This is a genomic window from Streptomyces sp. NPDC054841 (assembly GCF_053611045.1).
In genome coordinates, this window is record NZ_JBSGZO010000028.1 from 1 (window position 1) to 41,888 (window position 41,888).

The following is a 41,888-nucleotide window of genomic DNA, read 5'->3' on the forward strand; positions in this document are numbered from 1 at the left end:
GGTCGGGGCGGGCGGGTGTGTTCGGCTCGTCGGGTCGTCGCTCACTGCCGTCCGGCAGGTCTGCCGAGGCCGGCCTGCTCCCACGGCACTCCGCCATGCGGTGGATCTCCATGGCGGCGCCTCCGCCGCATGGGGGAAGCGGATCATGCGCCGGCCCGATCCCTGCGCGCTGCGGATCCAGAACAGTGATCCCATGGCAATCAGCGAGACGAGTCCAACGACGGCGGTCGAGGGGACCGAGCGGCCTGTGCCGCTCTGGGCAGAGCGCGTTGCCCGCGAGGTCTGTGCGAGCGGTCCATGCGCGGACGCATGTCTGGAGCCCCGAGTTCTCCCAGTCCTCACGTCCGATGAGAACGACGCCGACCCTTCCGCCGTTTCCCGGCAGTCAACTGTGTTGAGGACGATGGGGGGCCATCTGTGACGATTTGGCTCATGTCGTTCCCGGCGTTCGTGTGTCTGCTGGTCTTGGTCGCTCTGGTGGAGAGCGCGTGGCGATGGTTCACGGGGCTGGGCTTGATCCCGTGGCTACGCAGGCGCACGGGGCGGTCGTTGTCGAACACGGCCTTCGATGAATTCACGGCGGTCGTGAACGGAAACAAGACGGTAGAGCTGGAGCAGCGGCGGGTGGAGCTGCTGCGGCGGGACGACGAGAGCGACGGTGCGCCGCCCCGCTCCAGCATCGACCTGACCAAGGGCACCGCGTTCATCGTGTTGCCACAGGAAGCGGACAGCCCGTGCGCTGACAGGCGCGATGCCCGTGAGGGCCGGCGGTGAGACGCCAACCGGAGGGAACAGGCGCAGAACCGTCCACGCTGTGGGGGCGTATCGCATGCTTGTGGGCGGCCGCGTTCGCCGGGCTGCACTTCTACTGGGCCGTCGGCGGTGATGTGGGGCTGAGCATCTCCGCCGGTCCGCTGGCCACCGAGCGCCCGCTGTGGTTCGTCGTAGCCGGTTTGTGGGGTGTGGGTGCGCTCTGCCTCCTCGGCGCCTTGCTGGCATGGCTGCTTGCCCGGTCCAGGCTCCGGGGTGTTCCCGCTCTGCTGGCAAGGTGGCTGGGGTGGGGCGTCAGTGCCCTCCTACTGGTCCGGGGCATCGGTATCGAGGTGCTGCTGCTGACCAACACGACACACCTGGACACCTCGGTGAGCGTGGGACAGCGGTCCTGGACGCTGGCCCTCTGGAACCCCTGGTTCATCGCCGGAGGACTGGCCTTCGGCCTCGCCGCCCTTCGACCGCCGCCCCCTTCGGATCACCGGACGACAGCCCCACCTCGCCGCTCTGCCCTCCCTGAGCAGCAGCGATGATGGCCCCGTGGTGACAGACCTTGAGCTCTTCGCGGACTACTTCCAGATCCACGTCCTGGACGACGAGTCCGAGGGCGACCTGAGTGACGTGGACCGAACAGGCCCTCCTGGACGGGCTTGGCATCACTGACGACGCCCTGGCCATCGGCACCGCCGTCAATGTCACCGTGGCAGTCGGCGTCCACGTCCTCGCGCAACAGCCGGAAGACGACAGCGACGACTTCGACCATGTCGTCGAAGCAAGCCTCAACCTGGTCTCGGGACGACTGGTCGTGCTGGGCTGCACCGAATACCTCCCCGATGCGGCACGCTTCGACATGCCCGCCGGGTGGACCCGCATCCGCGCTTCCCGTCGGAACCTCGCCGCCGCGGCTTTCCCCGATCCCGACTGCGAGGACGAGCCGGAGGACACCGAGGAGATCCGACTGCAAGGCTGGCCGGCCCCGTACTCCCAGCCGCGCATCATCAAGCGATGGACACGTCCCGACGCGTACTGACTTCGGCTCGTCAGGGTGACGTTGGTTCGTCGAGGGTCAGGCCGGTGCCCGCTATGAAGCCGTCGAGGGTGTCGGGCCGGTACTGGAGGCGTTTGAGCCGGTTGCGTACGAGTGCTTCGAGCCGGTCGAGGGCGACGACGGCGAGGTTGGCCAGACTGCGCTTGACGTGCGCCCATACCCACTCGACGGGGTTGAGGTCGGGTGAGTAGGCGGGCAGCAGGAACACCGTCAGCCACTCGCGCTCGGCAATCAGCTTGCGCATGGCATGGGAGACGTGGGTGTTCAAGCGGTCCCAGACCAGCACGATCGGCGTCTTGAGGAGCTGGTGGACGCCGTCGATCAGTGCGATGAAGTCCCGCTCGCCCATGCTCCGGCGCCTGCCTTTGCCCGCGGAGTGGGTACGCAGTCGGTGGCACAGCCGGGTCCGCGAGCCGGGCCGCATGGCAATCAGCCCGGCCACCGACAGGCGTCCCGAGCGGCGGCCGCTCACCGTCACCTGCGGAGTCACACCGCGCCGGCCCCAGGTACGTCCCTTGGGCGGCCGGCGGGTGAAGCCCGCCTCGTCCTCGAAGCAGATGTAGCCTCCGCAGGCCGCCCGCGCTCTTTTACCTCCGCCCAGGTCGCCTCCTTCCACACGGTCACGGCCTCCTCGTCGCGCTCGGCGACCCGCCGTATGGGCACCTGCGGGCTGAAGCCGAGCCGGTGCATCATCCGCGTGGCCCCGGAGACGCTGTAGGAGACGTGGAACTTCCTGCCGATCAGCGTGGCCACCCTCGCCGCGGTCCACACATGGTCCTCCACCCAGCCATGCGCAGCAGGACCCTGCTCGAGATACCCGGCCAGCTTTTCCAGGCAGCGCGGGGACAGACGGCATCGCGATCCGCTCGGGCCACGGGAGGCCAGAGCCCGCACGCCGCCATTCCGCCACATCTGGTGCCACTGATAGCCGACTTCCGGCTCACCCGCAGCCGCCGTGCCACCTCCGCAGGCGTGATCTTCTGCTCGAACAGCTCGGCCGCCTGCATCCGTACCGTCTCACGGCGCTGACGTCCCGCAGGGGTCAGCCCGCCCCCATCCGCATACCTAATGGGAGCTACAGAGCCGGGGAATGCTCGGTTCCGTAGCCGCCAACAGGTGAGCACTGTGCATACCCGAATCGGTTGAGTTCTGGTGTGAGACCGTGCCCCTGCTGGTGGCCGGGAGGCCAGACCGCTGATGGGGTGGCGTGCCCGCCCCGTGGGGCGTGAGCACTGGATCCATTAGGTCGCGCGCCGTGCCTTCCGCAGGCTACGACGCAGGACCAGGAAACGGACTTGGGGAGGGCTTATTGCTGCTGATCGGTGATGACTGGGCCGAAGACCACCACGACGTCGAGCTCCAGGACGAGGCCGGCCGCAAACTGGCCGCCGCGACTCTGCCCGAAGGAGTCACTGGCATCGCCAGGCTCCACGAGCTCATCGCCCGTCACGGCGGTGATCTGGAGCCCGGGAAGGTGGTCGTCGGCATAGAGACCGACCGGGGCTCGTGGGTGCAGGCCCTGATCGCCTCCGGCTACCAGGTCTACGCGATCAATCCCCGGCAGGTGGCCCGGTTCAAGGAGCGGTACGCCTCCTCCGGCGCCAAGAGCGACAAGGGCGACGCGCACGCGCTGGCCGACATGATCCGCATCGACCGCGACCAGCTGCGACCGGTGGCCGGGGACAGCGACCAGGCCCAGGCCGTGAAGGTCGTCGCCCGCGCCCACCAAACCCTGATCTGGGAACGCACCCGCACCTTCCAGCGGCTGCGCAGCACGCTGCGCGAGTACTTCCCCGCCGCGCTGAACGCCTACGCCGACCTCGCGCTGACCAGCACCGACGCACTGGAACTGCTGATCAAAGCTCCCACGCCGGACGCGGCTGCGAAGCTCACCCGCACACAGATCACGGCCGTCCTGGCCCGCCACCGCCGACGGAACCGCGACGCGAAAGCGGCCAGCATCCAGACCACGCTCCGTGAACAGCAGTTGGCCCTACCCGAGCCGGTCACCGCGGCCTACGCGGCCACCGCAACCGCTCACGCACGGCTGATCATCGCCTTGAACGAGCAGATCGCCGCGATCGAAGAGCAGGTCAAGGCGCATTTTCTCGCGCACCCGGACGCTAAGATCTACCTCTCGATGCCCGGCATCGCGGAGATCACCGGCGCCCGGGTGCTCGCCGAGTTCGGAGACGACCCCACCCGATACGCCTCCGCCAAGGCCCGCAAGAACTACGCCGGGACCAGCCCCGTCACCCGCGCCTCCGGCAAAAGTCGCACTGTTCAGGCTCGCTACGTCCGCAACAACCGCCTCGCCGACGCCCTCCAACGCCAGGCGTTCTGCGCCCTGCAGGCATCCCCCGGTGCCCGCCGCTACTACGACAAGCAGCGCGCCCGTGACGTCGACTACAACCCCGCCCTACGCCAGCTCGGCAACCGCCTCGTCGGTATCCTCCACGGCTGCCTCAAGACCCGCACTCTCTACGACGAAGCAACCGCGTGGTCACACCATGCACAAACCCAGTCCGCTTGACACCCCAACGGCATGGGGTGTCTCACACACCACGGGATACAGACAAAGCTCCAGGCCCATCAGGGACTTCGAGAAAAATCACCCTAACGAGCCGAAGTCAGTAGCTTCATGGATGGTCAGGTCAGGCCGTATGATCCGCGATCAGCTGCAAGCAAGGGACGCGATATGCCAGATTTATCGATTCCGGTGAAACTCTGTGAGAGTCGAACACCTCAGCGATGAAACCGCAGGTCGTGCAGTCCTGCTCCCCGCGCCCGCGGGGATGGTCCCAAGGTCCGGGGCAAACGCATCGCGCCAACCTCTTGCTCCCCGCACCCGCGGGGATGGCCCCTCGCCGGAGGACGACCGCGCCGCACGCTTGCTCTGCTCCCCGCACCCGCGGGGATGGCCCATCGAACTGAGCTTGGAGAAGCGGACTTTGGCCTGCTCCCCGCACCCGCGGGGATGGTCCCTCCGCGAGCCCCAGGCCGACCTGGACTTGTGGCTGCTCCCCGCACCCGCCGGTCCTCCGCATGGATCCAGTGCTACCCGTCTACCTGATCGCGCCTGCCGGAATCTGCGCGGCCGGTCACTCCCATGGCCGTTCGCACTACCCCCATGCCACGGGAAGTCCTGCACAAGAGTCACCCCGTCAGAGACCTTGTCCATGTTGCCGGGTTCGGTGAAAGTACTCGAAGGCCGACTGCCCTGCTCGTAAACTTGCAGGTCATGCAGTCTGCTCCCCGCACCCGCGGGGATGGTCCCCGGACGATGACCGCGTTCATCGAACGCTGGGCCTGCTCCCCGCACCCGCGGGGATGGTCCCGGGACGATCGGTACGCAGGCCGTCCGTACGGTCCGCTCCCCGCACCCGCGGGGGATGGTCCCTGTTGCCGGCGACCGCGTCCACGAGCTCCTCGCCGATGAGAACGGTCAGGTCGTCACGGTGCTCGTTCCGCTTGCCCAAGCTCTTACCGCAGCGCCACGGCCCAGGTCCGTCCTGGCATGGCTTCGCTGCAGCCCGAGCGCCCGCCTCCCGGCCATGCTCGCAGCGAGCCAGGCAGAGATCACGCATGAACTTCTCGATGGCCTGCCGCAGGAACCGGCCACGCGCTACGTCCGTGAACTCCTCGTCCATGCTGGGATCTTGCCGACGAGGCAAGAGAATCTCGTCCAGCTGGAGCTGTGGTTCCGTGCCGCCGCCCAGAGCCTGCCCGCCACGCATACGGAGATCATTCGACCGTTCACTGAGTGGTTCATCATCCGCGATGCCCGCCGACGCGCAGCTCGCGGCCGGTACTCGACCAAAGCCGCGCACACCGACCGCAGCGAGATCCGAGCCGCGATCGAGTTCATGCAGTGGCTCGACGACCATCACCTCAACCTTCGGTCGTTGACCCAGGCCGACCTCGAGGTCTGGCTTGCCCAGGCCAAGCCGGCCCGGCCGCGCCTGACTGCCGCCTTCATCAGGTGGACGAACAAGCGTGGCCTGACCCGGAATCTGGAATACCCCGGATACCAGCGGCCGGCACCAGCAACCTTCCTTGACGACGACGATCAGGCTGATCAACTACGCCGGTGCCTCACGGATGCGGCACTGCCCCTGGACCAAATCATCCCGCCGGATCCGCACGGCGCGATCGGCCTTGCCCGGTTCCGCAGAACTCTGGCCTGGCACGTCGCACGCCGCCCCGGCGGACTGATCGCCCTCGCCATCCAGTACGGCCACATGCGCACCGTGCTGGACGCCCGCACCTCCAGCGGCTACGGAACCCGCAGCCGCCATGGCATCCACAGCGTCCTCGACGTCGAGACCGCCCTCGCCGCGGCCGACACCGCCGCCCGCCTGCGCGAGCGCACCGCATCCGGCGAGAAGATCTCCGGACCGGCCGCGCGCCGCGCCCTCACCGCCGCCGCCCAGACCCCACGCTTCGAGGGTCGCATCGTCCCCAAGACGTTCACGAAGAAGGCCAGCGCCTTCCTCGCTCGGGACGGCGTCGTCCTCTACTACAATCCCGACGCGTTCCTGATCTGCGCGTTCAAGCACGACAACGCTCTGTGCGAGCCCGAGCCCGGCGCCACAGCCCCGCGGCAGTACGACTGCCGGCCCGGCTGCGGCAACACCGTCCGCACCGACACCCACGCCCGTCTCCTACGCGAACGCGCCGTCGAGATCGACCAACTCGTCGGCCACGCACCACACCCCATCGGCAAACGCCTACGCGCCAACGCCAACCGGCTCCGGGCCACCGCCGACGCACACGACGCCACCGCCCAACCGGCCCAGGCCCTTACATGAACGAGCCGCACCAGGACGAGCGCGCCCGCATCCGCGAGGCCATGGACCGGCTCCTCGCCGGCCAGGCCACGGCCTCCAACGGCAGCCTCACCGTCGTCGCCCTCGCCGCGGAGTCAGGCGTCCACCGCATGGCCCTCCTCAAACGGCACGCCGACCTGAAGAACGAGTTCTACGAACGTGTCCGCAACGAGACCCATCAGATCCCGGAACCCGAAAGGCGACTCCGGGAAACCGTCACCAAGCTCAAGAAGACCATCGCCCACCAGAAAGCCGAGATCGAGGAACTTCGCCGACTGGTCACCAGGCTCACTCTCGCCCGCGCCGTGCTCACTCAGGAAAGCGGCAGGAAAGCAGGCTGCACATCTTCCTCCGACAACGTCGTCCCGTTCCCCGGCCGATAGTCGGATCAGAACTTCATGTCGCCGCTCGCGGCAGCCCGAAGAAGGACCAAGAGCTTGATTGATCGATTCAGCTCGTAGGTGGGGGCTTTGGGCCGTTCTCTAGCCAGTTCGAGGTAGATTCCTACGGCTTCGCTGATCGCGGCCAGTGCCTCATCCTGCCTCCCGGAGGCGTTGAGGCATACGGAGAGGTTGTGCAGGTACTTGGCGAGATTGGGCCGCGACGCGGAGGGCAGCGCGGTCACCAGAGCGCGTTCGATCTCCACGGCCTCGCTGGCCGCTGCCAGTGCATCGCCCCACAGGCCGAAATCAGCCAAGGCACCGGTGAGGTTCGTCAGGCTGGACGCGAGCCCGGGACGATGAGCATCAGGCTGCGCCGCCGCCAACTTCCGGTACATCTCCACGGCCTCGCTGGCCGCTGCCAGTGCCTCGTCCTGCCGGCCCAAGTGGGCCAAGATACCGGAGAGGTTGACAAGGCAAACGGCGAGCTCGTGCCTGAATGCGTCGGGCCGTGTCGCAACCAACTCCCGGAAGATATCTGCCGCTTCGCTGATCGCCTCCAGCGCCTCCAGCCACCTACCCCGACGCTGCAAAACGGCGGCTAGGTTGTTCAGACTTCCGGCGAGGTTTCCCCGGAACTGATCGGGCCGCTTCGCGACCAACTCGCGGTAGATATCCACCGCTTCGCTGATCTCCGCGAGCCCCTTCTCCCAGCGCCCGAGGGCCGCCAGTTCTCCGCCATGGTTGTCCAAGATCGTGGCGAGGTGGCACAGCACGATGTCATCGGGCTGCTGTGCGGCGACTTTCCGCTGGATGTCCACTGCCTCGCTGGATACGGCTAGTGCTTCTTTGGTCTGCCCATGGTGGCTCAGCAGGACGGACAGGTTGTTCAGACTTGAGGAGAGTTTCGGCAGGTACGTATCGGGTTGTTTCGCGGCCAGTTTTCGGCGGATCTCCACTGCTTCCCGCAAGGCGGCCAGTGCCTCGTCCCATCGCCCCAACCTCTCCAGCCGGCCAGACAGATCGTGCAGAGCAGCGGCCAGGGCGGGCCGGGCTTCGGGATCACCGTGGCTGCGGGATCGGTGGTGGTCAGCGATGCGCTGGCTGAGATGGGTGGACCAGGAGCCGAGGCTGTAGGTGGAGGCGGGCAGCCGCCGGGCGAGCCGTTCCAAGTCCGCGAAAGTGGTGCAGGATGAGTCGGTGATCTGCTGTAGGGCCTCAAGGAGGGGGCGGGGTGCTTCGGCCTGGGTAGCGACGTGGACGGCCGGGCCGGCGAGCACGGCGGAGTGCCGCACGCACAACGCGGTCAGGAGCTGGTCAAGCTGCTGGTCGAAGACGGGGTGGGCAGCGGCCCGGGTATAGACGGTGAGCAGATGGGTTGCCTGGCGGTCAGTGGCGCCGGGAACGACGCGGTCGACCAGGCTGGGGCTGTCCAGCAGATGCCGGCCAAGGAATCGCTCAGCCAGCCGGTCCGGCTGCGGACTGCCCCACGGCGCGCCGGGTGTCGGAGGGTAAAGCGCGACAATCCAACCGAGTACGGCACCCAGCCGGTCGACTGGCTGGTCGGCCAGTCCGGGGACGCTGCGCAGGAGTCCTTCGCCCTGCAGGTGCGTTTCCGCGCCGAGGGAAAATGCGGCGGCCAGGGCGTCGGTGAGCGTGGCCATGGTCAAGTTCGGGTGCAGTCCGCGTGCAGTGGCGGCGTTGGTCCAGTAGCGGCGCTCGTGTGCCAGCAGCCGGTCCTCCACGCCCCGCCCGTCGACCGCCGGCGGCCCGCCGCCGGGGCCGTCGGCCCGCATCTGGCCTGCCGCGTCCAGGAGGTCGGCCAGCGCGGTCATGTGCAGGGTCAGTGCGATCTCCATACCGGGGCCGTCCAGAACCGACGGCTGGCCATCCGGGTCGGCTCCGCTTGCGGTGAGACGGGCGGCCAAACCAGACCAATCGTGTTCCTGCCAGCCGCGCACCCGAGGCAGCTGTCCCGCGTAGCTCCGCACGGCTTCCTGGTAAGCCTCAGCGCGGGAGGCTCCGGGCTCGGCTTCCAGCGCAGGCAGTGACACCGCCGCGGCACCGTCCAGCAATTCCTCAGCGACAGGGCTAGCGGCCTGCAGCGCCTGCCACCAGTCGCCGGCGGTGCGCGCCAGCAGAAGCAGCTTGAACGGTTTGGCTCCCCTATACCGGGCGGCGGTTTCCAACAGCGCGGTCACCTGCGCTGTACGGGTTTCGGCGTAGTCGACCACGATCAGGAGCGGCACGGCGGCGGCCGCCAGTGCAGCCAGTGATCCGCCGTCCGCGTCGGCACGTAGCCACAGCGTGGTCCAGCCTTCGGCGGCCAGCACGTCGGCCAAGTGCTGGGCCAGCCGGGTCTTGCCCTGCCCGCCGGGGCCGTGCAGCAGCCGGGTGCCGAAACCCGCATCGTTGCAGAAGGCACGTAGATCTCCCAGCACGGCCGTTCGGCCACGGAAAGGCACTACCCGGCGGCGGGCCCGCAGGAGGGCAGCCGGCGAAGCGAGCAGCTCTTGGGCTGCCGGTTCTGACGGCTCCGCCATCTGTTGCCACTCCACCGGTTCCAGTATCACGCCGGTCTCCGGGCCGTACTCTGCCAGGACAGCCCGAAAGGCAGCGTCCCGCATCAGCACCCATGCCGGTACCGCCTCCAGGTGGGCGTGGTTACGGTCGGCTGGGTCGCAGGCGATGACACCAGCCAGCAGATCACCACAGAACAGTGCAGCGCCCGACATCCCGGCCCACGGCGAGCCCTCGTCGCCAGATGAGGCCGGGGGATGCTGGTTCAGGCTCATCACGTACCTGTTCCCGACGTAGCGGTCTCCAGGACTGAGAGTGCCCGAGGGTTGAAGTGTGTCCACGGCACGGCCGGACCGCTGCACTACCTCCGGAATTCCCCATGCCTCACACGGAGTGGCGGGACGGTGGGTGACCAGACGGCCCCAACGATCCCACGCTCCCGGTGGGGGCACCCAGGACGGGTCGTCGATACGCAGTAGAGCTGCGTCGTCGCGTCCGCGCGGGATACCACGCCAGACAACGGTCGCGTGCCAGGACGGCCCCTTGCCCGGCTGAAAGAGCGATACGGCGCCGTTGCGCTCGGGCGTCACATGGGCGGACGTCAGCACCAGTCGTGGACCAACCACATACCCCGAACCGCGACTTCCGTCGTGTTCGACCGCTACGACCCGCATCCGGTCCATCCAGCATCCCCCTGGTATCTGTGTCGCGGTTGTGCTCAGTCCTCAAGACGCGCGGAAACGTCTCCCGGCCCTGGCTCGCGGCCGACGCCGCCGTGGACGAACCAGTCGCCACCGTCAGGCCGCTGCGGGGTAAGCGTGACCATCACCCGGTGCGTGCGGCCTCGTGCCAGCGCCGCTTCTGCCTCGCCGCTCAGCACCCACGCCTTGAAACCCGCCTTCGCTTTGGCATCAGCTCGCAGTTCCACTGCGAATTCCAGTTCCACCGGCCCTACAAGGAAGGTCAGATCCGCACCCGCCCCGCGCGCCGCAGCAGCCATCAGTTCGTCCCGCACTGCAGCCACCGCATCCGCCAGTTCGATCTCTTTCACGCCCCGCCCCTTTGCTCCCGCGTCTTGGCACCCTGCGTACGCCTCCCGGGCTGGGATGCTCTCGCAACTCACCGTACCCACATGGAACTTGGTCCGGCGTCGCGTGTCACGATTCCCAACACAGGCGGTTCGCAGGACCACGCGGCGGAGCCCCGCCACTGCGCGTCCATAGAGGAAGTCAGGAGCTTCCGGAGACTGAACAGAAAGACTTGACGGGGAAGACGACTTCCCTGTCAAGTTCTTCTGTTCAAGTCGAGCGAGTCCCGACCGAGCCGTGAACACGGTCGACTCTCTGCCTCAGTTGGTGGACGGGGCGCAGGCTGCGGCGCTTAGCGGCAGGCTCTTCGAGAGGGCTCGGGGATTCCAGCCGGGGAGCTGGATCCCCCGAAGAGCAGGGGCGCCTCTGCCTGCCTCAAGTACTGTGACTCCGCATGATCGAATCCGAGATTGAGATCAGCGAGGATCTGGTCCGCGGCCTGCTGCGGGACCAGCATCCTGACTTGGCCTCGCTGCCCATCCGCGAGGTGGCGGGTGGCTGGGGCAACCAGATGTGGCGCCTCGGGGACGAGTTGGCGGTCCGGATGCAGCGGATGGACACCAGCCCAGATCCGCAGCTCAAGGAGCGCCGGTGGCTGCCGACCCTGGCCTCGCGCCTGCCGCTGCCGATCCCGGTCCCCGTGCGGGACGGTGCGCCGTCCGAGCGCTTCCCCAAGATGTGGACCGTCATGACTTGGGTTGAGGGCACGCCGCTGGACCACGGCTCGGTCACCCGCGGCGACCATGCGGCCGACATTCTGGCGGCCTTCCTCAAGGCGCTGCATGTGGAGGCGCCCGCCGAAGCACCAGACGCCTCGGACCGCGGCGGTCACCCCAAAGAGTGCACGGAGGGCTTCGAGCACTTCCTGCGGGCCGTGGACCTCGGCCGCTTCGCTGAGGACGGCATCCGGGCCGTGTGGGACGACGCGGTCGCGGCTCCCGGGTGGGAGGGCCCGCGAGTGTGGGTTCACGGCGACCTGCATCCCGCGAACGTCGTCGTCGCGGACGGGACACTGGCGGGCGTCGTCGACTTCGGCGACGTCTTCGCCGGCGACCCGGCCTGGGACCTTGCAGCCGCCTGGCTGCTGCTTCCCGCGGGCGGCGCCTCGCGGTTCTTCGACAGCTATGCGCAGGCGAGCGAGGCGGCGGTCCGACGGGCACGTGGGCTGGCCGCAATGAAGAGCCTGTTCCTGATGCTGATGGGCCAGAACGGGGACCGCGGCCTGCCCGGCGGCAAGCCGAACTGGGGGCCCGCAGGCCGGTCGGCGCTTGATCGCGTCCTGAAGGACCTTTGACCGCGGCAAATCGATCGACCAACGCAGGGATGCCCCGGCCTCTGGTGGGGCCGGGGCAGCTGCGTGAGGTTGTGGGTCAGCGGGCGCCGGGGCGGAGCGGGTAGACGTTTCCGTGTGGACCTTGATCTTGCTCGGCAGGCTTCTGAAGGATGAGGACGGCGGCTGCCAGGGCGATCTGCTCAGCTCGCATCACGTACCGGCGGCTGTGCCTGTCGACCATGAGGCCAGCGAGACTTTGTCGTCCAAGACAGCGCCCTCAAGCTGCTCCAGCCCTTGGACATCCGGTGTGGTCACGGCGTCAAGTGTGCCCGGCGAAGCGGTCCGGGCTGAAGCGAATACGTGGCTTGAAAGGCCGCCTGAAGCGAAGGTGCGGGCCCCGCTCCATGCGCTGCCGTGGTCGCGTCCTGTTACGCGGCAGTTCAGGAGGTGACGGCGGGCGCGGGTTCGACGAGGCGGTCCAGGCGTTCGTACAGGGCGCGCACCATCCGGGCGCGGCCCTGGGCGCAGCGCGCGGTGCCGTCCATCTGGACGGACAGCCGCCGTTCGGCTTCCTCGATCACGACGTCGGCGAGTGCCCGCCGGGGGTTGTCTGTCGGCAGCTGCGCGGCGTGCCGCTGGACGTCGGCCGCGACGGCGCGGGCATGTCCGGTGAGCACCAGGGCGATCTGCTGGTAGTCGCGGGGCTGGAGCGCCGGCTCCGGTTCGGTCCACCCGAGCACAGCCTTGGCGAGCAGTTCGTGCGGCTCGCGGTCGAGGGGGAGTTCCGCATCGATCAGGCCCTCGGGGTCGTACAGGACCGTGTGTGGTGCTCTCGTGCGTCATCGGGGCCTCGCTGCTGGGGCGGTCTCGCTTGGGTGGCCGGCGGTCACCGCTGGGTTTTCGCCGCCGCCGTCCCCGTCGTCCTGGTCCTCGGTGTGGTGGGCGAGGAATCGGGCGAAGCCCCGGTCGGCGCGGGCCAGCAGGGCCGGGGAGGGAACGCCGTGCTGCGGCTCGGCCGTGGTGGTGTTCGTGCGTGCGCGCATGGCCCCGCCTCTCCCGGCTGGTGGTGGCGTCGATGTCTTCGACGCTACGGACGGTGCGGCACAGCCCTCAACGAAGTTGCGGATAGTTGCGCGGATTCACTCCAGGGCCTCGATCGCGGAGTGGATGAGGGCACGGGCAGCGTCGCCGTGTACGGCGGTTTCGGCCAGCCGGTGATGACGTGCCCAGGATGCGCAGACGGCCGCGGCCCGGTCCGGGAACGCGGCACCTGCCGGCGGTGCATGGGCCGCACCGATCCGGCGTCCAGGTGCACGTACTGCCTGCACTCCGGGCCGCTGGCCTCCGACGGCTGACGGCCTTAGCTGCGCGGCCCGTGACGCCGCAGTCGGGCCGTCGTTGAACTGCACGACTCCATAAAGCCGGGCCCCGGGGACGTAATGGCTGATCCCCGGGCCCCGTGGTGCTGCTTGAAGGAATTACTGCATCAGCGCGGCGAGGGCCTGGTCGGCCATCTGTACGCCCATCGTGGCCGCGATGGTGGAGCCGGCCTCCAGGAGCTTGTCCTTGAGCTGAGTGGCGAACTGGCGCAGGCGGCCCGGCTCGGGGTTCTCGGAGGTCGCTTCGTCGTGGAGGTCCTGGGCGACGCGCTCCAGCTCCGCGCGGTCCGTGTCGGACATGCCCAGGGCGGTGCTGACCTGACCGATGTACCCGGCGAGCTGAGCGAACAGCGTCGGGTCGATGCCGGCGGTGTTGTTCTGGGTGACGTTCTGCTGCTCGCCGATGATGACGCCCTGCGCGTTCGGCATGAAGTTGTTGTACGTGGTGCCGGTGCGCGCCGGGTTGGTGTGGTCTTGCACGCTTCCTCCAGACAGGGCGCAGCTGACGCCTTCGGGGGTGATGGCGACCGTGGCGGGATCGGTGTCAATGCGTTCGATGAGGTTGTGTTCTGCCAGGTAGGCGAGCGCCTGGTGCAGGTCGGTCGCGGAAATGTCGGCACCGGCGAAGTACGCACGCCTCACGCCGCTCGGCAGTCCACTGGGAGGCACCTGAGTCCCACGCTTCTGCGAGCGGGACCATGTGGTCGATGTCCAGCGCGGAGGCGGAGCTGACCCATTTCGCGTAGTCGTAGGACCACCACAAGCCTCCGGTGAGCTTGCAGCCGGCCGACACCGTGGGCGGGCTGGACAGCCTCGGCGAGCAGCACCTCTGCGCGCGTGTTACATCCGTCGCTCGGGTTCGCTCCGGCGTTCCAGTGCTTGAAGCTGGTGCGCTGGTAGCCGTCGCGGGATTCCGCGGCGAGCGGCAGGGAAGCGATCGCCGCGGATGAGTACGTCACGGCGGTGAGTAAGCAGATCAACGGCCCTTTGAAGGATCTGACTGCGGGACCGCATCCACAGCACAGTGAACTGACGCTTGCTGAGCCTACGTTCGCGTCAATCGCACGGTCGCTGCGTGTGCTCCTAGGCGATTTCGGGGCCGCGCCGTTCCCGCTGTCCGCCTCCGGACTGGGCTACGCCAACACGTTGTTCATCGCCACCGTGATGGCGGAACTGGACGCCGCGCGGAGTCTGATCTGACTGTGCTGCTGGTGGAGGAGCCTGAGGCTCACCCGCACCCGCAGCTGCAGACACTGCTGCTGCGCTATCTGCAACGCCGTGCTCGCGAGTCCCGGCGAAGGGTGCCGAAGGACCCGATGGAGCCAGCGGGTCACCTGCAGGTGCTGGTGACCACCCACTCCCCCGTTCTGTCGGCCGCGGCCAGTGTCGAGGACGTGGTCATCATGGCCCGCTGCCCGACCGTCCGCGGCCACGATGGCGAGCCGATCGGAGGCACTCCGATATCCAAGGGGCTCGTCGCCCAGGAGCTGGCGGATGTGCTGGGTGATCGGGCCCTCCCCTTCACGGTGCCGTCCTACCTGGCAGACGCAATTCAGTTCATCACCGTGCCGGACGGTGCGTCGTGACACCGGACGAGACCGCGGATGACATACAGATCGCGGCTGAAGCGCAACAGCGGCTCGCCGTGCAGGCGCCGGCACCAGCCTAGTGCCGGCCTGTCCAGGGGCTGGGAAGACGCACGTGATCACCCTGCGGCATCTGCAGTCGCCCACGCGGCTGCTGCGGCAAGGACGGGCCCTGATTTCGTTCACGCGGGTGGCACGCGACCAGATGGCACAGCGCTGCCGCCAGGCAGGGCGCAGCGATCTGCTGCATGCTCCCCACTTCGTCGGCACTCTGGATTCGTTCCTGTGGGAGTTTCTGGTCAAGCCGCTGCGCGCGACAACTGCCGGTGCCCCGGCTGCTGGAGTCCTGGTCCAACGTCAAAGCACCTGTGCAGGGCATGGACAGAGAGATCTCCCTGCACCGTTTCCCCATGGTCCTGGACCCGGCTGTCGAACCGGTCCGGCAAGGGGTCGCCTGGAACAACGTCGACCGAGACACCAAGCGGCTGCTCGAGAAGAGCGAGTACGACCGCGGGGAGTGGGAGGCGGCTGCCCTGAAGACCCGCGATTCATGGTGCAAGCTGGGGTACTTCACCGGGCACGAGGCTCGATACCTGGCTCTGTGGAACCTGCGCCGTCCAGGACGGGCGGCAAAACTGCTACCGCAGTCGCTCTCGCGGTTCGCGGAAGTAGTCGTGGATGAGGCACAGGACTGCTCTGGCGCCGACCTGGCGATACTTGAGATGCTGCACGACGCCGGGCTACCGCTCGTTCTGGTCGGAGACCCCGACCAGGCCATCTACGCTTGGCGCGGAGCACAGCCAGCAGCCTTGCAGCGCCTCGCCACCAAACTGACGTCCGCCCCGGTGCCGTTGACTGGCAACTGGCGTAGCTCTCCCGTCATCTGCCGTCTGGCCAGCACCCTGCGTGCCGGCCACCGGCCACCGGACACAGCCGTCCTCCGGGAAGACGACATCCCTGTCGTCGTCCTGCCGACACGGTTCGCGGGCACGGGCAGCAACCACCGGCACGCATCGACCAGTAACGGCGTCGTCGAGGCGTTCCGTGACGTCGCTCAGCAGTACGACATAGAGGCCGTGGACTGCCTGGTGACCGCCTACAAATACGCCACGCTGCCCGGGATCACACGCGAGAAGTCGAACACCAACCAGATCACCAGCCTCGCCTGGGCGCGCACCGTGACCCATACCGAGGGGGCCACGAGCGCCGAGCTCACCCGGGCCTGTGCCATCGCCGTACGTATGCTGTTCGGGTACTGGTTTCCGGGGGAGGTTGGCAGTGCAGAGAGGCTTTGTGCCGCGCATGGGATATCCGTGCAGCAGGCCAACCGCTCCGCATTCGCGTTCCTCCACAGTCTCCCCCCGCCCCACAAGGAATAGGCCAGCGATGTGTGGCAGGCGATGAAGGCATGGCCCGCACCCTCGGGTGCCACTCCGCATCACACAAAGGGACGCCTGGCCGGGGTGCCTGTCGTGGCCCGACAGGTCACGGCCACCGGCGTGCGCACCAACATCGTCCACCAGCTCAAGGGTGACGAAGCCGACGCCGTGATGCTGATACTGCCGGACGACGGCAACGTGCAGCGCTGGGCCCAAGGCGATCCGTCAGCCGACGAGCTGCTTCGCGTCTGGTACGTCGCCATCACCAGAGCCCGCCGCCTTGCCACCCTCGCTGTGCCTGAGGAGGAAGCCGAAGACATGGCCCAGATGCTGACCCAGTACGAAGTGCCCGTCAGGATCGTGTAGCAAGCCGATGTACTGGCCCACCGAGCCTGCCGCGTCCATGTCCTAGGAGCTTGCGCGACGCATGCAGTGCCTGCTGGGCCTGAGCTCATCGACGGCATCGCTCAAGCACAACAAGGTCGACGGCAAGGCCCACGGCAGCTTCGACATGGCGGAGGACGGCACCATCAGCCCCGCGCCCTGACCTAGGGCCAGCTACCCTCTCCTGACCTTGGCTGAGCGGTATCGGCGATCGCCACCGACCAATACCAACCCGTACCCGCTGCGGTCACGGGCTTCGGCTCATCATGTGCAGCGCGCCGATTCGCCTGGTGCCCACACTCTCCTTCTGCTCGGGGATGGGAGGCGCGCCGCTCAGTGCCGCCTGTAGCGCCCTGCACTGGGTCAGGAGTTCGTTGAAGACCGCGGGCCGCCCGGACGCCAGCGTTTCGAGGAGACCGATGGCCGTGCTCACCGAGGACAGCGCTTCCGGGCGCTTCCCGCACTCGTCCAGGCGGATCGCGCAGTTACTCAGTGACACCGCCAGGTCGGGCAGAAAGGCATCTGGAGTCGCCCGCGCCAGTCGTTCCCGGATCACCACCGCGCGCATGATCGCCTCCAGTGCCTCTTTCTGCCTCCCCAGCTGCGCCAGCCGGTTGGAGTGGTTGTTGAGCGACACCGCGAGGTAGGGCAGGAAGACCTCCGGGCGGGCGGCCGCAAGCTCCTCACGGATCTCCACCGCACGCGTACTAGCGGCCAACGCCTCCTCCCACCGCCCCACCCCCGCAAGATCCGCCGACAAGTTGTTCAACGACACCGCCAGGTCGGGCAGGAACTCCTCGGGACGGGCGGCCGCAAGCTTCTCCCGGAGTTCCACCGCGCGTGTGCTCGCCGTCTGGGCCTCCTCCCACCGCCCCAGCTCGGCCAGACGGATCGACAGATTGTCGAGCGCCCCGGCGAGCTTCTCGATACGGCCGGTGTCCCGCCGGCGCCGCAGCGTCCGCCACCACCCGGCGGAAGCAACGGATTGTGCGTGCTGATCGACCTGACGGCCGACGAGCGTCAGCGCGTGGTCGGCGAGCCGCTGCGTCTGATCGGGAATCGCGCCGTACAACTGGTCGCGCAGCTCGTCCGACAGCTGTGCCGAGGAGCAGATCGGCTGCAGAGCGTCCAGCAGCGGCCCCGGGGTCTGGGCCTGCGGGGCGATGGTGATCGCGGGCAGCGCGAGCGTCGCGGGATGGTCGCCGATCAGGCTCCGCAGCCGCTCGCCGAGCGCGTCGGTGCTCAGGGGGAGGGCGAGGGCCCGGGTGAGGACCGTCAGCGCGTGCAGTGCCTGCTCGTGGGTGGTGTGCGGCAGGACCGCGTTGAGAAGTTCGGGATGCTTCGTGAGCTCGCGTGCCAGATGGTGTTCGGCCAGCCTGTCCGGGTGGACGCTTCCCCAGTACGCACGCGGGGTGTCGGGCGGATAGAGGTCGTGGATCCAGGTCGCGAGACGCAGCCGGGTGTCCTCGGAGGTGTCGCGGAGCCCGGGGACGAGGGCGAGCGTGTCCACGGCCCGGGCCCGGGAATCCGCTCCCGTGAGCAGAGCGATGGTCAAGGCTGTCAGCCGCTGCTGCTCGGAACCGAGTCCGTGGTGGTGGGCGGTACGGCTCCAATAGGAGTGCTCATGGCTGAGGATGACGTCCTCGGGGCTGTCCTGTGCGGCGTCGCCGTCGCCGGTCAGCAGATCGGCGAGCGCGGACATGTGCAGGGTCAGGGCGTGGCCCGCGCCGTGGGCCGATACCTCGTCGCTGCCCGGCGCGGCCGGCCCGCGGGCGGCCGGTCCGTCCTGGCCGCCTGTGACGCCGTAGCCGGGAATCCGCGCCAGGGCTGCGGCGAGCTGCTGCCGTGCCTGTTCTCGGGCGTCCGTCAGCACAGTGCCGTCCGCCGCTTCGAGCAGCGGGAGTTCCAGCGGCCGGGCTGCGAGCGCCGCCCCCGGCGCGGCGTCCCGACGCACCTGCTGCCACCAGTCGCCGTCCGTCCTCCCGATCATCAGGACCCTGACGGGGTGGCCGCTGGGGTGGTTGGCCAGGTGGTTGACGAGTGCCGTCGTGAGGGCCGTTCGCGTCTCGGCATAGTCGACGATCAGCAGCAGGGGCCTGGCGGCCGACGCGAGCACCCGCAGATGCTCGGCCGACAGCTGTTCCGCCTGCGCCAGATGCCCTACCGCCCACTCCTCGGCCCCGAGCCGCGACGCCACTTCCCGGGCGAGGCGGGTCTTGCCCTGGCCGCCGGGTCCGGTCATCAGCAGGCCGGACAGCAGGTGGCCGGTGCGACACCACTCCAGCAGCGTGCCGAGTTCGGCGCGGGGGCGGAACGAGACGATCTCGTACTCCGGCCGCAGCAGGGATGCGGGTGACGCGGGTGCGAGAGCCGGGTACCAGGGGGTGAACACTTCCTGCATCTCGACGGGTTCGAGGACCAGGCTGCGGCCCGCGGCGTTCTCGATCACGCTGCGGAAGTCCGGTCGCCGGGCCAGCACATGGATCGGTGTCGCGGTCAGACGGCGGGAATCGAAGCCGGGGGTGTCCTCCGTGACGACACCCGTGACCAGCGGTCCGCAGGTGACGGCCGCCCCCGAGATGCCGTGCCAGCCCGCGCGCCGCGCGCCTGGGGCCTGCACACTGTGGTCGGGCCGGTGTCCGACCGTGATGAGGTACTGCTCCGTCCGCGAGCCCGCGGTCGGATTGATGTACCCGTCGACCTGGTCGATCTCGCGGTCGCTGCCCGTCGGCGTGAGGCTGTCCGGGAACCCGGTCGCCTGGCAGGCGACCCGTATTCCTTGGCCGACGAGAGAGCCGAACCGGACCGGGGCCATGCCCTCCGGAATCAATCGGCCGCCCGGCTCCCCCGCATCGGGGACGTCGATCAGGGCTGCGTCCATGGCCGCATCCGCCCAGACGACCTGTGCGTCGTACAGCCCTCCGCCGAAGAGCCGGACCAGCACCCGCTCGTACGGATAGCCCCGTTCATCGGTGAGGACGTGCCAGGCCGTAAGCACGAGTCGCCCGGCGATCAGCGTCCCCGTGCCGAACGACGCACCCCGCTCACCCGCGGGACGGGCCGCCCACACCTCGGCGAGACGACGACGGTCGACCCATGCGCCCAGCACGGCCGCTACTCCGGGGGCAGCTCATCGACCTGACTGCTGACCTTCGCCGGATTGCCCTGGGCATCGGTCGGCTGCAGAGTGATCTTCATCCGGTGGGAGTCCGCCGTGGCCCGACTAGTTCTCCCGCCGAGCGACAAGACGAACACCTTCGCCGTCGCGTCCCCCGCCTTCTCCTTGCGGACGTCGACGGCGAACTCCAGCTCCACCGGGCCCACCTCGAACTGCAACGGCTCTCCCTGCCCGGCGGCCATCGCTGCCTGCAGTTCGGCACGGACACCGCGCACGGCCTCCGCCAGACCCACCCACACCTCGTCCGGCACCGAGCACCCCCGCATCATGTGTGACGAATCATCAGCGCGCCCCACGCTAGCGCGTCAGCGCGAAGAGCGCCCCCGCTGCGGCTGCAGAGGGGGCGACGTCGGTACATGGACGTGGGCACAGGTGCGGAGCACGGGTGGGAGATGTGCTTGGGGGGCTCGAAGAGGGCGCACTGACGGTAAAGACTTAGCAATGCTCGTATCGGTTCGTAGCCGAGACCGGGGTACGCGTCGATGTCCTGCCCGACCGCGAAGCCGCCACATTGGAGGCGTGGCTGCGCGGGCAGAAAGGGATCGAAGTCGTGTGCCGGGACGGCTCGGCCACCTACGCCGAGGCGATCCGCCGGGCCCTGCCCGACGCGGTGCAGGTCAGCGACCGCTGGCATCTGTGGCGGAACCTGTGCGACAAAGTTCTGGCCGAGGTCCGCGCCCACGCCCCCTGCTGGGCCACCGTCAACCCGCCCCGGCCCGGCGGCGTCCGCGAGCAGACCACCCGCGAGCGCTGGCACAAAGTCCACGCCCTCCTCGACTCCGGCGTCGGCCTGCTCGACTGCTCCCGCAGACTGAACCTCGCCCTGAATACCGTCAAGCGCTACGCCCGCATCCCTGAACCGCCCGCGGATCGCATCGCCCCCCGCTACCGGCCCACCCTTGTCGACCCCTACCGCGACCACCTGCGCCGGCGCCGGTCCGACAACCCGGCCGTTCCCGTTACGCACCTCCTGCACGAGATCAGGGAACTGGGCTATACCAGCAGTGCCAACCTGCTGGTCCGCTACCTCAATCAGGGCCGCGCCGAAGGCGACCGCCCCGTGGCAACCCCCCGCCGCGTCGCCCGGCTCCTGCTCACCCACCCCGAGCACCTGTGGACCAAGGACACCGACCTGCTCGGCCTCCTCACCGCAGCGTGCCCGGAGATGACCGAACTCGCCCGACTCACCGGCGAGTTCGCCGCGTTCCTGACCCCGGCCCAGGGCAACGACGACAAGCTCACCCAGTGGATCGCCACAGTCCGCACCGCTGGCCTGCCCCACCTGCACAGCTTCTGCAACGGCCTCGAACTCGACCGCGCCGCCGTGAACGCCGGCCTCACCCTGCCCCACCACAACGGCCGGACCGAGGGCGTCAATGCCCGAACCAAGAAGATCATGCGGCAGATGCACGGCCGAGCAGGATTCGACCTCCTCCGTCACCGCATCCTCCTGCAATGAGGAGAACGCACCGTCACCACCGACTACGGAGAGGAGAACGCACCGTCACCACCGACTACGGAACAGAGCCAATCGTTCGGTGTAACTCCCGGTCACGGACGATGCATCGATGACCAGTGAGAACGTGACCGAGCACGAGGCTGTCGAGTCGGCAGCGGCTGTGTCGGCGAAGGCCGTGGACGACCAGTTGATCGACGAGCTGGTGAACCGGGCCCAGGCTGAGGTCCTGCAGTTGGCGAGGGCGGGCTGCTGCAGCAGCTGACCAAGCGGTTGCTGGAATCGGAAAGTGCTTACAGACAACCGGGCCTGCGAAGTATCCCCCACTGGCGCGGGGTCAGGTGGGCGGCCCGTCCTGCGAAGGAACGCGCACGACCAGGAGGGCGACGTCGTCGTCGTTGTCCTCGGGACGCGCTCTTTCCATGAGGAGATCGGCGAAGCCCTCCAGGGGCCGGTGGGCCAGAGAGGCGGCATTCCGGCGCAGCCTCTCCAGGCCGTCGTCGAGAGAACGGCCGGGCGATTCGATCAGGCCGTCGGTGTAGAGCACCAGAGTGGACAGCGGCGGCAGGACGACCGTTGCATCCTCGCGGGGAATGCTGACGTGGGTGCCGAGAAGGAGGCCGTGCCCGTCCGTGAGGTAGTGGCTCTGGCCGTCGTACGTGACCAGCAGAGGCGGCGGGTGGCCGGCATTCGTCCAGCGCAGCGTCCACTGCCCCATGCCGTCCGTCTCCAGACGGCCGAGGATCATGGTGGCCATCTCGACCTCGGAGATGCGGGAAACGGCTTCGTCGACATGGCTGACCACGACGCTGGGCGGTTCCTGCTGCGACCAGGCATAGGCCCGCAGAATGTTGCGGAGCTGGGCCATGTCGGCCGCTGCGTCCAGGTCGTGCCCGACGACGTCGCCGATGACCAGGGCGAGGGCCTGGTCAGGAAGGTAGAAGGCGTCGTACCAGTCGCCGCCGACCTGGGACGCGTGGGGCGCCGGCAGGTAGCGGGCGGCCATCTCGAGGCCCGGTACACGGGGCATCTGGGGCAGCAGGTGACGCTGCATGGTCTCGGCGACCTTGCGCTGGCGCTGGTAAAGACGTGCGTTGTCGAGTGCCAGGCCAGCGCGGCGGGCGATGTCCTCCAGCAGCGGGATGTCAGCGCCGGTGAAGGATTCTGGACGGTCGGATCTGCCGAGGGTCAGAGCCCCGAGGACCTCTCGGAGGCCGCGGATGGGCGCGATGACCGCAGAGTGCATGTGCGTGCCGTCGAACAGCCTGCGCTGTTCGACGGCAATGCCGGAGTCGGGCGGGCCGTGGTACGTCTCGGGCGTCGCCAGGGTGGACCCCGCTCCCCGCAGCGCCCGGGACAGCGGTTGGGGAGAGGCCTGGGGAACCGGCGGCATGGCTCCCTCCAAGTCCTTGCGGCGCACCAGGCGGCCGCCCTCCTCGTGCGCAACCACGGTGCGCCAGACCTCGTCGTTGTCGCTGATCAGGTCGACGACCGCCCAGTCCGCCAGCAGAGGAACGACCAGCCGAACCAGACGGTCCAGCGCCTCGTCGGCATCCAGAGTGGAGGTGAGCTGGGTGGTGGTCTCGGCCAAGAGAGCCAGACGTTCCAGCTCCGACAGCAGCTCCATGGTGAGGGCCGGGGCCTGCAGCGACGGCTCGGTGGAATCGCGCTCGTGGAAGACCACCAGGGCGCCCACTTCGTCGGCACTGATGCGCAAGGGGGTCGTCAGCCAGGACATCGCCAGCAACGTCCCGTCACCGCGCTCGAAGTAGCCCAGATCCTCCTGCCGGGTGCGTCGGGCGATGAAAGCGTCCATCATCGCGCACTGGCTCCTGGGAATGGTCATCCCATTGCCGTCCCGGTGGAGGAAATCATGCGCATCCCGGCCCAGCAGGTCCTCGGCGTTGTGAGCCAGCAACGCCTCGGCCTCGCTGTTCACCGCGACGACGGCGCCGTCGGCGTCCACCGCGTACGCGCCGGCCTTGAGCCCTGCCAGCCAGCTGCCGAGCCCAAGTTGCAAGTCAGCACCATGCTCCCCGTCTCCCGCCCTACCACCGCGTTGCGCAACCACTTCTCCCGCACCTCCGCTCTCGCGCCAGCCCTGTCCTGCCCGCAGCCTCCGCGGCTCTCCCCGAACCCCGCCCGGTCCATGGGGCGCATCCCTGGGCCCCTGGATCAGCCTGTAGGGCAGTCGGAGGCGAGGAAAATGTACAGGGCTCGCCGGAACCAGGCCTCTTCTGGGCTGGGCACCTGCAGACGGTCAGCTCCAGAGGACGCTGAACGCTGACACTGGGGAGGACCCGTCGGGGCCGGGGCGCTCGAGAGCGTGCTCTTTGACGGGGCAGCAGAGTGCTGCATACCTGGGAGCCTGCGGCCGGTGGGTGTGCTGGGAGACAAGCAGGGGATGCGCGTCCTTCGGCAACGCCATGAATCGCCGGCGCCTGGCGTGGGCGTAGAGAGCAACGGCGACTGGGCACCTGTCGGCGGCGGCACCGGACGGGCGCAACGCCGTCACGAAGTGCCGTACGTGCAGTGCACCAGGGCGAGTTGGGCGGGCAGGGCGGAGCCTTCGAGGCCTCGCGTGCGCGGGACATGGTGTCGCCCCAGGGGTGGGGTCGGCTGAGTGCAGAAGCGGATGACGGTACGCAGAGTGGCGTAGGAGAGGGCTCGGGGTAGTGGTCATGCTCGAAGCGGACCACTCCGTCGTCGGGGTGTTGAAGGTCCTTCCAGGCGCGCTGTCCCGTCTTCCAGGCCGGCTGACGTGGGGCGTTCAGGCGGGCGCGGTAGCGGCGACCGAGGGCCGCGTAGGCCAGAGCGTGAGCGGCCTTACAGGTGACGGTGTTCGGGAAGCAGGTGGCGGCATCCTGGGCGATGGCGCGGTTGCAGGCGAGGTAGTTCGGATGCCGCTTGCGCCCGGGATGCAGGGTTCGACGCTCCTCCTTCGGCAGGAGCGGCTCGACCACCGCCCACAGCTCGTCGTCAACTTGCCACGGCTTCGGCCGCGCCATCCCGCACCCGCACCCCCAGATCGCCAGGCCCGAAGCAACCCAACCACCTCGAAGACCACTTGCCGACCGAGTGTCCACTCTCCGGGTGAGCACCGCCAGGCTCATCAGAACAGATCGGTTGCGGGCCAGTCGGTGATGCGCGCGGTGACCGTACGCCTGAGCTGGTCGATGTCGGTCCGCATCCCGTCGAGGTTGTTGTCGTTGCGCGAGTTGACCAGCACAGCCCATCCGATCTGATCCGCGGTGCGGACGAAGATCGCCGTCGTGCCATCCAGGTCGCCGTCGTGCCAGCGGGTCCCGCTGGAGTGAATTTTCCAGCCTTTGGCATATGCGACGGTGCCGCCGCTGGTGTCAACCGCGGTCGTCGGCGTGGACATGGTGGTGATCGATGCGGGTGTCAGGATGTCCTGCTTGCTGGAGAAACCATCGACGCGTACCAGGAACCGCATCAGATCGGTCGCTGAGGCGATCCAGCCTCCGTGCGCGTCCATGCGGGAGACGCGGAAGCTGTACGGGCTCACCGCACTCCCCTGCGGGGTGTAGACGACCTCGTTGCTCCGCCGGTCGGCGAGGGTGTCGCCGGCGATGTGCATGTCGGTGATGCCGCAGGGCACGAGGAGGTTCTGCCGGACGGCTTCCGCGTAGGTCTGTCCGGTCACCGCCTCGATCACCCTGCCGAGCAGGCAGTAGCCGAAGTTCAGGTACTCGTGGGTCGTCCCTGGCACATGGGTGAGGGGGGCGTTGAAGGTGGGAGGTGTCATGCTGTTGTGGCTGAGCATCCAGTCGATCAATTCACGTTGTGTCATGGTGAGGTGGCTGAACATCGGGTCCTGCGAATGGGCCCAGCCGCTGGTGTGCTCAAGGAGGTGCTGCACGGTGATCTGGTCGATGTTCGGGGCATAAGGCTGCATGCCGAACGTGGTGCCCAACCGCCCGGTCGGGCCGAAGACTCGGTCGCCCAGATTGAGCAGTCCGCGTTCGATCAGCCGGAAGACGGTGACTGCGGTGATCGGTTTGGAGACGCTGGCGATGCGGAACAGGTGACTGGTCGCGACGGGTACGTTCGTGGCCGGGTCGGTCACGCCGTATCCCTTGGCGAAGACCAGGCGGCCCTTGTTGCTCACAGCCACGGACGCGCCCGGCACACTGTGCGTGGTCATGAAGGTCGTCATGGTGTTCCTGATGAACGTCTCGTCATCGTCGGACAGATAGGGTTTGTGCCAGATCCCCGCGTACTGGGTCGCGCCGTCGGAGGTGAAGCCATTGACCTTGGCCGGTCGGAACCCTCGCGCCTTGAGCGCTTCGAACTCCGACTGGTACGAGGCGGAAGTCAAGTTCTGGTTTGCCTGCCAGGTGACCTCGGGTCCGCCTTTGATCCAGATTGCCGCGTACCGTGTCCCGCCGGAATCCGGATAGCCGCTGACCCGCCAAAGCACGAAGCCGTGCGCCTCCCAGTGTCCGCGTTCGGCCAGGAATTTTCCCGGGGTCATGCCATGTCGAGCGACCCATTCGGGCATCGGGGACTTGTCCCAGATGGCAGCGAACCGGAGTTGTCCACCGTCGGTGTAGCCGCAGACGTCGACCGGGCGGAACCCGTGTGCCTTGAGGTGGTCGAACGTCGTCTGGTACTGAGTCGGCGTCATCCCATGCCGGGCATCGAAAGCATGACCGGCGACCTTGTACCAGAGTGAGGCATATCGCGCTGTTCCGCCCCTGTCGTATGGGCTGACGGTGATGGGGCGGAAGCCTTGGCTGGGGAGGGTGCTGAAGAGTGCGTTGTGCTGGTCGCTGGTCTGGTCGTGTCGGAGCACCCACTCTGGCCCTGGCGACTGCTCCCACACCGAGGCGAAGTGGTCCGCTCCGTTGATGCTGTAGCCGTTAAGGTCGAGGGGACGGAAGTTCTGCGCCTTCAGCGTGTCGACCAGCGTCTGGTACTGGGTGGCGGTCTGAACGTGTCGTGCCTGCCAGGCGAAAGCCATGAGCGTTTCCCTTCGGTGTCGCGCTGGTCTCTGCCTCTCTGTCATCGGTTCCACACCACATAGGGAGCCGTCGCAGCGCGCAACCCAGGCGGTTCTGATGCTGGGACACTGTGGTTGCTGTACTTCGCTGCTTAGTGGTGAGTCACTTCCACCACGTGTCTATGATTTCGAGGCGTCCTTCGGTCTGACTCACGTTGGGGAAGTTGTGAGCTCCACCGTGTGGCGGCGGCGATCGAGTGTGCGGGGCGGCCGAGCTTGGTCCAGGAGGCCCCCCTGGCCGTCGTAGCGGTACGCCACCTCCGTTCGGGTTTCGTGCTCAGCCCGAAAATCGTTTGGTAGCTGACAGAGAATGCGGCACCGGGATCGCTGAATTCGGTAGCGAACCGCAAGATGCTTCGAACTGGCCCGGTGTTGCGCATGAAATTGCTATCGGACGCAAGAATGCGTGACGCGTCACGAACAGCCGTCACGAGCCGAACGAGTCGGTGATGTACATTCTTGCGCCCGGAACACGTCGCCGCATGTCGAGTTGTCCGATCCTGTTCCGGCTCTGGTACTCCAGTGAGACTTCGTCGGACCGTGCCTCCGGCACTCTGGTATCCCTTGTCGGCCCAAAAGGTGACGCCGGCCTCGGCGAGAACACCGATGATGTCGTGCCCGCCGGCGGCCCGGACGTCGTGGACGGCTTGGGGCTGGGCTCCGGCGTTAGGCGGCTCATGGCGGTTCGGGCGCACCGGTTGTGGCTTCGTTCACGTCCACTCGTGAACGGCGCTTTCTAGGGGCCTTCGCTGTGTCAGGGATACTGGGCCGCCAAGCGCAGCGCGTTCTCGGCATAGGTAACCTCGGTGAGCCGACGCTGATCGATGTACGGCCGGACCTTCGACACGATCGCGGGAACGCTGGGAAACAGAGCAATCACGTCTTCCAGCGCCACGAGCCTCCGGCTGACCAGGAACGCCACAAGCTCCAGCTTCTGGAGAAGATCTTCCAGGGCTTCCCTGTCTTCCTCACCCAGAGCGGCAGCGTCTAACTCACCCATCCGGAGACGCCTGCGCACCTTCCTCAACGGCTCCGCCTGATACTCCTGGTGAATGGTCACTAGCGAATGAAGCGCGCGCGTGTGCTTGGCTTCACGCACCTGTCCTGCGGCATACACGCAGGCAAAGATCACAACTACGGTGCTCAGAGCGCCACTCACGGCTTGAATCGCATCCCAGATGGCCATACCCCTCCCCGAATTGGACGAGCCTTCGCCTGCATACCCAGGGCTGAGGGTCACCACAACTGCCGGACGCCCGCGTCTCGGATCCGCCATGGTGGCCCCTCTCATCACGCAACGTCCTTGGGGGACACAGGAACACCCGCACCACCGCGGCGACCCTCGCGGCCGCCGCCCTCATCGCCCTCATCGCCCTCACCGGCTGCTCATCCGCCGAAGACGAGCCCAAGCCCGCGCCCATCACCCAGGACACGGCCGACAACAGCAACGTCGAGAAGGCCGCCGGCATCCCGGCCGAGCCCACCGGGGCCGAGCGCACCGCGCTCCTCGCCGCCCTCAAGGCCATCAACCCGGCGCTCGTCGCCGACGAGGACAAGGCCCTCGACAACGCCCGCAATCAGTGCTCGACCATCACCGGTGGCGGGAACGCAGACGCCAGCGCGAAAGCCCGGTTCAGCAACAGCCAGCACGAGGTGAGCGACACCGAGGCCCTCGCCATCAACACCGTGCTGAAGGCCACACTCTGCGTCTGAAGTAAGCGCCGTGGCGCCCGACCGGCAAGGGGGCGCCGTGGCCGGCCGCACCACCTCACCAACTCGACGCCCTCGGCATGATCTGGGACAAGCACCAGGCCGCCAGACGGATAGACGCAGAGACGGACCCGGCCCGGTTTTCCGTCCGGGCAGGAGGAGCAGTTCGCCACCTGGCTCAAGCGGGCCCGCAGGGACCGCAAGCTTGTCCAAGGACGCCCGGGCGCTGGCGGAGGCTCGCAAGGAGCGGGCCGCCAGCTTCGCCGAGTCCTGGCCGGGTACGCCGCCGACTGCCCATAGGTCGACGCCTACAACGGTGCCCGTGCGCCGCACGGCCGGTAGCCCGGAGCGGGGCGTACTGGCCGAGATAATGGCTGCGGTCGCCGGGAAGTCCGCCCGATGCCCGCACGGTACGAGCGGCAGCCGGAAGTCGATGTGTGGCAGCTGGTCTGCGGGGTGTGGCTGGCGGCCTGCTCGCGCGGGACGGGTGCTGGCCGGGGCGCGCGTCGTGGACGTCACCCGCCTCCCCGCGCCGCAGACCCGGGGCGAGGGGTACGAAAGCCCGTCGGCCTGGTCGGATGCGGAGCTGACGGTGTGGTGGTCGCGCGCGGTCGCCGAGACCTGCGCGCGGATGGAGAGCGACTTCGAGGCTGAGTCGGCGCACATGGCGGCACGTCTGCTGCTTTTCGGCGCCGCGACTACTTCAGCGACATCGGGGATGCCACCGGCCCCTCCTACTCCCCCGGGCGGTCATCGCCGCGCCCGGGCACATCGTGGCCAAGCTGGAGAAGGAGCAGGCCGCCCAAGGCAGGCACTACCCGCCCCGGTTCGTGGCCGCAGGTCCCGTCACCGGCCACAGCCGCACCGACCAGACGGCAGCCCTGAAGCTGCTGCGCACCGCCTACCCCGTGCTGCCCGGGGACGCCGACAGCGGCCCGGCAACGGTGTCGGAGGCGCCGAGGGGCAGCCGCGCTCGGGCCGCGGCGAGCCACCGGCTCGAGCGCGGCGACGCTGACGAGCGAACCTCCCGCACTGCGGCCGCACCGAGCGACGGCTATGGCTGCTGGATCCCGTGCGGGAGCGAGGAGACCGCGTTCCTCAAGGAGCTGCCCAGGTGGCTGGGCTGGCATGTGCTGCGTCTGGACATGTGGTGCGGGCACGAGGGTGCCGAAGGCGTCTGAGCGAGCTTGTACGGCGCGCGTGGTCCTGGCCGACACGGCCTACGCGGGCTGTTCGGAAGCTTCGGCCGGGCTGTCGTGGCCGGTCCACGTCGCCCTGCGCAGCTGCATCCGGGTGAGCCTGCGCACGACGAAGATGGCAAGCACACCGGCGGCGATGTCGAGGACGTCGGCGACCATCGTCAGTCCCACTGCCTCCTTGACCGGATCCGCCTCCTCGGCACGGGTGTAGTAGCGGGAGGCCAGATTGGTCAGCATCATGTCGCAGACCCACACCGTCCACCACACATTGACGATGGTCACCGGCGTGCGCGGTGCGTCGGGCACGTCGCGCCGCAACTCGCTCGCCGTCCAGATGTCCAGGGTGATGCGGCGCGGGAACCAGAAAGAGACGACCGGCAGGATCCAGCCCCACACCGCCCAGTGCCGAGCCTTGCTGTGAGCGTCGGGCGCGAAGAGCTCGGCGTTCTCCCGCATCTGCCGGAACCAGAGGATGAACACGATCGCGCACATCAGGAAAGTGATGGTCTGGATCACTCCCGCGATGCTGTAGAGGCGCTCGACTCCCTCCACCTCCTCGAGGCCGACCGTATGGAACCCCTCCTCGCCGAAACCGCCCAAAAGGCGGTAGTACTGCGCTCCCGTGATGACCGCGAACACGTCGGCCAGCATGGCCAGGCCGAGCAGCACACAGGTCGCCGCGGCAAGTCCGGTCGGCACCGGCACCCGGAACTCGGGTCTGGGCGTGAACGCGGGAAACGTGGACATTGAAAGACAACCCCCCACAGGTTTGCGACATCCATCCGAGCGGCGGACGCTCGCGGAACCTACGGGGAGAAAAGGCGAGTTGTCCATGCGGTTTGCCCGCGGGAGCGGAAGGCCGGCCGAGAACCCTTCTGATCACACGGGCGGCCAGGGCCCGGTCGGCGATCAGTCGCGTTGTCGGCGGGCCGGCCGCGTCCCGGCAGCGCAGAGGTGAAGCGGCTACGGGGTGCCCCCGCCCTGGCCCACCCGCCGCAACCGGCCGCGCGGAGGCCTGGCTACACGCGTGCGGGGGCGGCCCCGCACTGGCACACTCCCCCTTCTGACCTGGCGCTCCGTACCAGGTCCGCAACACCCAGGGGTGGGACTTTGACACGGTTCAGACATTCCACGGCCACCGCGATCGTGGCCATGCTGCTCGCCGGCTGCACAGGAGAGGGAGCAGCGGCACCGGCCCGCTCCACGACAACCTCGCCCACGCCGGCCGCGAAGGCCTCGCCGCCCGCGGCCCACAAGTCCATGGAGCAGATCCTGAGCGACATTCACCACGCCGCCGAAGGCATCGGTGAAGACCGCATCCGCTTCCTGGAAGACGGGAAGCAGATCACCCGCGAAGACCAGCTCTGCCACGCCAACGGTCTGGTCCTCACCCCGCACGTCCCCGGCCGGCCCGAACTGCTCCAGATGACCAACCGTCTCAAGGGCCGCGGCTGGAAACTCATCGGCGACACAGACCCCGTGCAGGACCTCGCCATCCTCACCTCCAGCTCCTGGCAGCTCGTCCTCGGCAACGCCAAACCCCTGCCCAAGCACCTCGCGGCCAGATCAGCCAGCAAAGGCATGATCGGCGTCTCCGTCATCGGCCGATGCCTCAAAGCCTGACAGGGACCTGCACCGCCGGCTGCCGGTCAGCGGGGCACAGCGAAGGGCTGCGTCGGGAAGAGCGGGCGCTGGTAGGCGGTGGGAAGGGCTGTCGCGGTCACGGCAAGGTCGTGCTGGTTGAAGCTGCGCTGCCCCGCTGGTGCCCAAGGAGCAGGCGAGTGCCGGTGGTGATCGGACGGTAGTCAGATCGCCCCACCACAGCAGGTGCGGATCACCGCCCGTGCGAGGGTCCACAGCGTCTTGCCCGCGATGCCGCTGCCCGCCGACCTGGCCGACGCCGTGTGCGACGTGCTGGATCCCGAGTCCGTTTTCGGCGCAAGCGGCCTGTGCGGGCCGTCGGCCGCCCGCCGTGACCGTGAGAGTGTCGTGCGTTGGCGAGGCGTCGAGGGCGCCGTGGTATCAGTTCCTGTTCCAGCGGAAGAAGAGTTGCTCTCCCCGCCCGGCTCCCAGCCCGATCAGCCGGCCGGTCAGGACGTAGCCGATGTCGGTGGTTTCTCCCGGCTTCAGCACCGTGAACCCCTGCCTTGCGTAGAACGGCTCAAGAGCCCGGCTGGTCTCGAATTCCCCGTAGAGCAGCATGAAGTCGAGCTGCCAGTACAGCTGGGTACAACGCTTGAGCAAGGCCGCGCCCAGGCCCCGGCCGCGGGCGTCCTCGGCAACCGCGAGGGCCTTGATCTTGGTGTACTTGAGCATGGACAGAAGGGCGTGCTGTTCGTAGCCGGCTTCGCTGACGGTCTGGAACACCATGCCGGGTGGAAGGGCAAGGAGTGCGCCGACCAGCTCGCCGTCCCTGTCCTGTGCGACCAGGGGAAGCGTCAGTGCCAGGGCAGCCTCCTCAAGACGGCCGCTGGCGGCTGCACGTGCCAGCGGTTCGGTCATCCCCCGGTCGACGCCCAGCAGCCCCTCCAGCAGCCACTGTCCGCACGTGCCTGCGGCCACCGCCTCGATATGGGTCTGCTCGACGTCGCCGGTAGCCGCCTGAAGCAGTGCGCCGAACTCTGGCTCTCCTCGGGCCGAGCCAGGCGTATGCGGGTCTGTGCGGGCCCGGTTAAGCCGTCCGCCAGTTTCTGCCGAGTCAGCCGCAACTGGGACTGGGGACGACGCTTCTTTGATTTCGCCACCTCACAGTGCTACCCGCGGCGGTACACCGGCACGCTGCGAGCGGCGCCCGCCCTCACCAGCCAGATGAATCTTGCAGTTCAGCCCTCCCCGGGAACGTCCCAGAGCCTCGTCGGCGCGGTGACGAACGGGCCGGTTACGCCGGCCCGGGATCCGCGGAGAACGGGGGCGGGCCCCTGCCGCGTGCTGATGGGCCGGGACACTTGATGCAAGCGGAAAGAAGAGGGCGTAAATGTTCATGCCGGGTCGGTCCAGGTAGGACCGCGGCCGTGACACGGACCACATGCCGATCAGCGTCGGCAAATTGGTTTGAACGTTGTCAGTGGTCCCGGAGAGGATCGGGGCATCCTCGATGAGTTCTGAACACCACCGCGGTCTACCGGTGTGACCCACCACCTGCGCAGGACACCCCCATGACGGAAGGCACCATGTCCCAACCACACGCAGCGCCCACGCTGTCACCCACCCACGTCACCGTCGTGCTGCGGATCCTCGTGCTGTCGACCTTCGTCGTCCTCCTCAACGAGACGATCATGGTCAACGCGATCCCGCGGCTCATGCGCGAGTTCGAGGTCACCGCAACGGCCGCGGGGTGGCTGTCAACGGCGTTCATGCTCACCATGGCCGTCGTCATCCCGGTGACGGGCTGGTTCCTCCAGCGCGTCTCGACCCGGAGTGCCTTCGGCCTGGCCATGGCACTGTTCCTCACCGGCACGGCCCTCGCCGCAGCCGCCCCCGCCTTCGGCGTGCTGCTGGCCGCCCGAGTGATCCAAGCCAGCGGCACCGCCGTCATGATGCCGCTGCTCATGACGACGCTGATGACCCTCGTGCCTGCGCAGGACCGCGGCCGGGTCATGGGCAACGTCACCCTCGTCATCTCCGTCGCACCGGCCCTGGGCCCGGCGGTCTCGGGTGTGCTGCTGCAGCTCGGGTCGTGGCGGCTGCTGTTCCTGGCGGTGCTGCCGATCGCCGGGGCCATGGCCGTCTTCGGCCTGCGCAAGCTGGTCAACATCGGTGAGCCGCGCATCAGCCCGATCGACTGGCCGTCCGTCCTCCTGGCAGCACTGGGCTTCGGCGCCCTCGTCTACGGCCTGAGCGAGCTCGGCGCCGGGGACGCCGCCCAGGCCCCCGTACCGCCGCTGGCCACGACCCTGGCTGGTGCCCTGCTGGTGGGCCTGTTCATGTGGCGGCAGCTCTCGCTGCAACGCTCCTCCGCGCCACTGCTGGACCTGCGCACCCTGACATTCCGCCATTTCTCCGTGACGCTCGCCCTGATATGTCTGTCGTTCATGGCGCTGATGGGCGCGTTCATCATGCTGCCGATGTACCTGCAGGACGTGTGCGGCCTGACCTCGCTGCAGACCGGGCTGCTGCTCATGCCCGGTGGCCTGGCGATGGGTCTGCTCGGGCCGCAGGTCGGCAAGCTCTACGACCGGCTCGGCGCGCCACGCCTGGTCGTGCCCGGCGCCGTGGTGACCGCGTTGTGCCTGGCGCTGTTCGCCCTCGTCGGCGAGCAGACCTCGCCGTGGCTGGTGCTCGCCCTGCACGTGCCCCTGAGCGCCGGCTTGGCGTTCATCTTCACCCCGGTCTTCACCTCCGGCCTGTCCGTGCTGCCGCCGCACCTCTACCCCCATGGCTCGGCCATCCTCGGCTCGCTGCAACAGGTCGCGGCCGCAGCCGGCACCGCCCTGGTCGTCAGCGTCATGTCGGGGCAGGCTGCCGCCGCGGCAGCCAATGGCGCGAGCACCACCGGCGCGCTGGCCACGGGTGTCCGGTGGGGATTCGGCGTCAGCGCGGTGCTGGGCGTACTGGCCGTGCTCGTCGCGCTGCTGGTCCGCACTCCGCCCGCGCCGCAGCTGCCCACAGCGTCCGGGGCACAGGACGAGAACGACACGACTGCAGACAAGACGGCGGGGAGTGCAGACGTGAGCCCGGCCGCCTGACTCGGCCACCGATGCCGGCCGGGGCCTGGACACCCCCACCGGGTGTCCAGACCCACCGCCGGGGACGTACGTCCCTCGACAAACGCGAGCAACACGGCAGGCAACACGCACCCGTAACAAAGCCTGGTGTCGATCCTCTGAGGCCCAGCCGGCTTCTCCAGGGCCTGCGGAGATCGGTGGCCAGGGCCGTGCGAGGCGGAGCTGGGCATAGGCGGCGATGACCCAATGCCGCGAAGTTAGGGTCCCGGAGACGGTGTCAAGGGGGCGTGAAATGCTCTGGGGCCTCTGCTATCCAGGGGATCGACCAAGATCTTCCCGAAAGCAGAGGGCTTCTTCGGGTGCAGCACCTCCACAGTGACCCCGTACACGGCGAACAGCCGCTTCAGCCAGCCCACCCCGAAGCGGGCCAGCCGATTCTCATGGGTGACGCGGACCACGGTCACCGAGCCGTCCGACACCATCGCCAACACCCGGTTGAGACCCGGCCGTTCTCCTTCAGGCCCGAGCCACGGTCCCGGACGACCTTGACGATCTCACCGGTCGAGGTGGCCCGCATTCGGCCTCCTGTGCCCCCAGAGAGAACTCCTGCCCGGACGAGCCGGACACGCGCACATACAGCAACTCCAGGCGCGGACGGGCGGTTGAGGAGTCGCTACCACGCTTCATGTTCTTCACGTCCACGGAGGAGAAACGGCGCTCACGGCCAACCCACGTGAACGGGATCTTGCCGTCCAACGCCCACTGGCGAAGCGTCATCGGGTGTATCCCGAGACGCTTCGCAGCCTTGGACATACGCAGCAACTCCACGCACACGACCATGCATGCACAACACTAGGGTTAACTAAAGAAGTTGGTCAGCCTTCATCACGACGCCGACGCCGGTGGTCACGTCGATGAACGGCGTCGAGGTGACCGGGCAGCGCCCGATGGAGTTCGTGACCGAAGCCGACGTCGTGCTGATCGGCAGCGGAGTGCAGACACGCGACGTGGTCGCCGACGACCGGGATCTCCAGGCTGCTGCTCGACCCTTCGCGACAGCTGATCGGTGCGCAGTGCTCCGGCGCGCTGGTGCTCGCCCGGCTCGGGTTGCTGGATGGCATGCCGGCTTGCACGGACATGAAGAGCCGGCCCTTTGTCGAAGCCTGCGACGTCACCGTGCTGGACGCGTCGTTCCACGCCGAGGGGAACATCGCTACGGCGGGCGGATGCCTGGCGTCCCAGTATCTCGCCACGTGGGTGATCACCCGAACGCTCGGCGAGGACGCCGCACGCGACGTCATCGACTACGTGGCTCCGGTCGGCGAAAATCGGGAGACTGTCGAGCGCGCCATGCGTGCCGTCCACGCGGGCGAGGTCGCACTGCCCTGACGCCCCGCGATCAGCCTTTCGAGGCCGCCTGCCCTCATGGCGACGGCTCCTGGGCGCATCGAGGGCGTGGTCTTCAACCTCCGGCTGCCTCGTGACAGCGACGGTTGATCGCCCGGCTCAGACCCGGTGAGGGGTACTTTTGCCGGTCGGCATGATGGCCGTCATGGAGAACGTGGTCGAGAAGATCAAGGTCTGGTTCCGGTTCGTCCCTCGCGAGGGGTGGTTCGCGCAGGACACCGAGGGCCTGTGGGCGACGAAGCTCGGTGATGACACAGCCCGTGTGCAGAACGCCCCCTTTCTTCAGGACGGGGTGGCCGAGGGCGACGTAGTGCGGTACCAGACCGACTCCGATGGGTTTCATTGGGCTGTCGGGCGGGTCAGTTCCTCCGGCAACTGCACGATCCGTGTTGTGTCCGTGCCCACCGGTCCCCTGGGGCGCAGTCCGCAGGCGGTGCATCAGCGCCTTTCGGCGTTCGGGCTCGGAGGCGAGGTCTTCGGTGAGGACTTCCCGATGGTGGCCTTCACCGCACCGGCAGGCGCGGACTACGCCGGGATCAAGGCCCTTCTGACCCGAGGGCAAGAGGAAGGATGGTGGCACTACGAAGTCGGCTGTGGCACCGACGAATGGTGGAACGCCTGACCTCTGCTGGACTTCTTCGCGGCGAACCGGTGGCACGTGCCGGCTCGAGCACTGCCTCGAACCGGAGCCGTGCTCGACTGGCACCCCGCCCCCGCCATCATCCCGACGGACAGCGGCTGTGCTGGACCAACCGCACCGGCTGGCACCCCATCCGGCCAGGCGGCGCCCCTCCCCCAGACGGCTGACGAGCACGACGGCAGCATCGTTTCTCCGGTGAATCTCACCACCCGGCCGGACGAGCACGACGAGAGTCGGCTGCGGTCAGAGAGTGAGCAACCGGACGAGCAACACCACCAACGTGCCCGCTGTGAACACCGACCCCAACACGGTGAACAGCAGATCGACCGTCGCTACGTCCCAGCCCTGGATCGCAAACCGGCGGGGATCTTCCGGATCGTATCGGACCATGACCAAGGTCCCCACGCCGAAGCCGCCTCCGACGGAACCGCGGCCAAACCTGGATGAGTACTCGCACTCGCGGCCGTCCCGGGTCGTCCAGGCGGCGACCGGATGGTAAAACGTGGCGCCTTCGTCGCCTCGGCTGACTTCATGGCGGACGATCCGACCCTGTGCGGTGACACCTGTGCGACGAAGCGCGCTGGCGCGGCGGAGTCCGTACACGCCGAAGCTGAGGAAGACCACGCCAAGCGTCAGCGGGATGAGCGAGAAGAGCCATTCGCGTTGCATGTCTTGTGCGACGCGTGCGTGAGGGTGTCGGTTGCGAGTGGGGCGGCTGTGGCAGCCTGCCTGCCACCACTGTTCCGCGCCCCGGTTTTTGAAGTCGAGGCAGTCGAAGACGACGGCGACATCCTCTTGCCCGTACGGCGCCTGACGCAGGGCCGGCAGCACATCGAGGATCGCCTCACCACGCGAGCAGCCGGGCCCGTTCGTGCGAGTCGCCCCACGGCGGCGGGTCGTTGTTGCGAAACTCCTCCGGGATCTCGTCCGAGCAGAGCAGCGTGCCCGGGACCGGGTGGTCCCAGCGGGCCTGCCCGCTGACGCTGCCCCGGTTCAGGCTGGCATTGACACAAAGCTCGCCTGCGATGAGCGACCAGGGCGTACGGACCACACGCTGGCGCGCGAGGTCGACCACGGGGACGCCAAAGGCCTCCAGGGAAAGAGCGGTCGGCTGCGCAGGCGCGATGAAAGCGTCGGTCCAGATTCCCATGCCACGGTTCTCACAAGGCGCATCCGCCCAGGGCCAACGCAAATCAGCCCGCCCGCCCGGGAGACGGGCACGCGTCACGCCAGGCCGAGCATCTGCCCGATCACTACCGACAAGCTCCAGCAACTCGCCGCCCTCGGACTCGACTGGGCAACATAGGGCTGTCGACAGCAACACCGGCGTCCGAGCCCAGCCGGGCTGTTCATCAACTCACGGAGGATCCATGGCTTTCGCTGCGAACAGACGCGTCATTTCTCTGGCACTCGCAACCGCGGTCCTGTCCTTGTTGCCCGTCGGGCACGCGAACGCTGCCACCTATCCGACGAGTCAGTACGCGGTCCCCTACGGCCAGACCTACACCAAGGGAACCCTGACCTGGTACAACAGGTCAGTCCAGCTCACCGGGGAACAAAAGTCGGTCAGCACATCGAGCTGCCGCCTGACCTACGTTGCCGCCTACCGCTCCGACGGCGGCCCCAACTACACACGACTGAGCGAACGCACCACCAAGCCGGTGTGCGGCAAATCGATCGACATCTCCGTGACCGTCCCCGCCGACGTCGTCGGCGGAGCGGACTTCCTGTACATCTGCCTGGACGACACCCTCAACCACTTGAACTGCCTGACCTTCAACAGGCCATAACCGCATCGCCCTGGGCTGCGCAGCCCTTGGTGCACACGGCGGCACCGGCTCCGCGACAGTCCCCAGGGCCCACCCAGAGCGGCTGGAAGACGGCACGGAAGCCAAGCTCGGGACGTTCCTGGCGAACACGAAGAGCAGGCGTGCCAAGCTCACCGCCGACAAGCTCCATACGCTGGCCGGCCTCGGTCTGAGTGGGCAGCGGCGTAGCACGGTCAGCCAGCCGCGGACCACCACCTCCCGAGGCCTCGGGACCGTCATGGTGTCGAGCCCTCGGGAGGTGTGGTCCGCCATGGGACAGTTTGTCGCGGCCGCGCCCGTACCCTTACCGCCCAGCTCGCCCAGCGCTGGGGCACCCAACGCCGACGACGGCACGACCATCTGGTCCGAACAACCTCTCCATCCCGCCGGACCCGAGCGGGACGACCTCCGCGGCCCCGACGACTTCGCGGACTTCGACGACTTCGCAGACCTCACCGGCCTCGAGAACGCAAGGGCCCCCGATCCGACGCACCAAACCCGCAGAAACCGGCACCAACTCATGCGATTCATCCACGCCGCGATAGCATGATCCCGCGTTCCGCACCAAGGTGCGCCAGCCTCGCCGAGCTCCGGTCCTGAAATCCTCGAGGTCGCCGCATGATGCCGATCCGATCGAGCACTCGTGACTGACGCGGCCTCGCGTGCGGAGCAACGGGTCGCGCGCGTGCGAGACGATGCGGCCGGACGCTACGCGCTGGCGCAGGAGTTCTACCGGCTCGCCACGGGAGCCCGCCACCGGTACGGCTACGCAGAGCTGAGTTTCATGCGCTGGTCACTCGCCCGTGGCGTGCTCGCACCGGAAACCTCCGACCCGCCGGGCAGTGCCTGGTGGCGCGCCGTCAACGAACGGCTGCTGCGGGACAAGACCGAGGCCCATCTGCTGTCCGCCGGGGCCTCGGGCACAGCCAGCGCCCGCAGCGTCGAATACTGGATGGACTTCATCCGCACGCCCCGACCCGGCCGCTGGTACCGCGCACACAACGCCAGCATCGTCGCAGGCTACCTGCAGCACGAGGATCTGGCCGCCGGCGAGATGCGGGTGGAGCGATTCATGATGAACGTCGCACTGCTGCGCGTCCTGTTCACCCACGCGATGCTCGTGCAGCCGCGCCTCGCGCTCGGCCGGCTGGCCGCCCTCGGTCCTCTGATGGCCGACCCGCGCCACCGGGCCGTCAAGATGTTCCTCGACCTCGGCCGGTCCTTCCCACCCCAATACCCGGTCACCACGCCCATCGAGGAAACCGTCCTCGACGAACACGCCCTCGCCCGCATGCTCGACTACGGTGTGATCGCCCCACGGCTGCCCGCACTCTACGAGTTCTCGGCCGCGTCGCTCAACCAGCCGCGGCTGACAGCCCTGCTGGACGACGGCGTACCGGCCTACGTATGGCCGCACGCGGACCGGCCGATCTGGTTCATCGGCAACACGGGCCCCCACCTGCGCGCCATCGCCCGCGCCACCGGCGTGCGCCTGCTCTGGGAGCCGTCGCCGTTGGCCCCCGCCCGCCGCAGACCGCACCGGTGACGAGCCGCACCGCACCGGAGTCCACGGCAACGTTCGTCGTCACGCAGCCCCAGCGCAATCCGCGATCCAGGGACTGTCGTCGATGCGATCCTGGTCGGTGGATCATGGTTGGCTGATACGTCGCCATGAACTGCCCGGTGCCGAAGGGGACTTCGTGCACCCGTTGCTGCCCCGGGACGTCGACGGGGCGGCCCCGGCCGGATGACCGGACGATGCTGAACCAAGAGCCGTGCCCGCTCCGGCCGGTGGTCGCCGGACACGATATCGGTAGCCGGATCGCGGTCGCGATCGCCCGGCTGCGACCGGATCTCATCCGCGCCCCGGTGCTGACGCCGCCGCTGCCGGGCATGGGTGAGGCGTACTTGGCAGCGTCACTCGCAACCTCGACCCGGACCTCGCAGGGTTCGCCGGGACAGGACAACGACCTCACCAACCCCGGCACAACCTGCCCCCGCGGCCCGTGTACCGGTGCGGCGCGAAGGCCGAGCAGGGAACGAACGCCCCGGCCCAAAGGCGCTGGAGCCACCTGCGCGGGCCCGTGTCACCGGCATCTCGTAGGCTCCCGGCCATGAGCGACGGGGAATCCGGCAGACGGGTCATAGACGGGCGCTTCGAGCTGGAGGCGCGGCTCGGTGGCGGCGGCATGGGCATGGTGTGGCAGGCGCGCGATCTGGTCCTGGACCGGGCCGTGGCGCTGAAGGAGGTACGGCCGCCCGATCCGGGTCTTGCCGAGTACGACCCGCAGGGCGCGGCGATGCTCCGGGCCCGGGTGCTGCGCGAGGCACGGGCGCTCGCCCGTGTCGACCACCCCAATGTGGTCACCATCCACCACGTGGTGGACGGCGGGGAACACACCTACCCGTGGCTCGTCATGGAGTTGGTGACCGGCGGATCGCTCCAGGACCGGCTCGGGAAGGGGCCGCTGGCTCCCGTCGAGGCCGCCCGGATCGGCCGCGAGGTGCTGGCCGCGCTGCGCGCCGCGCACGACGTCGGCATCCAGCACCGGGACGTGAAGCCCGCCAACGTCCTGATGAGGCCCGACGGACGTCCCGTCCTCACCGACTTCGGCATCGCGGCCATCAGGGAGTCGACCGCCCTGACCGCGACCGGATCCGTCATCGGCACGCCCGACTACATGGCGCCCGAGCGCATCTCCGGCGACGAAGGCGGCCCGGGCTCCGACCTGTGGTCGCTGGCGATGATGCTGTACGTCGCCGTCGAGGGGCATCACCCGCTGCGCAGGGGAACCACCCTCGCGACGTTGGCGGCCCTCCTGAGCGAGGAACTTCCGCCTCCCCTCCAGGCCGGAGTGCTGACCGGCTTCCTGAGCACCGTGCTCGTCAAGGACCCGGCCGGCCGGGCGGACGCGGAGAGCGCCGACCGGATGCTCGCGGAAGCGGCCGCGGGCCGGGACACAGCTCCGAATCCTCCGACTGCTCCGGGTGCTCCGGGTGCTCCGGACGGGGCGCGCGGGCCGGGCGGGGCCACCTCGTACCAGTTGGCCCCTCCGCCGGGGCCGACGACCGCACCCTCCACACCCTCCGCATCGGTCGCACCGGTCGCACCGGCCGGGTTCGGACCGCCGGCGGGCTTCGGGCCGCCGGTCGGCTTCGGACCGTCGGCTCCGCACGACGCCGTGCCCGCTCCGGCCGGGCCGCCGACCCCCTACCCGGTGGGCCCCACACGGCCGACGCCGCCGCGCCCCGGCAGCCGTGCCAAGCGCCGGGTCGCGATCGCCTCATCCGTCGCCGGGACCGTGCTGGCAGGAGTCCTGGTGTGGACTGTGCTGCCGGACGGAGGCGGCAAGGACGGCAAGACGGCAGCCAATCCACCCGGCTCGTCCCCGGCCAGGACGAAGGACCCGACTCCCGTACTGCCCACAGCGTCCCGCGCGGCGCCGGCGCCCCAGGCCGACGCGAAGACCGATCTGCTCACCCCGGACGGCATCCGGACGGCGGTGAAGGAGATCAAGGCCACGACCGGCACGGACCGCGCGTGCGACTTCACCGTCTACCGGGACTACGTGTCCGCGGAAATCATGGTCAAGGGCAGCGACACCAAGTACGACAGCTACACCTACCGCCCGGGCCAGGGCGTCCAGAAGGGCATCATCAGCAGCGCGCTGATCGGCGGCGAACGCCCGTTCAGCCTGGACGATTTCGACTGGGACGTCCTTCCCGCCCTGCTGAAGCGGGCGGAGAAGGACCTGAACGTGAAGCGACCGACCATGCGTTACGTCCTGGTCCGCCCTGCCGACGACACGTTCGACACCCCGCTGGGACTGGCCGTCTATCTCGCCGACGACCACGTCACCGGCTACCTGGATGCCGACCTGAAGGGCAAGGTGACCCGGGTGATGCCGGCCCAGAACTGACCGGCCTGCCCGCCGGGCCCGGCGGCGTGGTCGACGAACGCCACCCGGGCCCCGGGGGCCATGGTGAGACCGGGCCCTCGGATAGAACACACCCCGATGCCCGAGCCGATGCGCCGCGCGGTCAACCATCTGGTGTCCGAGGCAGTCGCCCCTCGCCAACCGCTACGCCCACAGGACGCTCAGAGCGTCTGGCGTCGCTGGTCAGCGGCGTAGCCGCCACGTCGCATCGGGCTCGATGCGACG

At 68.4% G+C, this 41,888-nt stretch carries 36 protein-coding genes and 9 pseudogenes; 23 read left to right on the forward strand and 22 right to left on the reverse strand.

From position 1 onward, the window contains the following. Positions 1-432 precede the first annotated feature (432 nt). The 3 genes from ACWGI8_RS06540 (at position 433) to ACWGI8_RS06550 (ending at position 1,801) form a co-directional block, all read left to right on the forward strand. Positions 433-774 (forward strand): DUF6191 domain-containing protein, encoded by a 342-nt coding sequence (locus ACWGI8_RS06540; RefSeq protein WP_453658998.1) that lies wholly within the window; start codon positions 433-435, stop codon positions 772-774. Further along, positions 771-1,304 (forward strand): DUF3995 domain-containing protein, encoded by a 534-nt coding sequence (locus tag ACWGI8_RS06545; protein WP_453658999.1) that lies wholly within the window; start codon positions 771-773, stop codon positions 1,302-1,304. Before ACWGI8_RS06540 ends, ACWGI8_RS06545 begins: the two co-directional genes overlap by 4 nt. Before the next feature lie 83 nt (positions 1,305-1,387). After that, a complete protein-coding gene (locus ACWGI8_RS06550; protein WP_453659000.1) occupies positions 1,388-1,801 on the forward strand; it encodes a hypothetical protein in 414 nt (137 codons plus the stop codon). A 10-nt stretch (positions 1,802-1,811) separates the two neighbouring features. Here ACWGI8_RS06550 and ACWGI8_RS06555 read toward each other — a convergent pair. Continuing rightward, positions 1,812-2,889: pseudogene (locus ACWGI8_RS06555) on the reverse strand (IS630 family transposase). 239 nt (positions 2,890-3,128) lie between these two features. Here ACWGI8_RS06555 and ACWGI8_RS06560 point away from each other — a divergent pair. Further along, positions 3,129-4,352 (forward strand): IS110 family transposase, encoded by a 1,224-nt coding sequence (locus tag ACWGI8_RS06560; RefSeq protein WP_453659001.1) that lies wholly within the window; start codon positions 3,129-3,131, stop codon positions 4,350-4,352. 760 nt (positions 4,353-5,112) lie between these two features. On the opposite strand, the gene ACWGI8_RS06565 is transcribed toward ACWGI8_RS06560, so the two are convergent. Next, positions 5,113-5,469 (reverse strand): hypothetical protein, encoded by a 357-nt coding sequence (locus ACWGI8_RS06565; protein ID WP_453659002.1) that lies wholly within the window; start codon positions 5,467-5,469, stop codon positions 5,113-5,115. A gap of 9 nt (positions 5,470-5,478) precedes the next feature. Here ACWGI8_RS06565 and ACWGI8_RS06570 point away from each other — a divergent pair, with 9 nt between their 5' ends. Next, positions 5,479-6,630 carry a hypothetical protein gene (locus ACWGI8_RS06570; RefSeq protein ID WP_453659003.1) on the forward strand — a complete coding sequence of 384 codons (1,152 nt, stop codon included), beginning with the start codon at positions 5,479-5,481 and terminating at the stop codon, positions 6,628-6,630. Then, positions 6,627-7,031, forward strand: coding sequence for a hypothetical protein (locus ACWGI8_RS06575; protein ID WP_453659004.1), 405 nt, complete (start codon positions 6,627-6,629; stop codon positions 7,029-7,031). The genes ACWGI8_RS06570 and ACWGI8_RS06575 overlap by 4 nt, the downstream gene beginning before the upstream one ends. Positions 7,032-7,036: 5 nt before the next feature. Here ACWGI8_RS06575 and ACWGI8_RS06580 read toward each other — a convergent pair whose 3' ends face one another. Together ACWGI8_RS06580 and ACWGI8_RS06585 are read right to left on the reverse strand one after the other, a co-directional pair. Then, positions 7,037-9,823 carry a tetratricopeptide repeat protein gene (locus ACWGI8_RS06580; RefSeq protein WP_453659005.1) on the reverse strand — a complete coding sequence of 929 codons (2,787 nt, stop codon included), beginning with the start codon at positions 9,821-9,823 and terminating at the stop codon, positions 7,037-7,039. A gap of 443 nt (positions 9,824-10,266) precedes the next feature. Next, on the reverse strand, positions 10,267-10,599 hold the full coding sequence (locus ACWGI8_RS06585; RefSeq protein ID WP_453659006.1) for a trypco2 family protein: 333 nt from the start codon (positions 10,597-10,599) through the stop codon (positions 10,267-10,269). A 431-nt stretch (positions 10,600-11,030) separates the two neighbouring features. Between ACWGI8_RS06585 and ACWGI8_RS06590 the strand changes: the two genes are divergently transcribed. Further along, positions 11,031-11,930, forward strand: a complete 900-nt coding sequence (locus ACWGI8_RS06590; protein WP_453659007.1) for a phosphotransferase — start codon at positions 11,031-11,033, stop codon at positions 11,928-11,930. 419 nt (positions 11,931-12,349) lie between these two features. On the opposite strand, the gene ACWGI8_RS06595 is transcribed toward ACWGI8_RS06590, so the two are convergent. From ACWGI8_RS06595 to ACWGI8_RS06610, 4 genes and pseudogenes are all read right to left on the reverse strand, one after another. Then, positions 12,350-12,724 carry a DUF6415 family natural product biosynthesis protein gene (locus tag ACWGI8_RS06595; RefSeq protein WP_453659031.1) on the reverse strand — a complete coding sequence of 125 codons (375 nt, stop codon included), beginning with the start codon at positions 12,722-12,724 and terminating at the stop codon, positions 12,350-12,352. Positions 12,725-12,748: 24 nt separating this feature from the next. Continuing rightward, positions 12,749-12,952: a hypothetical protein gene (locus tag ACWGI8_RS06600; RefSeq protein ID WP_453659008.1), complete on the reverse strand. Its 204-nt coding sequence runs from the start codon at positions 12,950-12,952 to the stop codon at positions 12,749-12,751. A 435-nt stretch (positions 12,953-13,387) separates the two neighbouring features. Next, complete coding sequence (locus ACWGI8_RS06605; protein ID WP_453659033.1) at positions 13,388-13,930, reverse strand: hypothetical protein; 543 nt, start codon at positions 13,928-13,930, stop codon at positions 13,388-13,390. Then, a pseudogene (locus tag ACWGI8_RS06610) lies at positions 13,923-14,268 on the reverse strand (HNH endonuclease); the annotation flags it as partial. The pseudogene ACWGI8_RS06610 and the gene ACWGI8_RS06605, both read right to left, overlap by 8 nt. On the opposite strand from ACWGI8_RS06610, the gene ACWGI8_RS06615 reads away from it, so the two are divergent. The 5 genes and pseudogenes from ACWGI8_RS06615 (at position 14,252) to ACWGI8_RS06635 (ending at position 16,619) form a co-directional block, all read left to right on the forward strand. Then, positions 14,252-14,488, forward strand: coding sequence for a hypothetical protein (locus ACWGI8_RS06615; RefSeq protein WP_453659009.1), 237 nt, complete (start codon positions 14,252-14,254; stop codon positions 14,486-14,488). The pseudogene ACWGI8_RS06610 and the gene ACWGI8_RS06615 sit on opposite strands and share 17 nt — an antisense overlap. A gap of 11 nt (positions 14,489-14,499) precedes the next feature. Then, complete coding sequence (locus ACWGI8_RS06620; protein WP_453659010.1) at positions 14,500-14,874, forward strand: AAA family ATPase; 375 nt, start codon at positions 14,500-14,502, stop codon at positions 14,872-14,874. A 64-nt stretch (positions 14,875-14,938) separates the two neighbouring features. Next, positions 14,939-15,166, forward strand: a pseudogene (locus tag ACWGI8_RS06625) (UvrD-helicase domain-containing protein); the annotation flags it as partial. A gap of 118 nt (positions 15,167-15,284) precedes the next feature. Continuing rightward, positions 15,285-16,253: a UvrD-helicase domain-containing protein gene (locus tag ACWGI8_RS06630; RefSeq protein WP_453659011.1), complete on the forward strand. Its 969-nt coding sequence runs from the start codon at positions 15,285-15,287 to the stop codon at positions 16,251-16,253. Positions 16,254-16,346: 93 nt separating this feature from the next. Then, positions 16,347-16,619, forward strand: a complete 273-nt coding sequence (locus ACWGI8_RS06635) for a hypothetical protein (protein WP_453659012.1) — start codon at positions 16,347-16,349, stop codon at positions 16,617-16,619. 265 nt (positions 16,620-16,884) lie between these two features. On the opposite strand, the gene ACWGI8_RS06640 is transcribed toward ACWGI8_RS06635, so the two are convergent. Both ACWGI8_RS06640 and ACWGI8_RS06645 read right to left on the reverse strand, forming a co-directional pair. After that, positions 16,885-19,746 carry a tetratricopeptide repeat protein gene (locus ACWGI8_RS06640; RefSeq protein WP_453659013.1) on the reverse strand — a complete coding sequence of 954 codons (2,862 nt, stop codon included), beginning with the start codon at positions 19,744-19,746 and terminating at the stop codon, positions 16,885-16,887. 5 nt (positions 19,747-19,751) lie between these two features. Continuing rightward, positions 19,752-20,066, reverse strand: a complete 315-nt coding sequence (locus tag ACWGI8_RS06645; RefSeq protein ID WP_453659014.1) for a trypco2 family protein — start codon at positions 20,064-20,066, stop codon at positions 19,752-19,754. A gap of 209 nt (positions 20,067-20,275) precedes the next feature. On the opposite strand from ACWGI8_RS06645, the pseudogene ACWGI8_RS06650 reads away from it, so the two are divergent. Next, positions 20,276-21,274, forward strand: a pseudogene (locus tag ACWGI8_RS06650) (ISL3 family transposase); the annotation flags it as partial. Positions 21,275-21,383: 109 nt separating this feature from the next. Beyond that, a pseudogene (locus ACWGI8_RS06655) lies at positions 21,384-21,556 on the forward strand (IS256 family transposase); the annotation flags it as partial. A 52-nt stretch (positions 21,557-21,608) separates the two neighbouring features. On the opposite strand, the gene ACWGI8_RS06660 reads toward ACWGI8_RS06655, so the two are convergent. From ACWGI8_RS06660 to ACWGI8_RS06685, 6 genes and pseudogenes are all read right to left on the reverse strand, one after another. Then, positions 21,609-23,291: a SpoIIE family protein phosphatase gene (locus ACWGI8_RS06660; protein WP_453659015.1), complete on the reverse strand. Its 1,683-nt coding sequence runs from the start codon at positions 23,289-23,291 to the stop codon at positions 21,609-21,611. Between the two features lie 883 nt (positions 23,292-24,174). Further along, a pseudogene (locus ACWGI8_RS06665) lies at positions 24,175-24,279 on the reverse strand (IS5/IS1182 family transposase); the annotation flags it as partial. 104 nt (positions 24,280-24,383) lie between these two features. Then, positions 24,384-26,258, reverse strand: coding sequence for a serine hydrolase (locus tag ACWGI8_RS06670; RefSeq protein ID WP_453659016.1), 1,875 nt, complete (start codon positions 26,256-26,258; stop codon positions 24,384-24,386). Positions 26,259-26,830: 572 nt separating this feature from the next. Next, positions 26,831-26,944: pseudogene (locus ACWGI8_RS06675) on the reverse strand (IS5/IS1182 family transposase); the annotation flags it as partial. Positions 26,945-27,051: 107 nt separating this feature from the next. Continuing rightward, a complete protein-coding gene (locus ACWGI8_RS06680; protein ID WP_453659017.1) occupies positions 27,052-27,483 on the reverse strand; it encodes a hypothetical protein in 432 nt (143 codons plus the stop codon). A 200-nt stretch (positions 27,484-27,683) separates the two neighbouring features. Beyond that, the gene (locus tag ACWGI8_RS06685; RefSeq protein WP_453659018.1) at positions 27,684-27,947 is read right to left on the reverse strand and encodes a hypothetical protein; all 264 of its coding nucleotides are present in this window, start codon (positions 27,945-27,947) and stop codon (positions 27,684-27,686) included. A gap of 833 nt (positions 27,948-28,780) precedes the next feature. On the opposite strand from ACWGI8_RS06685, the gene ACWGI8_RS06690 reads away from it, so the two are divergent. Next, entirely contained in the window at positions 28,781-29,188 is a 408-nt protein-coding gene (locus ACWGI8_RS06690; RefSeq protein ID WP_453659019.1) for a hypothetical protein, read from the forward strand. Between the two features lie 39 nt (positions 29,189-29,227). Here ACWGI8_RS06690 and ACWGI8_RS06695 read toward each other — a convergent pair whose 3' ends face one another. Continuing rightward, complete coding sequence (locus ACWGI8_RS06695; RefSeq protein ID WP_453659020.1) at positions 29,228-29,953, reverse strand: DUF4328 domain-containing protein; 726 nt, start codon at positions 29,951-29,953, stop codon at positions 29,228-29,230. Between the two features lie 363 nt (positions 29,954-30,316). Between ACWGI8_RS06695 and ACWGI8_RS06700 the strand changes: the two genes are divergently transcribed. Then, entirely contained in the window at positions 30,317-30,829 is a 513-nt protein-coding gene (locus ACWGI8_RS06700; RefSeq protein WP_453659021.1) for a hypothetical protein, read from the forward strand. 399 nt (positions 30,830-31,228) lie between these two features. Here the strand turns inward: ACWGI8_RS06700 and ACWGI8_RS06705 are convergent, their stop codons facing one another. Together ACWGI8_RS06705 and ACWGI8_RS06710 are read right to left on the reverse strand one after the other, a co-directional pair. After that, complete coding sequence (locus tag ACWGI8_RS06705; RefSeq protein WP_453659022.1) at positions 31,229-31,768, reverse strand: GNAT family N-acetyltransferase; 540 nt, start codon at positions 31,766-31,768, stop codon at positions 31,229-31,231. Positions 31,769-31,990: 222 nt separating this feature from the next. Beyond that, positions 31,991-32,143, reverse strand: a pseudogene (locus ACWGI8_RS06710) (IS5/IS1182 family transposase); the annotation flags it as partial. A gap of 233 nt (positions 32,144-32,376) precedes the next feature. Here ACWGI8_RS06710 and ACWGI8_RS06715 point away from each other — a divergent pair. Next, the gene (locus ACWGI8_RS06715; protein WP_453659023.1) at positions 32,377-33,891 is read left to right on the forward strand and encodes a DHA2 family efflux MFS transporter permease subunit; all 1,515 of its coding nucleotides are present in this window, start codon (positions 32,377-32,379) and stop codon (positions 33,889-33,891) included. 495 nt (positions 33,892-34,386) lie between these two features. Here ACWGI8_RS06715 and ACWGI8_RS06720 read toward each other — a convergent pair whose 3' ends face one another. Next, positions 34,387-34,710: an excisionase family DNA-binding protein gene (locus ACWGI8_RS06720; protein ID WP_453659024.1), complete on the reverse strand. Its 324-nt coding sequence runs from the start codon at positions 34,708-34,710 to the stop codon at positions 34,387-34,389. A 38-nt stretch (positions 34,711-34,748) separates the two neighbouring features. On the opposite strand from ACWGI8_RS06720, the pseudogene ACWGI8_RS06725 reads away from it, so the two are divergent. Both ACWGI8_RS06725 and ACWGI8_RS06730 read left to right on the forward strand, forming a co-directional pair. Further along, positions 34,749-35,259 (forward strand): annotated as a pseudogene (locus ACWGI8_RS06725) (AraC family transcriptional regulator); the annotation flags it as partial. Between the two features lie 151 nt (positions 35,260-35,410). Beyond that, on the forward strand, positions 35,411-35,899 hold the full coding sequence (locus ACWGI8_RS06730; protein ID WP_453659032.1) for a DUF4265 domain-containing protein: 489 nt from the start codon (positions 35,411-35,413) through the stop codon (positions 35,897-35,899). A 261-nt stretch (positions 35,900-36,160) separates the two neighbouring features. Here the strand turns inward: ACWGI8_RS06730 and ACWGI8_RS06735 are convergent, their stop codons facing one another. Beyond that, a complete protein-coding gene (locus ACWGI8_RS06735; protein ID WP_453659025.1) occupies positions 36,161-36,748 on the reverse strand; it encodes a DUF3592 domain-containing protein in 588 nt (195 codons plus the stop codon). A gap of 13 nt (positions 36,749-36,761) precedes the next feature. Then, positions 36,762-37,067 (reverse strand): hypothetical protein, encoded by a 306-nt coding sequence (locus tag ACWGI8_RS06740; protein WP_453659026.1) that lies wholly within the window; start codon positions 37,065-37,067, stop codon positions 36,762-36,764. A 220-nt stretch (positions 37,068-37,287) separates the two neighbouring features. Here ACWGI8_RS06740 and ACWGI8_RS06745 point away from each other — a divergent pair, with 220 nt between their 5' ends. From ACWGI8_RS06745 to ACWGI8_RS06760, 4 genes are all read left to right on the forward strand, one after another. Continuing rightward, positions 37,288-37,707: a hypothetical protein gene (locus tag ACWGI8_RS06745; protein ID WP_453659027.1), complete on the forward strand. Its 420-nt coding sequence runs from the start codon at positions 37,288-37,290 to the stop codon at positions 37,705-37,707. A 289-nt stretch (positions 37,708-37,996) separates the two neighbouring features. After that, positions 37,997-38,275 (forward strand): hypothetical protein, encoded by a 279-nt coding sequence (locus tag ACWGI8_RS06750; protein ID WP_453659028.1) that lies wholly within the window; start codon positions 37,997-37,999, stop codon positions 38,273-38,275. 135 nt (positions 38,276-38,410) lie between these two features. After that, entirely contained in the window at positions 38,411-39,271 is an 861-nt protein-coding gene (locus tag ACWGI8_RS06755) for a hypothetical protein (protein WP_453659029.1), read from the forward strand. Positions 39,272-39,839: 568 nt separating this feature from the next. After that, positions 39,840-41,645, forward strand: a complete 1,806-nt coding sequence (locus ACWGI8_RS06760) for a protein kinase domain-containing protein (RefSeq protein WP_453659030.1) — start codon at positions 39,840-39,842, stop codon at positions 41,643-41,645. Positions 41,646-41,888 lie beyond the last annotated feature (243 nt).

Coding starts and splice junctions, on each gene's coding strand:
- ACWGI8_RS06540 (WP_453658998.1), top strand. CDS start 433: ATGTCGTTCCCGGCGTTCGTGTGTCTGCTGGTCTTGGTCGCTCTGGTG.
- ACWGI8_RS06565 (WP_453659002.1), bottom strand. CDS start 5,469: ATGGACGAGGAGTTCACGGACGTAGCGCGTGGCCGGTTCCTGCGGCAG.
- ACWGI8_RS06575 (WP_453659004.1), top strand. CDS start 6,627: ATGAACGAGCCGCACCAGGACGAGCGCGCCCGCATCCGCGAGGCCATG.
- ACWGI8_RS06580 (WP_453659005.1), bottom strand. CDS start 9,823: ATGAGCCTGAACCAGCATCCCCCGGCCTCATCTGGCGACGAGGGCTCG.
- ACWGI8_RS06590 (WP_453659007.1), top strand. CDS start 11,031: ATGATCGAATCCGAGATTGAGATCAGCGAGGATCTGGTCCGCGGCCTG.
- ACWGI8_RS06600 (WP_453659008.1), bottom strand. CDS start 12,952: ATGCGCGCACGCACGAACACCACCACGGCCGAGCCGCAGCACGGCGTT.
- ACWGI8_RS06630 (WP_453659011.1), top strand. CDS start 15,285: ATGGTCCTGGACCCGGCTGTCGAACCGGTCCGGCAAGGGGTCGCCTGG.
- ACWGI8_RS06670 (WP_453659016.1), bottom strand. CDS start 26,258: ATGGCTTTCGCCTGGCAGGCACGACACGTTCAGACCGCCACCCAGTAC.
- ACWGI8_RS06680 (WP_453659017.1), bottom strand. CDS start 27,483: ATGGCCATCTGGGATGCGATTCAAGCCGTGAGTGGCGCTCTGAGCACC.
- ACWGI8_RS06695 (WP_453659020.1), bottom strand. CDS start 29,953: ATGTCCACGTTTCCCGCGTTCACGCCCAGACCCGAGTTCCGGGTGCCG.
- ACWGI8_RS06715 (WP_453659023.1), top strand. CDS start 32,377: ATGTCCCAACCACACGCAGCGCCCACGCTGTCACCCACCCACGTCACC.
- ACWGI8_RS06720 (WP_453659024.1), bottom strand. CDS start 34,710: ATGGTCGTGTGCGTGGAGTTGCTGCGTATGTCCAAGGCTGCGAAGCGT.
- ACWGI8_RS06730 (WP_453659032.1), top strand. CDS start 35,411: ATGATGGCCGTCATGGAGAACGTGGTCGAGAAGATCAAGGTCTGGTTC.
- ACWGI8_RS06740 (WP_453659026.1), bottom strand. CDS start 37,067: ATGGGAATCTGGACCGACGCTTTCATCGCGCCTGCGCAGCCGACCGCT.
- ACWGI8_RS06745 (WP_453659027.1), top strand. CDS start 37,288: ATGGCTTTCGCTGCGAACAGACGCGTCATTTCTCTGGCACTCGCAACC.
- ACWGI8_RS06750 (WP_453659028.1), top strand. CDS start 37,997: ATGGGACAGTTTGTCGCGGCCGCGCCCGTACCCTTACCGCCCAGCTCG.
- ACWGI8_RS06760 (WP_453659030.1), top strand. CDS start 39,840: ATGAGCGACGGGGAATCCGGCAGACGGGTCATAGACGGGCGCTTCGAG.